Source organism: Hydrogenophaga sp. (assembly GCF_048549895.1).
Classification (GTDB): Bacteria; Pseudomonadota; Gammaproteobacteria; order Burkholderiales; family Burkholderiaceae_C; genus Hydrogenophaga.
Genome location: NZ_JBLYYB010000021.1, coordinates 1 through 41,182, shown reverse-complemented (window position 1 = coordinate 41,182; position 41,182 = coordinate 1). Strand labels below are relative to the sequence as shown.

Annotated in this window: 38 protein-coding genes and 1 other RNA gene; 7 read left to right on the top strand and 32 right to left on the bottom strand. The window is 66.0% G+C overall.

Annotated features, from left to right (window positions below; translation table 11 throughout):
* Window positions 1–34: 34 nt before the first annotated feature.
* From ACN4F8_RS01995 to dapF, 22 genes are all read right to left on the bottom strand, one after another.
* Window positions 35–829, bottom strand: coding sequence for a cell division protein FtsQ/DivIB (locus tag ACN4F8_RS01995; protein WP_419472046.1), 795 nt, complete (start codon window positions 827–829; stop codon window positions 35–37).
* 14 nt (window positions 830–843) lie between these two features.
* Window positions 844–1,809, bottom strand: coding sequence for a D-alanine--D-alanine ligase (locus tag ACN4F8_RS01990; RefSeq protein WP_419472045.1), 966 nt, complete (start codon window positions 1,807–1,809; stop codon window positions 844–846).
* Window positions 1,806–3,215 (bottom strand): UDP-N-acetylmuramate--L-alanine ligase, encoded by a 1,410-nt coding sequence (gene murC, locus ACN4F8_RS01985; RefSeq protein WP_419472044.1) that lies wholly within the window; start codon window positions 3,213–3,215, stop codon window positions 1,806–1,808. Before murC ends, ACN4F8_RS01990 begins: the two co-directional genes overlap by 4 nt.
* 112 nt (window positions 3,216–3,327) lie before the next feature.
* Window positions 3,328–4,404, bottom strand: a complete 1,077-nt coding sequence (murG, locus tag ACN4F8_RS01980; protein WP_419472043.1) for an undecaprenyldiphospho-muramoylpentapeptide beta-N-acetylglucosaminyltransferase — start codon at window positions 4,402–4,404, stop codon at window positions 3,328–3,330.
* Complete coding sequence (gene ftsW / locus ACN4F8_RS01975; protein ID WP_419472048.1) at window positions 4,401–5,678, bottom strand: putative lipid II flippase FtsW; 1,278 nt, start codon at window positions 5,676–5,678, stop codon at window positions 4,401–4,403. The genes murG and ftsW overlap by 4 nt, the downstream gene beginning before the upstream one ends.
* A gap of 38 nt (window positions 5,679–5,716) precedes the next feature.
* Entirely contained in the window at window positions 5,717–7,558 is a 1,842-nt protein-coding gene (locus ACN4F8_RS01970) for a Mur ligase family protein (protein ID WP_419472042.1), read from the bottom strand.
* Window positions 7,559–7,560: 2 nt separating this feature from the next.
* A complete protein-coding gene (mraY, locus tag ACN4F8_RS01965) occupies window positions 7,561–8,739 on the bottom strand; it encodes a phospho-N-acetylmuramoyl-pentapeptide-transferase (protein ID WP_419472041.1) in 1,179 nt (392 codons plus the stop codon).
* Window positions 8,729–10,147, bottom strand: a complete 1,419-nt coding sequence (locus ACN4F8_RS01960) for a UDP-N-acetylmuramoyl-tripeptide--D-alanyl-D-alanine ligase (RefSeq protein ID WP_419472040.1) — start codon at window positions 10,145–10,147, stop codon at window positions 8,729–8,731. Before ACN4F8_RS01960 ends, mraY begins: the two co-directional genes overlap by 11 nt.
* Window positions 10,144–11,655, bottom strand: a complete 1,512-nt coding sequence (locus ACN4F8_RS01955) for a UDP-N-acetylmuramoyl-L-alanyl-D-glutamate--2,6-diaminopimelate ligase (RefSeq protein ID WP_419472039.1) — start codon at window positions 11,653–11,655, stop codon at window positions 10,144–10,146. Before ACN4F8_RS01955 ends, ACN4F8_RS01960 begins: the two co-directional genes overlap by 4 nt.
* Window positions 11,655–13,388 (bottom strand): peptidoglycan D,D-transpeptidase FtsI family protein, encoded by a 1,734-nt coding sequence (locus tag ACN4F8_RS01950; RefSeq protein WP_419472038.1) that lies wholly within the window; start codon window positions 13,386–13,388, stop codon window positions 11,655–11,657. The genes ACN4F8_RS01955 and ACN4F8_RS01950 overlap by 1 nt, the downstream gene beginning before the upstream one ends.
* On the bottom strand, window positions 13,385–13,681 hold the full coding sequence (gene ftsL, locus ACN4F8_RS01945) for a cell division protein FtsL (protein ID WP_419472037.1): 297 nt from the start codon (window positions 13,679–13,681) through the stop codon (window positions 13,385–13,387). The genes ACN4F8_RS01950 and ftsL overlap by 4 nt, the downstream gene beginning before the upstream one ends.
* Window positions 13,678–14,604 carry a 16S rRNA (cytosine(1402)-N(4))-methyltransferase RsmH gene (rsmH, locus tag ACN4F8_RS01940; RefSeq protein WP_419472036.1) on the bottom strand — a complete coding sequence of 309 codons (927 nt, stop codon included), beginning with the start codon at window positions 14,602–14,604 and terminating at the stop codon, window positions 13,678–13,680. The genes ftsL and rsmH overlap by 4 nt, the downstream gene beginning before the upstream one ends.
* 5 nt (window positions 14,605–14,609) lie before the next feature.
* A complete protein-coding gene (mraZ, locus tag ACN4F8_RS01935) occupies window positions 14,610–15,035 on the bottom strand; it encodes a division/cell wall cluster transcriptional repressor MraZ (RefSeq protein ID WP_419472047.1) in 426 nt (141 codons plus the stop codon).
* A gap of 319 nt (window positions 15,036–15,354) precedes the next feature.
* Window positions 15,355–16,689 (bottom strand): ATP-dependent protease ATPase subunit HslU, encoded by a 1,335-nt coding sequence (gene hslU / locus ACN4F8_RS01930; protein WP_419472035.1) that lies wholly within the window; start codon window positions 16,687–16,689, stop codon window positions 15,355–15,357.
* Window positions 16,689–17,234, bottom strand: a complete 546-nt coding sequence (hslV, locus tag ACN4F8_RS01925) for an ATP-dependent protease subunit HslV (RefSeq protein ID WP_419472034.1) — start codon at window positions 17,232–17,234, stop codon at window positions 16,689–16,691. The genes hslU and hslV overlap by 1 nt, the downstream gene beginning before the upstream one ends.
* Window positions 17,235–17,333: 99 nt before the next feature.
* Window positions 17,334–19,166 (bottom strand): hypothetical protein, encoded by a 1,833-nt coding sequence (locus ACN4F8_RS01920; protein ID WP_419472033.1) that lies wholly within the window; start codon window positions 19,164–19,166, stop codon window positions 17,334–17,336.
* Window positions 19,167–19,216: 50 nt separating this feature from the next.
* Window positions 19,217–20,362, bottom strand: coding sequence for an RNA polymerase-binding protein DksA (gene dksA / locus ACN4F8_RS01915; protein ID WP_419472032.1), 1,146 nt, complete (start codon window positions 20,360–20,362; stop codon window positions 19,217–19,219).
* Between the two features lie 274 nt (window positions 20,363–20,636).
* Window positions 20,637–21,713, bottom strand: coding sequence for a CobW family GTP-binding protein (locus ACN4F8_RS01910; protein WP_419472031.1), 1,077 nt, complete (start codon window positions 21,711–21,713; stop codon window positions 20,637–20,639).
* A gap of 89 nt (window positions 21,714–21,802) precedes the next feature.
* On the bottom strand, window positions 21,803–22,987 hold the full coding sequence (locus ACN4F8_RS01905) for a class I SAM-dependent rRNA methyltransferase (protein WP_419472030.1): 1,185 nt from the start codon (window positions 22,985–22,987) through the stop codon (window positions 21,803–21,805).
* Between the two features lie 32 nt (window positions 22,988–23,019).
* Complete coding sequence (locus tag ACN4F8_RS01900; RefSeq protein WP_419472029.1) at window positions 23,020–23,994, bottom strand: tyrosine recombinase XerC; 975 nt, start codon at window positions 23,992–23,994, stop codon at window positions 23,020–23,022.
* Window positions 23,995–24,000: 6 nt separating this feature from the next.
* Window positions 24,001–24,684, bottom strand: a complete 684-nt coding sequence (locus tag ACN4F8_RS01895; protein WP_419472028.1) for a DUF484 family protein — start codon at window positions 24,682–24,684, stop codon at window positions 24,001–24,003.
* A gap of 24 nt (window positions 24,685–24,708) precedes the next feature.
* Window positions 24,709–25,584, bottom strand: coding sequence for a diaminopimelate epimerase (gene dapF, locus ACN4F8_RS01890; protein WP_419472027.1), 876 nt, complete (start codon window positions 25,582–25,584; stop codon window positions 24,709–24,711).
* Window positions 25,585–25,650: 66 nt separating this feature from the next.
* Between dapF and ACN4F8_RS01885 the strand changes: the two genes are divergently transcribed.
* Entirely contained in the window at window positions 25,651–27,372 is a 1,722-nt protein-coding gene (locus tag ACN4F8_RS01885; protein ID WP_419472026.1) for an MBL fold metallo-hydrolase, read from the top strand.
* Window positions 27,373–27,509: 137 nt separating this feature from the next.
* Here the strand turns inward: ACN4F8_RS01885 and rnpB are convergent.
* An RNA gene (rnpB, locus tag ACN4F8_RS01880) (RNase P RNA component class A) lies at window positions 27,510–27,914 on the bottom strand.
* Window positions 27,915–28,003: 89 nt separating this feature from the next.
* Between rnpB and ACN4F8_RS01875 the strand changes: the two genes are divergently transcribed.
* The 4 genes from ACN4F8_RS01875 to ACN4F8_RS01860 all read left to right on the top strand — a co-directional run bounded on the left by ACN4F8_RS01875 (window position 28,004) and on the right by ACN4F8_RS01860 (window position 31,424).
* A complete protein-coding gene (locus ACN4F8_RS01875) occupies window positions 28,004–28,243 on the top strand; it encodes a hypothetical protein (protein WP_069045347.1) in 240 nt (79 codons plus the stop codon).
* Window positions 28,243–28,719, top strand: coding sequence for a type II toxin-antitoxin system VapC family toxin (locus ACN4F8_RS01870; protein WP_419472025.1), 477 nt, complete (start codon window positions 28,243–28,245; stop codon window positions 28,717–28,719). Before ACN4F8_RS01875 ends, ACN4F8_RS01870 begins: the two co-directional genes overlap by 1 nt.
* 61 nt (window positions 28,720–28,780) lie before the next feature.
* A complete protein-coding gene (locus ACN4F8_RS01865) occupies window positions 28,781–30,619 on the top strand; it encodes an NAD(P)/FAD-dependent oxidoreductase (protein WP_419472024.1) in 1,839 nt (612 codons plus the stop codon).
* Between the two features lie 76 nt (window positions 30,620–30,695).
* Entirely contained in the window at window positions 30,696–31,424 is a 729-nt protein-coding gene (locus ACN4F8_RS01860; RefSeq protein WP_419472023.1) for a glycine zipper 2TM domain-containing protein, read from the top strand.
* 64 nt (window positions 31,425–31,488) lie between these two features.
* Here the strand turns inward: ACN4F8_RS01860 and htpX are convergent, their stop codons facing one another.
* The 9 genes from htpX to ACN4F8_RS01815 all read right to left on the bottom strand — a co-directional run bounded on the left by htpX (window position 31,489) and on the right by ACN4F8_RS01815 (window position 40,145).
* Window positions 31,489–32,361, bottom strand: coding sequence for a protease HtpX (htpX, locus tag ACN4F8_RS01855; RefSeq protein ID WP_419472022.1), 873 nt, complete (start codon window positions 32,359–32,361; stop codon window positions 31,489–31,491).
* Window positions 32,362–32,457: 96 nt separating this feature from the next.
* A complete protein-coding gene (locus tag ACN4F8_RS01850) occupies window positions 32,458–33,843 on the bottom strand; it encodes a glutamine synthetase family protein (protein ID WP_419472021.1) in 1,386 nt (461 codons plus the stop codon).
* Window positions 33,840–34,607: a DUF3025 domain-containing protein gene (locus tag ACN4F8_RS01845; protein WP_419472020.1), complete on the bottom strand. Its 768-nt coding sequence runs from the start codon at window positions 34,605–34,607 to the stop codon at window positions 33,840–33,842. The genes ACN4F8_RS01850 and ACN4F8_RS01845 overlap by 4 nt, the downstream gene beginning before the upstream one ends.
* Entirely contained in the window at window positions 34,607–35,653 is a 1,047-nt protein-coding gene (pyrC, locus tag ACN4F8_RS01840; RefSeq protein ID WP_419472019.1) for a dihydroorotase, read from the bottom strand. The genes ACN4F8_RS01845 and pyrC overlap by 1 nt, the downstream gene beginning before the upstream one ends.
* Before the next feature lie 100 nt (window positions 35,654–35,753).
* Window positions 35,754–36,491, bottom strand: coding sequence for an amino acid ABC transporter ATP-binding protein (locus tag ACN4F8_RS01835; protein WP_419472018.1), 738 nt, complete (start codon window positions 36,489–36,491; stop codon window positions 35,754–35,756).
* Window positions 36,492–36,515: 24 nt separating this feature from the next.
* Complete coding sequence (locus tag ACN4F8_RS01830) at window positions 36,516–37,187, bottom strand: amino acid ABC transporter permease (protein ID WP_419472017.1); 672 nt, start codon at window positions 37,185–37,187, stop codon at window positions 36,516–36,518.
* Window position 37,188: 1 nt separating this feature from the next.
* A complete protein-coding gene (locus ACN4F8_RS01825; RefSeq protein ID WP_419472016.1) occupies window positions 37,189–37,944 on the bottom strand; it encodes an amino acid ABC transporter permease in 756 nt (251 codons plus the stop codon).
* Window positions 37,945–38,051: 107 nt separating this feature from the next.
* A complete protein-coding gene (locus tag ACN4F8_RS01820) occupies window positions 38,052–38,951 on the bottom strand; it encodes a transporter substrate-binding domain-containing protein (RefSeq protein ID WP_419472015.1) in 900 nt (299 codons plus the stop codon).
* A 276-nt stretch (window positions 38,952–39,227) separates the two neighbouring features.
* Window positions 39,228–40,145, bottom strand: a complete 918-nt coding sequence (locus ACN4F8_RS01815) for a LysR substrate-binding domain-containing protein (protein WP_419472014.1) — start codon at window positions 40,143–40,145, stop codon at window positions 39,228–39,230.
* Window positions 40,146–40,442: 297 nt separating this feature from the next.
* Here ACN4F8_RS01815 and ACN4F8_RS01810 point away from each other — a divergent pair, with 297 nt between their 5' ends.
* Both ACN4F8_RS01810 and ACN4F8_RS01805 read left to right on the top strand, forming a co-directional pair.
* Entirely contained in the window at window positions 40,443–40,961 is a 519-nt protein-coding gene (locus tag ACN4F8_RS01810) for a hypothetical protein (RefSeq protein ID WP_419472013.1), read from the top strand.
* A gap of 3 nt (window positions 40,962–40,964) precedes the next feature.
* Window positions 40,965–41,182 (top strand): hypothetical protein (locus ACN4F8_RS01805; RefSeq protein WP_419472012.1); only part of this gene is annotated, 218 nt, incomplete at its 3' end.

Sequence of the window (41,182 nt, the reverse complement as noted above, 5' to 3'; positions counted from 1 at the left end):
ATCCTTGTATTCCTTGGCCATGATTGCTTCTTGATTACCGGTTGGGTTGGGTTGCGTTGGGAGCGATGTCGGTGACGGTGGTCACGCCGCGCAAGCGCAGGGCGTAACCGTTGGGGTAGCGCAGATCCACCGACTGCAGCGCGCCCGCATAGCGTTCGGTGAGCTGGGACAGGGTGGCGCTGAAGCGGCGGGTGCGCGCGAGCAGTTCGTCGGGTGTGCCACGGCCCAGTTCGACCTGCGCGCCGTTGTCCAGCCGGGCGCGCCAGCCGCCACGCTCGGTGAGCTCCAGGCGCTCCAGGCCGAGTTCAAGCGGCGCCAGTTCGGCCTGCAGCGTCTGGTACACCGACCACACCTGGGCCGATTGCTGGAGTGGTCCGGCGAGTTCGGGCAGGTTGTCGCTGTCGTCGGGGCTGGCTTCAAACACTTCACCGAGTTCGTTCACCAGCCGGCCCGAGCCGGACTCGCCCCACCAGGCCACGGCCTGGTGCTCCTGCAGCGTCACGCGCAGGCGGTTGGGAAACTCGCGCTGCACCACGGCCTGGCGCACCCAGGGCACGGCCTCGAACAATTCGCGCACCTGCTGCAGGTCGATCGTGAGGAAGCTGCTCGAGAGGCGCGTCTTCATCTGCGTGGCCAGCTGCGCGCGAAAGCTCACGGCGTTCTGGTGCACCACATCGCCCTGCACCGTGATGGCCTGGACCGTCCACACCGGGTGGCGCACCAGCCAGGTACCCAAGGCGCCCAGGCACAGCACGGCAAACAGCACGATCAGCGCTTGCGTGAGCGCGGTCATGAGCTTGACGTCCAGGGGCATGGGGGGGGTGGCCATGTGGTGTGCTGCGATCAGGCCGGGTTGTCCAGCGCGGCGGTGGCGAGCACCGACACGCACAGGTCTTCGTACGACAGGCCGGTGGCGCGGGCCGACATGGGCACCAGCGAATGACCAGTCATGCCGGGCGAGGTGTTGATCTCCAGCAGGTACGGCTTGCGCGTGGCGGCGTCGATCATCACGTCGGCGCGCGCCCAGCCGCGGCAGTCCAGCGTGCGAAAGGCCTGCAGCACCAGCGACTGGATCACCGCCTCTTCACCCTCAGGCAGACCACAGGGCACGAGGTATTTGGTGTCGTCGGTGAAGTACTTGTTCTGGTAGTCGTAGTTGCCGTCGGGCGCGACGATGCGGATCACCGGCAGGGCTTTCGCGGTGTCTCCCGTGCCGAGCACCGGGCAGGTCACTTCGTCGCCGGCAATGAACTGCTCGCACATCACCAGCGGGTCCTGTTTGACAGCGATTTCGTAGGCGGCGGCGCACTGTGCTTCGCTCGTGACTTTGGTGAGGCCGATGGTCGAGCCCTCGCGCACGGGCTTCACGATCATGGGTGAGCCCAAGGCGCGGTACGCGGCCACGGTTTGTTCTGCGCTGTGCACCTGGCGCCAGGCCGGCGTGGCCAAGCCTTCGGCGAGCCAGATGCGTTTGGTCATGAGCTTGTCCATGGCCACGCTGGATGCCATCACACCGGGGCCGGTGTAGGGGATGCCCAGCAATTCGAGGGCGCCCTGCACCGTGCCGTCTTCACCGAAGCGGCCGTGCAGCGCGATGAAACAACGGTCGAAGCCTTCGCGCTTCAACTCGTCCAGGCTGCGCTCGGTCGGGTCGAAGGCGTGGGCGTCCACGCCCTTCGATTTGAGCGCAGCCAGCACGCCAGTGCCCGACATCAACGAGACCTCGCGTTCGGCCGAACGACCGCCCATCAAAACGGCCACCTTGCCCAGTGCCTTCGGATCGATCACTGCGTTGTCCTTTGTCTTCACGATGTGCTTTCCTGCGCCAGTTCCATCACGCGGCCAGCCACGGCACCCACGGTGCCTGCGCCCATGCACAGGACCACGTCGCCGTCCTGCGCGTTGTCCAGCACGGCCTGGGGCATGGCGTTGATGTCATCCACAAACACCGGCTCCAGCTTGCCGGCCACGCGCAGCGCACGCGCCAGCGAACGGCCGTCGGCCGCCACGATGGGGCTCTCGCCGGCGGCGTAGACCTCGGCCAGCAGCACCGCGTCGGCGTGGTTGATCACCTTCACGAAATCCTCAAAACAATCGCGCGTGCGGGTGTAGCGGTGCGGCTGGAAAGCCAGCACCAGGCGGCGGCCCGGGTAAGCACCGCGCGCCGCGGCCAGCGTGGCCGCCATCTCCACCGGGTGGTGGCCGTAGTCGTCGACCACGGTGCAGTGGCCACCGTGGGGCAGCGCGGCTTCGCCGTAGCGCTGGAAGCGCCGGCCCACACCCTTGAAGTCGGCCAGCGCCTGCACCACCGCCGCGTCGTCCACACCCAGCTCCACCGCGATGCCGATGGCGGCCAGTGCGTTGAGCACGTTGTGGTCGCCCGGCAGGTTGAGCACCACGTCGAGGTCGGGCAGCTCCACGCCGTTGCGGCGCTGCACGGTGAAGTGCATCTGCGTGCCGACCGCGCGCACGTTGATGGCACGCACCTGCGCGTCTTCAGAAAAGCCGTAGCTGGTGATGGGCCGCGCGATCAGCGGCAGGATTTCGCGGATCGCCGCGTCGTCCACGCAGACCACGGCCGCGCCGTAGAACGGCATGCGGTGCAAAAACTCCACGAACGCGGCCTTGAGCTTGCCGAAGTCGTGGCCGTAGGTGTCCATGTGGTCGGCGTCGATGTTGGTCACCACCGACAGCACGGGCAGCAGGTTCAGGAACGAAGCGTCGGACTCGTCAGCCTCGACCACGATGTACTCGCCCGAGCCCAGCGCCGCATTGACACCAGCGCTGTTGAGGCGGCCCCCGATCACGTAGGTCGGGTCGAGCTCGGCGGCCGCCAGCACACTGGCGACCAGGCTGGTGGTGGTGGTCTTGCCGTGCGTGCCAGCAATCGCCACGCCCTTTTTCATGCGCATCAGCTCGGCCAGCATCACCGCGCGCGGCACCACCGGCACCAGCTTGGCGTGGGCGGCCACCACCTCGGGGTTGTCTTCCTTCACCGCGGTGGAGGTGACGATGGCGTCTGCGCCTTCGATGTGCGCGGCGTCGTGGCCGATGAAGACCTCGGCACCCAATGCGACCAGCCGGCGCGTGACCGTGCTCTCGCCCAGGTCGCTGCCGGAAATGCGGTAACCCTGGTTGAGCAGCACCTCGGCGATGCCGTTCATGCCGGCGCCGCCAATGCCAACGAAATGAATATGGCGAATGGCATGTTTCATGACATGAGCCCTTCGCCACATTTCATGGCATTGGCGGGAACCGCCCTGCACAGACCAGGCTTGGGCTGTGCTTCCGAATACTCGACAAAGTGGATGTGGCGAATGGCGTGTTTCATGGGGTCTGGACTTTCGCGAGTTGCTCGCAGGCGGACACCACGGCCGCCACGGCTTCTGTTTTTTGCATCTGTTTGGCCTTCCCGGCCATGGCCACCAGCTGGTCGCGCTGCAGGCTTTGCAAACGGTGCGCGAGCTGCTGGGGACTGAGTTCTTTTTGCGGCACCAGCCAGGCCGCGCCCGCGTCCACCAGGAAACGGGCGTTGGTGGTCTGGTGGTCGTCCACGGCGGATGGGAAGGGCACGAAGAGTGCGGCCGCACCCACGGCGGCGATCTCGGTCACGGTGCTGGCGCCGCTGCGGCAGACGATGAGGTCGGCATCGGCAAAGGCCTGGGCGGTGTCGTCGATGAAGGGCGTGAGTTCGGCGTGCACGCCGGCGGCGATGTAGTTGGCGCGAAGGGCGTCGATCTGTTTTTCACCGCTCTGGTGGACCACCGTCGGGCGTTGTGGCTCGGGGATCAGGGCGAGTGCCTGCGGCACCACGTCGTTGAGCGCCTTCGCACCCAGGCTGCCACCCACCACCAGCAGGCGCAGCGGGCCGCTGCGGCCGGCGAAACGCTCGGCCGGTGCGGGCTGGTGCAGGAACGGCGCACGAAGCGGGTTGCCCACCCACTGCGCCTTCTTGAACACGTTGGGGAACGCGGTGAACACCCGGTCGGCCACGCCGGCCAGCACCTTGTTGGCCATACCGGCCACCGAGTTCTGTTCGTGCAACACCAGCGGTTTGCCGGCGAGCACACCCATCATCCCGCCGGGGAAACTGATGTAGCCGCCCAGGCCCACGACCACGTCGGGCTTCACACGGCGCACCACCTGCAGGGCTTGCCAGAAGGCGCGCAGCAGGCGCAGCGGCAGCAGCGCCAGTGTGACCACGCCCTTGCCGCGCACGCCACCGAAGTCGATGGTTTCCAGCGCAAAGCCGCGCGGGGGCACGAGCCGGCTTTCCATGCTGGCGGGTGCGCCCAGCCAGTGCACACGCCAGCCGCGTTCGCGCAGAGCCTCAGCCACAGCCAGGCCGGGGAAGATGTGTCCGCCGGTACCGCCGGCCATGATCAACGCGCAGGGAGCCGTCATGAGCGACCTCCCTTCATCATCTGGCGGTTTTCGTAGTCCACGCGCAGAACAATCGCGATGGCCACCAGATTCAGCAAGATCGCAGAGCCGCCATAACTCATCAACGGCAAGGTGAGACCCTTGGTGGGCAGAGCGCCGAGGTTCACCCCGATGTTGATGAAGGCCTGAAAGCCCATCCACAGGCCCACGCCCTGCGCCACCAGACCGGCAAACACCTGGTCCAGCGCAATGGCCTGGCGGCCGATGTGCATGATGCGGCGCGTGAGCCAGAGGAACAGGCCGATGAGCACCAGCACGCCAAGCAGGCCGAACTCCTCGCCGATCACGGCGAGCAGAAAGTCGGTGTGGGCTTCGGGCAGCCAGTGCAGTTTTTCCACGCTGCCACCCAGGCCAACGCCGAAGATCTCGCCACGACCGAACGCGATCAGCGAGTGCGAAAGCTGGTAACCCTTGCCCAGCGCGTGCTCCACGCTCCAGGGATCGAGGTAGGCAAAGATGCGTTCGCGGCGCCAGTCGCTGGCCATGATCATCAGCGCGAAGGCCGACACCACCACCGCCGCGATCAGGAAGAACATGCGCGCGTTCACGCCGCCCAGGAACAGGATGCCCATGGCGATCACCACGATCACCATGAAGGCGCCCATGTCGGGCTCGGCCAGCAGCAGCATGCCCACCACCGCCACCGCCACCGCCATCGGCGTCACCGCCTGGAAGAAGCGCTGCTTCACGTCCATCTTGCGCACCATGTAGTCGGCCGCGTAGAGCAACACGGCCAGCTTGGCGAGCTCGGACGGCTGGAAATTCATGATGCCCAGCGAGATCCAGCGGCGCGCACCGTTCACACCCTTGCCGATGAAGGGGAACAGCACCAGCACGAGCAGCACCAGGGCCACGGCGAACATCCAGGGCGCCATCTTTTCCCAGCTGCGCACGGGGAACTGGAACGCCACCACGGCCGCGACCAGGCCGATGGAGATCGAGATGGCATGGCGCATCACGAAGTGGGTGTGGGCGTAGTTGGCAAAGCGCGGGTTGTCGGGCAGTGCGATCGACGCCGAATACACCATCACCAGGCCCCAGGCGAGCAAGGCCACCACCACCCACAGCAGCGGCTGGTCAAAACCGAGTTCGCGCACGGCCACGTTGCGCGTGCCGGCGTAGGTGCGGTTGGACAGTCGCACCGGCAGGCCGTCGCGCGACGAGCCGCCGGCCAGCGCACCAGCCAGGTCGCGGCCCAACAGGCGCGGGTTGAGCGCGGCCAGGCCTTCGCGCAGGCGCTGCGACCAGCTCAGGGTGGGCACGGCTTTTTTCTTCACAGGCCGCTCTCCAGGCTCATGCCGCGCTCGGTGGCGAGGTCGGACACGGCGCTCACGAACACACGGGCACGGTGCTCGTAGTTGTCAAACATGTCCAGGCTGGCGCAGGCGGGTGACATCAGCACCGCGTCGCCCGAGCGGGCCTGTTGCGCGGCCAGCGCCACCGCCTCGGGCAGCGTGGCGGCGTCTAGCTGGGGAATGTGTGCGTCGGCCAAGGCTTCGCCGACCGCTTCGCGGATGCGCCCGGCATCGCGACCGATGTAGACCACAGCGCGCGCAAAACGCGCCAGCGGTGCGGCCAGCGGTGCAAAGTCCTGCCCCTTGCCGTCGCCACCCAGAATCACCACCAGCCGGCGCTCGGCGCCCAGGCCGTTGACTGCTGCCAGCGTGGCACCCACGTTGGTGCCCTTGCTGTCATCGAAGTACTCGACCTCGTCGATGATGGCCACCGGCTCCACGCGGTGCGGCTCACCGCGGTACTCGCGCAGGCCGTGCAGCATGGGGCCCAGGGCGGCGCCGGTGGAGCTGGCCAGCGCCAGCGCGGCCAGCGCGTTGGCGGCGTTGTGGCGGCCGCGGATGCGCAGTGCGTCCACGGGCATGAGCCTTTGAAAGTAAATTTCTTCCTGAATCATGGGTGCCCCCACGCTTGTCGCTGCGCGTACTGCGCTGCCCCCCGAGGGGGCTGCCGCGCCTTGGGGCGGCCCGGCGGCGCGGCGGCCTGTCGAGCGTGTCTCGTCCAGCGCCAACGCACGCACCAGCCAGGCCATGCCGTTGAGCGTTTCGATGCCCCAGTCGCCCGCGCGTGTGGGCGTGTCCAGACCAAAGCTGGCCCAGGGCCGCGCGCTCTGCTGGCGGTTGCGGTTGCCCACCTTCACGGTCACCAGGCCGGGCTGCAGCGCCATCACCTGCGGGTCGTCGCGGTTGAGCAGCATCAGCGCCTGCGTGCCGAACACAGCAGCCTTGGCCTGCGTGTAGGCGGCCATGCTGCCGTGCCAGTCGAGGTGGTCTTCGGTGATGTTGAGCACGCTGGCCGCGGTGGGCACGCGGTCCCAGTCGCTGCCGGCGGCGCCGTCGAGCTGGAAGCTGGAGAGCTCCAGCACCCACACCCGGGGCAGGTGCAACGGCTGGGGCGGTTGGATGGGAGGCGGCACGAGCATGACCGTGCTGTCTTCATCGGCGTCGACAGCGGGCACGGGTGCTTCTTCGTCAGCGGGATCGATCTCGTCGATCGTCTCGGCTTCTTCGTTCACCGGCGGAGCCACCACCACCGGCACTTCGACCAGGGCCTCGGCAGCCGCGCGTTCGTCGTCGGCCCGCTGCGCCACGGCCTCGGCATCGAGCGCGGCGGACAACACGTCCAGCAGGGCCGGTCCGATGTTGCCGGCCATGGCCACGGGCACACCCGCACGCTGCAGCAGCAAGGTGGTGAGCGACGTGACGGTGGTCTTGCCGTTGGTGCCGGTGATGGCCAGCACCTGGGGGCGGTACGGCAGGCGCTCGCGCTCGGCCAGTGCCTTCAAGGCGCGGGCGAAGAGACCCAGCTCACCGAGCACGGCCACGTTGTGCGCCTGCGCCCAGCCAAGCACGGTCTGCAGCGAGGCGGGTGCCAGGCCCGGGCTGCGCGCGATCAGCGTCCAGGCGCCGCGCGCCATCAATGCCTCGTCGAAGGCACCGCTGACGAAAGTTGCTTGCGGGCACTCGGTGCGCAAGGCCGCGAGTTGTGGCGGCTGCTCGCGCGTGTCGGCCACGGTCACGTTCGCACCCTGGCGCGCGCACCAGCGCGCCATGGCCAGGCCAGAGGCGCCCAGGCCGAGGATGAGGACGTGCTGGTCGTGCATGTTCAACGCAACTTGAGGGTGGACAGGCCCACCAGGCACAACAGCATGGTGATGATCCAGAAGCGCACGACGACCTGCGTTTCCTTCCAGCCCTTTTTCTCGAAGTGGTGGTGCAGCGGCGCCATCTGGAACAGGCGGCGACCGGTGCCATAACGGCGCTTGGTGTACTTGAACCAGGTCACCTGCAACATGACCGACAGCGCTTCGACCACGAAGATGCCGCCCATGATGGCGAGCACGATCTCTTGCCGGACGATCACGGCGATGGTGCCCAGCGCACCGCCGAGCGCGAGCGCGCCGACGTCACCCATGAACACCTGCGCCGGGTGGGTGTTGAACCACAGAAAGGCCAGGCCCGCACCGGCCATGGCCGCGCAGAAGATCAACAACTCACCCGCACCCGGGATGTGCGGCAGGAGCAGGTATTTCGCAAACACCACGTTGCCGGTGACGTAGGCGAACACACCCAGGGCCGAGCCCACCATCACCACCGGCATGATGGCCAGACCGTCCAGACCGTCGGTGAGGTTGACGGCGTTGCTCGATCCGACGATGACGAGATACGTCATGACCACGAAGCCGAACACGCCCAGCGGGTAGCTGATCTCCTTGAAGAAAGGCACGAGCAGGCCGGCTTGCGGCGGCAAGTCCAACGTGAAGCCCGACGACACCCAGGCAAAGAACAGCTGCAGCACCCGCAGGTTGCTGGTCTCGGACACGCTGAACACCAGGTAGAACGCAGCGACCAGACCGATGAGCGATTGCCAGAGGTACTTCTCGCGCGAGCGCATGCCCTCGGGGTCCTTGTGCACGACCTTGCGCCAGTCGTCCACCCAGCCGATGGCGCCAAAGCCCAAGGTGACCAGCAGCACGATCCACACGAAGCGGTTGGACAGGTCGAACCAGAGGATGGTGGAGACCGCGATGGAAAACAGGATCAGCACACCGCCCATGGTGGGCGTGCCGCCCTTGCTGATGTGGGTCTGCATCGCGTATTCGCGGATCGGCTGGCCGATCTTCAGCGCGGCCAGGCGGCGGATGAAATACGGACCGGCGGCCAGGCCCATGAGCAGCGCGGTGAGCGCGGCCATGACGGCGCGAAACGTCAGGTACTGGAACACCCGCAGGAAACCGAAATCGGGCGACAGGCCTTGCAGCCAGAGGGCCAGGCTAGGCAGCATGGGCGTTGTCCTTCTTGTTGTTGTCTTGTGCGGGGTCCAGCGCCAGCAGGGCGTGCACCACACGTTCGGTGCGCATGAAGCGCGAGCCCTTGACCAGCACGCTCTGGAACACCGGGCGGTCGTCGCTCACGGCGGCGCACACCGCGCCGGCCATGGCGGGCACCTCGTTCCAGTGCGTCACGGCCGGCCACACCGGTGCGGCCTGGCGCATCCAGTCGCCGGCCACGTGCACGGCTTCAATGCCGCGATCGCGCGCGTGGCGCAGCACCTCTTCGTGGAACGCGAGACCTTGCTCGCCCACCTCGCCCATGTCGCCCAGCACCAGCAGGCGCGGCGCGGGCAGCTCGGCCAGCACGTCGATGGCGGCGCGCACCGAGTCGGGGTTGGCGTTGTAGGTGTCGTCGATCAGGGTGATGGTGCGTCCGTGCAGGCGCAAGGCCAGCGCGCGCGAGCGGCCACCGACTGGCTCGAACGCATCGAGTCCGCGCACCACGGCGTCGAGCTTCACACCCGCGGCGAGCGCGCAGGCCGTGGCCGCGAGCGCATTGCGCACGTTGTGCCGGCCGGCGATCTGCAGGTGCACCGTGCCTTTGCCGGCCGGTGAGGTGAAGCACAGCGTCCAGGCGCCACCCTGCCAGTCGGCCTTGACGGCCGCCACGTCGGCAGACGGGTCGGTGTCGCTGAAGGTCATGACGCGGCGGCCGGCGGCCAGCCCACGCCACAGCGGCGTGTACGCATCGTCGGACGGGAACACGGCCACACCGTCGTCTGCGAGCGCCTGGATGACCCGGCCGTTTTCCAGCGCCACGGCTTCCACCGTGGCCATGAACTCCTGGTGCTCGCGCTGCGCGTTGTTCACCAGTGCCACCGTGGGCCGGGTGAGCGCGGCGAGTTCGGCGATTTCACCGGGGTGGTTCATGCCGAGCTCGACCACCGAGAGCTTGTTCGAAGCGTTCAGCCGCAGCAGCGTGAGCGGCACGCCGATGTCGTTGTTGAAGTTGCCCTGCGTGGCGTGGGCCGCATCGCCTGCGGCAGCGCGCAGGATGGACGCGATCATCTGCGTCACGGTGGTCTTGCCGTTGCTGCCGGTCACGGCAATCAGCGGCATGAGGAACTGCTGGCGCCACAGCAGCGCGAGTTCACCGAGCGCGCGGCGCGTGTCGGGCACTTCCACGCCGGGCAGGCCGGCCTCGGCCAAGCCGCTGTGCGCGATGGCGGCCACCGCGCCTTGTGCGGCGGCCTGCGGCAGGAAGTCGTGCGCATCGAATCGCTCACCCTTCAAGGCCACAAACAGGTCGCCCGGCTGCAGGCTGCGGGTGTCGGTGTGCACGCGGGTGATCGCCACATCGGGTTGACCCACCACGCGGGCACCGCTGAGCTGCGAGAGCAACTGGCCGAGCGTCTTCATGCGGCGGCTCCCTGCGCTGCGCGGGCGGCCAGCGCCTGCCGTGCGTGGACCAGATCGGAGAACGGCGTCTTCACGCCTTGCACGTCCTGGTAGTCCTCGTGGCCCTTGCCGGCGATCAGCACCACGTCGGCGGCATGCGCACGCGCGACGGCGATGGCAATGGCGGCAGCGCGGTCGGGTTCGACCAGAGCCGCGCCGGGGTGCGACAGGCCCGGGACCATCTGGCCCAGGATGTGGATCGGGTCTTCGCTGCGCGGGTTGTCGCTGGTGAGCACAGCCTGCGTGGCTTCGCGCTCGGCCACTGCGGCCATGAGCGGGCGTTTGCCGGCATCGCGGTCACCGCCACAACCCACCACCACCCAGAGGGCACCGCCGCGCCGCGCCACCAGCGGCTGCAGGGCCTGCAGCGCTTTCTCCAACGCATCGGGCGTGTGGGCGTAGTCCACCAGCACCAGAGGTTGATTGGCTGCCGCGGCTTCGGCCTGCTCCATGCGGCCAGGCACCGGGGTGAGTGCACTGCAGGCCTTCACCGCCTGCTGCAGCGACACGCCCAGCGCACGCGCCGAGGCCAGCACACACAGCAGGTTGGACACGTTGTAGCGGCCGACCAAGGGCACCTGCAGGCTGTGGCGATCGAGCTCCGCGCCCTGCGCGTCCCGCTCGACAACTTCAAAGGCCATGCCGGCGTGGGTGAACTGGATGTCCACGGCGTTCAGGCGCGCGGGGGATTCGATGCCCACGGTCCACAGATCAAGCGCACGCGAGGCCAACCGGGTTGCCAGTTGAGCGCCGCGCGCATCGTCGGTGTTGACCACCGCAGCGGCCAGCCTCGGCCAGTCGAACAAGGCGGCCTTGGCGTCCCAGTAGGCGTCCATGCTGCCGTGGAAGTCGAGGTGGTCCTGGGTGAAGTTGGTGAACACGGCCACGCGCACCTGCGTGGCGTTCAGGCGGCCTTCGACCAGGCCGATGGATGAGGCTTCGATGGCGCAGGCCTTCAGGCCTTCGTCCACAAAGGAGCGCAGTTGCTGCTGCAGCATCACCGGGTCGGGCGTGGTGAGCCCCGTGGGCACCAGCGGCGTGCCGGGCTGGCCCATGCCCAGCGTGCCGACCACGGCGCAGGGGCGCGCGCAGACCGAGAGCAGTTGTGCGGTCCACCAGGCACAGGACGTTTTTCCGTTGGTGCCGGTGATGGCGAGCACGTCGAGCGCGGCGCTCGGGTGGTCGCTGAATTCGCTGGCGATGGCGCCGGCCTTTGTCTTCAGGTCGGGCACAGACAGCACGCGCGCATCGTCCAGTGCAAACGCCTCAACACCGTCCCGCTCGACCAGCGCAGCCACGGCGCCCGACGCCAACGCAGCGTTCACGTAGCGGCGACCATCGGTGGCCGCCCCGGGCCAGGCCACAAAACCATCACCCGCCTGCAGGCGGCGGCTGTCGCACTGCAGCGCACCGGTCACGTTCGCTCGCAACCAGGCGGCGATGTCTTGGGGTTGGTCCATCGTCCGCATCAGAACGACTCCTCGACCACGTCGGTGACGATCTGCGGCTTCACGCTCATGTCGGGCTGCACACCGAGGATGCGCAGGGTCTGCTGCACCGTCTCGCTGAACACCGGTGCGGCCACCAGGCCCCCGTAGTACTGGCCATTGCCCGGTTCGTCCACCATCACCGCCACCACGATGCGAGGCGATTCCACCGGTGCCAGGCCCACGAAGAAGCTGCGGTACTTCTTGTCGGCGTAGCCCTTGCCTTCCTGCTTGCGCGCCGTGCCCGACTTGCCGCCCACCGAGTAACCCATGGTCTGCGCGCGCGAGCCGGTGCCACCAGGCCCGGCGGCCAACTGCAGCATGGCGCGCACGGCCACCGCGTTCTTGTCGCTGAACACGCGCACGCCGCTCACCGGCTCGCTGGACTTCTGCAGCGTCACCGGGATCAGCTCGCCGTCCCGCGCAAAGACGGTGTAGGCCTGCGCGAGCTGGAACAGCGAGGCCGAGAGGCCGTAGCCGTAGCTCATGGTGGCCTGCTCGATCGGGCGCCAGGTTTTGTAAGGGCGCAAGCGGCCGGTCACGGCGCCGGGAAACGGCACCTGCGGCTTCTGCCCGAAACCGGCCTGGGCGTAGGTCTCCCACATCTCGCGCGGGCTCATCTGCATGGCCAGCTTCACCGTGCCCACGTTGCTCGATTTCTGGATCACCTGCGAGACGGTGAGCACATCGTTCGGGTGCGAGTCGGTGATGGTGGAGCCACCGATGGAAATGCGGCCCGGCGCGGTGTTGATCGGCGTGTTGGGCGTGACCATGCCCTTGTCCAGCGCCAGCGCGGTGATGAAGGGCTTCATCGTCGAGCCGGGCTCGAAGCTGTCGGTGAGCACGCGGTTGCGCAGCTGCTCACCGCTGAGGTTCACGCGCCGGTTGGGGTTGTAGCTCGGGTAGTTGGCCAGGGCCAGCACCTCGCCGGTCTGGGTGTCGAGCACCACCACGCTGCCCGCGCGCGCCTTGTGCGTCTGCACCGCCTCCTTGAGCTTCTGGTAGGCGAAGTACTGCACCTTGCTGTCGATGGAGAGCTGCAAATCGGGGCCGTCCACCGGCGGCACCACGTCGCGCACGTCTTCCACCACACGGCCCAGGCGGTCCTTGATCACGCGGCGCGAGCCGTTCTTGCCCGAGAGCTGCTGGTTGAACGCCAGCTCCACACCCTCTTGCCCGCGGTCTTCCACGCTGGTGAAACCGACCACGTGCGCGGCCGCTTCGCCTTCGGGGTATTGACGCTTGTATTCGCGGCGCTGGTGGAAGCCCTTGATGCCCAGCGCGGCGATTTCCTTGGCCACCGGCTCGTCCACCTGGCGCTTGATCCACACAAAGGTCTTGTCGTCCACGGCCAGGCGCTTGCGCAGGTCGGCCAGCGGCATCTCCAGCAGCTTGGCCAACTGGCGCAGCTTGGGATCGGCGCGGTCCACGTCTTCGGGAATCGCCCAGATGCTTTGCGCCACCACGCTGGAGGCCAGGATGAGACCGTTGCGGTCCAGCACGCGCCCGCGGTTGGCCGGCAGCTCCAGCGTGCGGGCAAAACGCACCTCGCCCTGGCGCTGGAAGAAGTCGTTGCCGAACACCTGCACGTACGCGGCGCGCCCGGCGAGACCCGCGAACGCCATGGCCAGCGCCGCCACGATGAACTTGCTGCGCCACACCGGCGTCTTGCTGGCCAGCAGCGGGCTGGCGCTGTAGTTGATGCTGCGGCTCATTTGGCGGCGGCCTCCGCTGGCACGGAAGGCTCGAACACCGTCACGTACTGCGTCACACCGGGCGTGACCGGGCGCATCTGCAACTGGCGCGTGGCCAGCTGCTGAACGCGGGCGGGCGTGGCCTGCGCGCGCTTTTGCACCTGCAGTTGCTCGTGTTCAGCATCGAGCTTGCGCGACTGCGCCTGCGTGCGGTCGAGCGCGGCGTACAGCCGACGCGACTCGTACTGCGTGTGCACCAGGTAGAAGGCGCTGGCGATCACGGCGAGCAGCAGCACGAGGTTGAGTCGGATCACGGTGCAGCCTCGGTTCTTTCGGCCACGCGCATCACCGCGCTGCGCGAACGTGGGTTGCCTTTGACTTCCTCGTCCGACGGCATCACGCGCTTCAAGCCCCGCAGCGCCATGGGCGCGGGTTCGGCGAACGGCACGCGGCGGTCCACCACGGCGCGCGAATGGCGCGCCATGAACTGCTTGACCATGCGGTCTTCGAGCGAGTGGAAGCTGATCACCACGAGGTGTCCTGTGGGGCGCAAGACGTGCAGGCTGGCTTCTAGCGCTTGTTGCAGCTCTTCAAGCTCGGCGTTGATGAAAATCCGAAAAGCCTGAAATGTGCGCGTTGCAGGGTCCTTGCCCGGCTCGCGGGTTTTGACCGCGCCAGCCACGACTTCGGCCAGCTCACGGGTGGTTCGAAAAGGGCCCCGTTCCTGTCGGCGACGATCAATCGCCTTTGCAATCGGTTGAGCAAACCGTTCTTCGCCATAGTCACGGATGACCTCCGACAGGGTTGAAACTTCGGCCGTTTCCAGCCACTGAGCCACGCTCTGGCCGCGCGTGGTGTCCATGCGCATGTCCAGGGGGCCATCGTTGCGAAAAGAAAAACCCCTCTCGGGGTCGTCGATCTGTGGCGAGCTCACGCCGAGGTCCATGAGCACCCCGTCCACGCTGGCAGCCCCCAGTTCGCCCAAGTGCGCAAAGCCCTCGTGGCGGATGGAAATCCGTGCATCGTTGGCGGCCAGCGCTTGAGCAGCCTCCACCGCCTGCGGATCTTTGTCGAAGACGGTCAGCCGCCCTTGACGGGACAACTGCTCGAGGATGAGACGCGAATGACCGCCGCGCCCGAAGGTGGCGTCCACATAGTGACCGTCCGGGTTGATCGCCAGTGCTTGCACGGCTTCGTTCAACAGGACGGTTTGGTGAATCCATGTGCCTTGCACCATCGCCCTTAGAAAGAGAAGTCCTTGAAGACATCGGGCATGTCGGCCTTCATGGCTTCGGCTTCCTGGGCGGCGTACAGCTGCGCGTCCCACAGTTCGAAATAGGCGCCCATGCCGAGCAGCACGACGTCTTTGGTGATGCCGGCACCCGCGCGCAGCTCGGGCGAGACGAGCACGCGGCCGGTGCCGTCCATCTCCACGTCCATGGCGTTGCCCAGAAAAATACGCTTCCACCACTGCGCCTGCATGGGCAGCGATGCAATGCGATCGCGAAACTGCTCCCACGCGCTGCGCGGGAAAATCATCAGACAGCCGTGGGGGTGTTTGGTGATGGTGAGCTGGCTCGCAGCCGCGCTCAGGGCGTCACGGTGCCGGGTGGGCACCGAGAGCCGACCCTTGGCGTCGAGACTGAGAGAAGAAGCACCCTGAAACACCGCGATCAATCCTTGGAAAACACTTTTCACCACTTAAATGCACTTTTTTCCACTTTATCAGGAAAACCCAGGCGTGCAACTCGGCGGCGACAAATTTTTTCCAATGAAATCAACCACTTAGGATACATTTTGAAGCGGTTTTTCGGATCAAAAATGCATTAAAAGCAAGCACTTACAACCACCTCTGCAAGTGATGCTTCAAAACCCTGCAGCGTCCGGGGTCGTCCAGATGGGTGCCCGCGGGGAGGGTGGCCGACCAACGGCTGGCGTTGGTGGCCTCGGGTTGTTGATCGGACCGGGCCGGGGTCCGATCGCGCGCTCAGAGGATGTAGCGCGAGAGGTCTTCGTTGCGGCTGAGCGCGGCCAGGCGCCCGTTCACGTAGTCCGCATCGATGGTGATGGTCTGGCCTTGCAGCTTGGTGGCATCGAAGCTCACCTCGTCAAGCAGATGCTCCATCACCGTGGCCAGGCGGCGCGCGCCGATGTTTTCGGTGCGTTCGTTCACGTCGCAAGCAATCTGCGCGAGCTGGCGAATGCCTTCGGGCGAGAACTCGAGAGTGACGCCTTCGGTGGCCAGCAGCGCCTGGTACTGGCGCACCAGCGAGGCGTGGGTCTGCGTGAGGATGGCCTCGAAATCGTCCACCGACAGCGACTGCAGCTCCACCCGGATCGGAAAGCGGCCCTGCAGCTCGGGAATCAGATCGCTCGGCTTGGCCAGGTGGAAGGCGCCGCTGGCGATGAACAGGATGTGGTCGGTCTTGATCACGCCGTGCTTGGTGGTCACGGTCGTGCCCTCCACCAGCGGCAGCAGGTCGCGCTGCACGCCCTGGCGCGACACCTCGGCGCTGCCGGAGTCGCTGCGCGAGGTCACCTTGTCGATCTCGTCGATGAAGACGATGCCGTTCTGCTCCGCGTTGTGCAGGGCGCGGGTCTTGATCTCGTCTTCGTTGATCAGCTTGCCCGCCTCCTCGTCGATCAACAGCTTCATGGCCTCGCTGATCTTGAGCTTGCGGGTCTGGCGTTTGCCGGCGCCGATCTGGCTGAACATGCCGCGCAGTTGTTCGGCCATGTCTTCCATGCCGGCCGGGCCCATGATTTCCATGGCAGGGCGCGCTTCCAGCAGGTCGATCTCGATTTCCCGGTCGTTCAAATCGCCTTCGCGCAGCTTCTTGCGAAAGTTCTGCCGGGCCGTGCTCTCGGGCAGCGGCACCACGTTGGTCGTCGGCTCGGCGCTGCGGGCCGGCGGGATCAGGATGTCGAGGATGCGGTCTTCGGCCGCGTCTTCCGCGCGCACGCGCTGCTTGCGCATTTCGACTTCGCGCGTCTGTTTGATCGCGATTTCGGCGAGGTCGCGGATGATGCTGTCCACGTCCTTGCCCACGTAGCCCACCTCGGTGAACTTGGTGGCTTCGACCTTGATGAAGGGCGCGTCGGCCAGCCGAGCCAGGCGGCGCGCGATCTCGGTCTTGCCCACGCCGGTGGGGCCGATCATGAGGATGTTCTTGGGCGTGATCTCGGGCCGCAACTTGTCGTCCACCTGCTGGCGCCGCCAGCGGTTGCGCAGCGCAATGGCCACGGCGCGTTTGGCGCCCTTCTGGCCGATGATGAAACGGTCGAGCTCGGAAACGATTTCCTGGGGTGTCATGGATGACATCAGAGCACCTCCACCGTGTGGTTCATGTTGGTGTAGATGCACAGTTCCCCGGCGATCCCCAGCGATTTGCGCACGATCTCTTCGGCGCTGAGCTCGGTGTGGTCGAGCAAGGCCTTGGCCGCGGCCTGCGCGTAGGCACCACCCGATCCGATGGCCACGATGCCGTGTTCGGGCTCCAGCACATCGCCGTTGCCGGTGATGATCAGCGAGGCGCTCTGGTCGGCCACAGCGAGCATGGCCTCCAGGCGGCGCAGCACGCGGTCGGTGCGCCAGTCCCGCGTGAGCTCGATGGCGGCGCGCACCAGGTGCCCCTGGTGTTTTTCCAGCTTGGCTTCGAAGCGCTCGAACAGCGTGAAGGCGTCGGCGGTGGCGCCGGCAAATCCGGCCAGCACCTTGTCGTGGTGCAACTTGCGCACCTTGCGGGCCGTGCCCTTGACGATGATGTGGCCCAGCGTGACCTGGCCGTCGCCACCGATGGCGACCTGAACGCCCTCGGGCGTCTGGCGGCGCACGCAGACGATCGTGGTTCCGTGAAATGATTCCATGGCTCTCAGTTGGGGTTGATCCGGGGACCTGCAACCGTCCCCGGCGTCGTTGTTTGAAACAACGTGTGGACCCGCCGCATCCGACCCGCGCAGTGCGGATCAGTCGTTGCGGACCACGACCTTGGCGTACTCGGTGATGCCGATGACGTGGAAGAAGGCCGACACCAGGCGGTGCGCGTCCACAAACTGCACCAGACGGCGTTCGGCGTGGTGCTGCGACACCCAGTTGAGCAGGGTGCCTGCGGCGGAGAAGTCCACCCGGATCAGGTTGCGGCAGGAAATGATCAGCACGTCGGCGCCCATGAGGCGGCGCTCCAGCATGTCCAGCGTGGCCTGCGGATCGCCACGGATCTCGCCCGAAAGTTCCACCAGGCCGAGCTGGTTGAATTCGGACGACTGACCTTCCAGGGTCGATTCGTTCGGGTACACCGAAGGCACCGACTCCAGCATGGCTTCGCCCAGCACCGACTGCCCGGCTTCGTCGGATCGCTCGGCGGCGACGGACGTGACGTGACAACGGGGCTTCTCCCAGCCTGGCGGGGACACTTCGTAGGTCACGCAGAAATCAAGCGCGGTCAGCTCGAACTCGTCCGGCCGGTTCATCACGCGCAGCACCGCCATGCGCAGCTCCCACCAGAGCTGCTCCACGTCGCGCCGGCCCGAAGGCGTGAAGCCCTTGAGCAGGTCGCGGAACACCGCAGAGCCCAGGAACCGGAGTTCCACGTCCTGATCGCCCCACAGCGTGAAGATGCCGAGCAAGGCTCGCGCCGCCTTGAGGTCCATGGACTCCATGGGCGTCCAGTCGAGCACCCAAGGCTGTTTGGCCCGCAGCAGAACGTTTTGCAGGGTACCCACCGCGTGGGCATCCAGCTCGGTGTCGCTGACCCAGACAGCCCGGTTGTTGCTGGCGGTGGGCGTGAACGTCTTGCCGGTCATCGACGAGACCGTCTCGGGCATGTCGTACCACTGGGGGGCCGACCGGTTGAAGCGGTTGACAAAGTCGACCGCACGGCTCTCGAACGGCGCCAGCTGACCGGTGGCGCGGTACAGATCGAACAGGGCCAGCCAGTCGTCGATTTCGTCGACTTTCGACCCTCCCTCGCCCAGCACTTCCATCAAGCCCTGCTCTGCGCCCGCGTCATCACCGTTGGCAAACCGGATGGCTGCCTCTTCAACGTCGGGGTCCTGAACGATCTCCTGCACGTCGAGCGAATAAAAATGGGATGCGGAAAAGCCCGCCCCGCGCGAATTCGAACTGGAGAGCTCGCTCGGCTGCGTTGGCGCCATCAAGCCGGTGCGCGACGGGCCGGCGGGTGGGGTCTTGCCTGGCGCTTCCTGTGCAAGCGATGCGGGATTGCGCAAGTCGGGCGAGGGGCTGGCGGCTGAAGCGATCGACGATCTTGCCACCACGGGCAGCGGAGCCGGTTCGGTTTCGTCGTACTGCGCCTTGCGCTGACGCGCCACGGCATCGGGAGCTGCCGCCGGCTTGTCTTCCTTGGTCTTGAGCGGCGTGCCTCCCGTGCTGTGGGCGCCCGTGTTGAGGCTGGAGCCGGTGCTGACCAAGGAATCGGGGCCCTTGGTTTTCCACCACTGCATCGACATCTGGGCTTCGATTTCGTCGATCTTCTTCAGTGTCTCGGCGCGGTCGTCGGGCTTGGAAGGCAAGCTGCTCTGGAAGAACGAAGGCCGCATGCCCGGCCCCTCCGGACTCGTGCCCTCGCGGCTGCGAATCTTGCGCAGCATGTCGAACTCGCGCTTGCGCACGAAGTCGTTGCGACGCTTGCGCTCGATCATCTCCTTGAGCGCTGCCTTGCTGTATTCGCTCTCGCGATCGGCCTGACGGGTGTCCAGATCGGCCCAGCTCGTGGTCGGATGGCGCACGAACTTCACCACCTTGGAGAGGAAGCCGCCGTTGGAGTCGTCCTTGGACATGGATCAGTGGTTGCCGAAAAAGGGTCGGGGTCGGGCTCGATGAAGGGGGCTCAATCTCCGAACATTTTCTGCTTGAGCTCGCGCCGCTGCTGGGCTTCGAGCGACAGGCTGGCGGTGGGACGGGCCATGAGACGGCCCACGCCGATGGGCTCACCGGTCTCTTCGCAGTAACCGTAGTCGCCGGAGTCGATGCGAACGATGGCTTGTTCGATCTTCTTGAGCAGCTTGCGCTCGCGGTCACGGGTGCGCAGCTCCAGGGCGTGCTCTTCCTCGATGGTGGCGCGATCGGCCGGATCGGGCACCACCACGGTGTCTTCACGCAGGTGCTCGGTGGTCTCGCCGGCATTGGCCAGCATGTCGGCCTTGAGTTGCGAGAGCTTGCGGCGGAAGTAGGCCAGCTGCAAGTCGCTCATGTATTCGCTGTCGGGCATGGCCTGCACGTCCTGGTCGGTCAACTGATCGGCGGGCAGGGTTTTCCAGTTGTTGGCCCGCTTGGGGTCCTTCTGGATGGATGAGGGGACGGGAGGGGTCATGACGGCACGTTCGTTCGTGTGGGAAAAAGTCGCCTTGGCGGCATCGGGTGCGTGGGTCGGCACCACCGCAGCCTGGGTCATCTGCTCCATCATGACTTTCTTGGCAGCCCGCTTGCCCAATGGGCGAGGCGTGGGTTCAACCACCACGGGGGCTGGCGTCGGAGCGCGCTTGGCGCTGGCAACTTTGGAGACGGGGGCGGCAGAGGCCGCCCGGGGAGCAGAAGTGGTCACGGTGGGAACAGCCGCCTTGGCGGCGGGCTGTGCCTTGGATGTGGCGGTACTCGCCGGAATGGGCTTGACCGCGGTTGCGCGGGAAGGTGTGGTCTTGCCTGCAACAGCGGGTTTGCCAGCGGGTTTGGGTGCGGCTTTCGCAGGAGGCGAAGCGGTTTTCTTGGACGGTGCAGGTGCTTTCGATGGGGAGGCCGCCTTCGCCAGGGGTTTGACAGGGGCTTTCACGGGGGACTTGGCTGCGGCTTTCGCAACAGGCTTGGAGGACGCCTTGGGTGCCGCTTTCAACGGTGCTTTGGCCACGGGCTTCGCTGCACTTTTGGCCGCTGGCTTGCTCGGCTTCGACACTGCGGCCTTGGCCGCCGGTTTGCGCCCCTTGGTGCCCGAAACGGCGGGCTTGGCTGATTTCGCTGACTTGGTAGCCGGGGCTTTCACAACGGGTCTCCTCTCAGTGCCTGACGGTGCTTGATCCGGGTCCGGTGTGCGGGATGGGGCCGCATCAACCTGTGTCGGCGTGGCCGACGGATGGGAGGTTATACCCCTACCGGAACCGGGACTCAGCCGCTGGCGAGCACCTGCACTGGAAGACCGCCGGGCCACCGGCATGGGGCGCGATTGTAACGACGTGGCGTCAACGCTCGCAGAATCCGGTCGGGAGGGAAAACCCAGACGTTGGAGAAGCGAGACAAAGAACACGGTGGCGCCCGCTTCAGACCAGGCTCTGGTCCAGGCCCTGCACCAGGATGTCGCGCGGCAGGTCGATGCCGATGAACACCATCTTGCTCACACGCGGCTCGCCTTCGGCCCACAGCGGGCCCAGATCGCTGCCCATGAGCTGGTGCACGCCCTGGAAAATCACCTTGCGGTCGGTGCCATCCATGTCGAGCACGCCCTTGTAGCGCAGCATGCGCGGACCGTACACCTGAACGATGGCGCCCAGGAAGTCTTCGAGCTTGGCCGGGTTGAACGCCCGGGTGGCACGGTAGACAAAGCTCTTGACGTCATCGTCGTGGTGATGGTGGTGGCCGTGCCCTTCATGGCCATGGTCGTGGTCATGCCCGTGCTCCTGTTTGTGCGACGGATGGTCGCAGTGCTCGCCGTGTTCGTGATCATGGTGTTCGTGCTCGTCGGCCTTGAGAAAGTCCGGGTCGATGTCGAGCTTGGCGTTCAGGTTGAAGCCGCGCAGGTCGAACACCTCCTTGAGCGACACCTCACCAAAATGCGTGGCGCGCATGGGAGCGCGCGGGTTCATGTGCTTGAGGCGGTGCGTGAGCGCATCCAGATCCTCGGCGCTCACCAACTCCGACTTGCTGATGAAGATCTGGTCGGCAAAGCCCACTTGGCGGCGCGCTTCCTGGCGGTCGTTGAGCTGCTGCGCGGCGTGTTTGGCGTCCACCAGCGTGAGGATGGAGTCCAGCAGGTACTGCTCGGCCACCTCATCGTCCATGAAGAAGGTCTGCGCCACCGGGCCGGGGTCGGCCAGGCCGGTGGTCTCGATCACCACGCGGTCAAAGTCGAGTTCACCCTTGCGTTTCTTCTCCGCCAGGTCGCGCAGCGTGGCGCGCAGGTCGTCGCGGATGCTGCAGCAGATGCAGCCGTTGCTCATCTGGATGATGTTCTCTGTCGTGTCGGCCACCAGGATTTCGTTGTCGATGTTCTCTTCACCGAACTCGTTTTCGATCACCGCGATCTTCTGGCCGTGCGCCTCGGTGAGCACACGTTTGAGCAGTGTGGTTTTGCCCGAACCGAGGAAGCCGGTGAGGATGGTGGCGGGGATGAGTGACATGGCGGTGCGACGGTGTCGAAAGAAGTCGGGCGGGAGGACGGTCAAAAGAAGCGCGCAAGTGTATGCGAGCACCCCAAGGCCAGCACACCCTACTGTTTTTTCATGACAACCAGGCCCTTGAGGTACTCGCCTTCGGGAAAATTCACCGTCATGGGGTGGTCGCTGGCGCCGCCCAGGCGCTGCAGGATCGCGCCGTCCACCCCGGCATCGAGCCCGGCCGAGGCCACGATCTTGTGGAACAGCTCCACTCCGATGCCGCCCGAGCACGAGAAGGTGAAAAGCACACCACCCGGTGTGAGCAGCTTGAAGGCCAGGCGGTTGATGTCCTTGTAGGCGCGGGCGGCGCGCTCGGCGTGGGCCACGGTGGGGGCGAGCTTGGGCGGGTCGAGCACGATGGCGTCAAACTGGCGGCCCTCGGCCACAAACTGGCGCAGCGAGGCGTTCACGTCGGCGTCCATGAAGGTGGCGCGCGACGCGTCGAAACCGTTGAGCGCCACATTGGCCGCGGCCTGCTGCAAGGCGGGCGCCGATGAATCGATGGAGGTGACGTGCTTCGCACCGCCGGCCAGCGCGGCCACGGTGAAGCCACCGGTGTAGCTGTAGCAGTTGAGCATGTGCTCAAACTTCAAGCGCTGGGCGTACTGGCTGCACACGAGCCGGCTGTCGCGCTGGTCCAGGTAGAAGCCGGTCTTGTGGCCTTGCGCGATGTCCAGGCCGAGCTGCCAGCTGTGTTCGCGCAGCACCAGCGCGGTGGGGCCGCTGCCGCGCAACCAGCCGGTGACCTCCGCAAGGCCTTCGAGTTTTCGGCTGCTGGTGTCGGAGCGCTCGTACAGGCGCGCACAACCGGTGAGCTCGATCAGCGCGTCGGCGATCACCGCCTTGTGCCGCTCCACGCCGCAGGCGGTGAACTGGGCCACGAGGGTGTCGCCGTAGCGGTCGACGATGAGGCCGGGCACGCCGTCGGACTCGCCGTGCACCAGCCGCACCCCGTCGCTCTCGATGCCCAGCCGCCTGCGCAGCGCGATGGCGCGCGCCAGGGCGGCGCGCAAAAAGTCGGCGTCGATGCGCTGGGCCTCGTCAAAGCTCCAGGCGCGCACGCGGATGCTCGATGCGGGCGAGAACGCGCCCCAGGCGAGGAACTGCCCCTCGGCGCTCTCCACCCGCACGGTTTCGCCCGCGTCGCCGCCGCCTTTGGCGATGGCGCCGTCAAACACCCAAGGGTGGCGGCGCAGGAGGGATCGGTCTTTGCCGGGCTTGAGGCGAATGGTTTTCATGCGGGTATTGTCGGCCCCGCGTTCAACCGCCTTCAGTCCTTGCCCGGTTTGTGTTTGGCGTGGGCTCGGGGATGCGCGGCGTCGTACACCTTGGCCAGGTGTTGAAAGTCCAGCCGGGTGTAGACCTGCGTGGTGCTGATGCTGGCATGGCCCAGCAGGTCCTGCACCGCGCGCAAATCCCCACTGGATTGCAGCACGTGGCTGGCGAACGAGTGGCGCAGCATGTGGGGGTGCACCGGCGTGGCCAGACCGGCCAGGCGCGAGCGGCGCTTGAGGCGCACCCGGATGTGTTGTGGCGACAGACGCTGGCCGCGCGAGCCGATGAACAAGGCCGCATCGTCCCCCGCCCAGATGGCGCGCTGCTCAATCCAGCGCGCCAGCGCCGCCAGCGCGGCCTGGCCCACCGGCACACTGCGCCGCTTGGAGCCCTTGCCCAGCACATGCGCTTCACCGCCTTGCGCGTCGATCCAGCCGCGCGCGGTGGCGCTGGCCGCCACGTCCAGCCCCACGAGTTCGCCAATGCGCAGGCCGCAGCCGTAGAGCAGCTCGGTGATGCAGGCGTCGCGCGCCTCCAGTGCCGGGTGGTCGGCCTCTTCCACGTGGGAGGCGAGCTGCACCGATTCGTCCACGCCCAGCGCCTTGGGCAGCGGTTTGCCGGCCTTGGGCGCGCGCACGTCCTGCACCGGGTTGTGGCCCATCAGGCCTTGCCGGCCGAGCCACACATACAGCCCGCGCCAGCCCGAGAGGATGAGCGCAATACCGCGCGCGCTGCGCCCTGCGCTGTGCATCTGCGCGATCCAGCGGCGGATGTGGGCGTTCTGCACGTCCTTGAGGCCGACCCGGGCCTCGGCCGCGTGGGCCGTGAGGCGTTGCAGATCCAGCGTGTACAGCACCACCGTGCGATCGGCCAGGCGCTTCTCCACCCTCACGTGGTTCAGATAGGCCTGCACCAGCGCGGCATCGTCACCCGTCGGGGTGGCGGAGGCGGCGTGCACCGGCGGGTTCATGGCACTTTATTCAGGACGCAAGCGAGATAGAGCAGCGCTGGTGATCTCGCCGATGCGTTCGAGAAAGTCGGTGCCCATGTCGCTGGCAAAACGCTGTGGATCGGCCGAGGCCAGCACCAGCAAGCCAAACGCCTGGGGTGCGATGCCGGCGCGCAGCGGAATCAGCGCGAGCGAGGCGGCGCTTGATGGGTCGTCGAGCCAGCCAGCGGCTTCCAGCCCGGGGTTGGCACCACAGTAGGGCCGGGTGAGTGAAGAGGCAAAGGCTTTCACATCCTCGCTGGCGCCTTGCGCAAACAGCTGGTCTTCAAACTCGGGGGCCACGCCCCAGACCTTGATGGCCACCTGAGGCACCATGAACTGGTTGGCGATTTCGCGCACCGCCACCACCGGCAGCTCGGTGGGCTCGCGCGTGAGCAGCAGTGCGCGGGTCCAGAGCTGCAGCTTGTCGGCGATGGTGGTGTTCTCGTGGCCGTTGCGGATCATCTCGGCCGCCTTGAGCTCCAGCCCCTTGATCTTTTCGCGCAGCATCTCGGCCTGGCGCTCCTGCAGGCTCACCGCGCGGTGGCCGTGCGGGCTGGTGAGCTGCACGGCGGCCAGCAAGCTCGCGTGGCGCTCGAAGAAGTCGGGCGTGTTGGCCAGGTAGTTGGCGATGTCGTCTTCGGTGATGGGCGGGATGTTGTTGGTGCTCATGGGTTTGTGGGGTCGGGGCTGGGCTCAGCCGATGTCGGGAATGGTGATCTCGCCGTCGAACACGGTGGTGGCCGGGCCGGTCATGAAGACAGCGTTGTCGTGGCGGCGGCTGTCCTGCCATTCGATGGTGAGCACGCCGCCGTGGGTGTGCACGTCCACGCGCGCATCCAGCAGGCCCAGGCGGATGCCGGCCACCACCGCGGCGCAGGCCCCGGTGCCGCAGGCCAGCGTCTCGCCCGAGCCGCGTTCGAACACCCGCAGCTTGACCTCCGTGCGGTTCACCACCTGCAGGAAACCGGCGTTCACACGCTGGGGAAAACGTTCGTGGCGCTCGATCATGGGGCCCCAGGCCTGCACCGGCGCGTTCTTCACGTCGTCGACCAGCAGCACGGCGTGGGGGTTGCCCATGGACAGCACGGCCACCGGCACGTCACCCGCGTACGGCAGGGCCAGCGGCCAGCGCTCGAAATTGCCCATGGGGTCGGCCCGCAGGCCCTGGGCGTTGAACGGCACGCGGTCCAGCGCGAACACGGGCGGGCCCATGTCCACCGTCACACGCCCGTCGGCGTGGGCGTGCAGTTCGAGCTCGCCGTTGGCGACCTTCACGCGCAGGGGGTTGCGCCGGCTCAGGCCTTTGTCGTGCACGAAACGCACAAAGCAGCGCGCACCGTTGCCGCAGTGCTCCACCTCGCCGCCGTCGGCGTTGTGGATCACGTATTCGAAGTCCAGCCCCGGTTCGTTGGTGGCCCGCACGCTGAGGATCTGGTCGGCGCCCACGCCGAAATGGCGGTCGGCCAGAAACCGGTATTGGGCTGCGGAGAGGCCGAGCCGGCCGCGCGTCTCGTCGAGCACCACGAAGTCGTTGCCCGCGCCCTGCATCTTGGTGAATCGAATGTGCATCGGTGAATTATCGGCGCTGACCCGCAGGTGATGCCATGAGACCCGGGCTTCCCGCAAAATGCCGCCATGGTCAGACCCACCCAACTCCTGCATCCCCAACGCCCACCCGCCCCGCTGCGACCCGCTGCCACCGTGCTGCTGCTGCGCGACAGCACCGATCCGGCCCTGCCCGGCATCGAGGTGTTGATGACACGCCGCTCCATGACGGCAAGCTTCGCGCCCGGCGCCTACGTGTTCCCCGGCGGGGGCGTCGACGCGACCGACGCTCAGTCGCACGGCATCAGCACACGCCGCGCCACGCAGGGCGACCTGCACCTCACGCAGGCCATTGCAGCCATCCGCGAGAGTTTTGAAGAACTCGGCGTGCTGCTGGCCCACCGGGCCGACGGTTCGCCGGTGGACGACAGCGACATCGCCACGCTGGACCGCAAAGCCCCGTTTGCCGCGCAATGCCAGGCCAAAGGTCTCCAGCTGGACGGCGCCGGTGTGTTCGTGCTGGCGCACTGGATCACCGACCGCGACCTGCCACGCCGCTTCGACGTGCCCTTTCTCGTGGCGCGCATGCCCGAAGGCCAGTCCCCGGTGGCCGACGAGGCCGAGCAGTTCGAGCCGGTTTGGGTGCGCCCGGCCGATGCGCTGGCGCGCCACGAAGCCGGCGGCTTCTTCATCATCTTCCCGACCATCCGCACGCTGGAGCGTCTGAAGAACCATGCAACGGTGCAGGCTGTGCTGGACGCCTGCGCCCGCAACGACGAACCCTTGTGGACCAGTTGCCCGCGCGCCGGCATGCTGGCCGGACACGAGTCGCGCCACATGGAACACGAGCCGCCCTTCGGTGAACTCGCCCTGGTCTGCCCCGACGGACAGATCGCGCACAGCCTGGACTGGCGGCACGAGCAACCCGTGCAACTGCTCAAAAACGTGCAGCGCCTCACCGCACCCAACCCCGGCTTCATGACCGGCCCGGGCACCAACAGCTACGTGGTGGGCGACCCGGCCAGCGGCCACATCGTGATCGACCCGGGCCCGGACGATGTGCCCCACATCGAGCGGCTGTGGCGCGCTGCCGGTGGTCGCATCCAGGCCATCGTCTGCACCCATTCGCACCCCGACCACTCGCCCGGCGCGCCACGGCTGCAGGCCCTGTGTGCGGCCGCAGGTCTGGACAAGCCGCCCATCCTGGGCCTGCCGAGCGCACCCACCTCGCGCGAAAACAGCCGCTTCACGCCCGAGCGCTCGCTGGCCGATGGTGAACAACTCGTGCTGATCGGGCAGGCGGGTGACAACACCATCTCACACACGCTGGAGGTGATCCACACCCCCGGCCATGCGGCCAACCACCTGTGCCTGCTGCTGGTCGAAGACGGTCTGTTGTTCACCGGCGACCACATCCTCAACGGCAGCACCACCGTGATCGATCCACCCGACGGCAGCATGGGCGCTTACCTCGATTCGCTCGACAAACTGGCCGAGCGTTGCCGCACACACGGCGTGGAGTTCATCCTGCCGGCGCATGGGTATGTGCTGGGCGACCTGCGGGCCAGCACCGACAACCCCAGCGCGCCGGCCGAAGGCGGAGCGCTGGCGGCCATTGCGCACCTGAAGGCGCACCGCCTGCAGCGCGAAGCCAAGGTGGCGCACGCCATGCAGGCATTGCCCAATGGAACGGCAGACGATTGGGTGAAGCTGGCCTACGACGATGTGCCCGAGCGGCTGTGGCCAGTGGCCAAGCGCTCTCTGATGGCGCACGTGGAGCACCTGCAAAGCCTGGGCGGCTTCAACCTGTAGGCAGCCGACCCGGGGTGCTCGCCAACTCTCGCCGCTGTGTCGTCCTCCGACCACCCACGGGAGCTCCGAAGGCAACTGATGCACAACGGCTTGGTGGCCCGCCTTGGGCAATGGCCTGCCGCGCGCATGAGTGATAAGTGTGAAGCGCGCCGTTACGCCGGATTCTGTGCATCCGGAACCCTCTTGCGAAGGCCCGGACGTGACCGCCATTCATCTGGGCCGGGGGTTGCCCTCCCGGCTCGGTGCTACCTACCCGCCAGCTCGCTTCGCGGAACCACGAAGATCTTCAACACGGCGAACCGTGTCGCCTCAGGCTGGCCTATTTGGTATTGCTGCGCGTAGAGATTGCCCGTTTCACCCGAACTGAATCGGCTCGTCTCTGTTGCTCTGATCCTCACCTTAGGGCCCAAAGAGCGAACTCTTCGGGCTGGTCGGTGGAGAGGTGTTACCTCCTACGCTGTCCTGTGCAGTCCGGACGTTCCTCCAGCACCCCCTTTCGGGTCCTCTTGCGAGGCAGTGCCAGCGACGGCCTGGCGCGCTTCACCCCCGCATTATCCCGCCTGCCCGGATACCCCCGGCCGTGGCGCCCCGTGCGCCTCGGTAGGATTCTTACTTTCAGGAGGTAAGAATCGTGAAAATCACCAGCAAAGGACAGGTCACCATCCCTCTGGCGGTGCGCGAGCAGGCGCGCCTGTACCCGCACGGTGAGGTGAGCTTCGAGGTGCTGCCCAACGGCGACGTGCTCATGCGCGCCACCGTTGCCACGGTCTCGCCGGCGCGCCGCGCTTTCGAGCGGGCCCGCGGCAGCGCCAACGCCAGTGCCTTCAAGCACATGGGCACCGACGAATTCATGAAATACCTGCGCGGCTGATGGCACACCACAAAAACACCGCGAGCGCGCTCGCCCGCGAGCCCGACGCGCGCTACCTGCAGCCAGCCCCGATCGCCGGCACCCTGGTCGACAGCAGCGTGCTGATCGATGTGCTGGCCGACGACTCCCTGTGGGCCGACTGGTCGATCGCGCAGCTGGAACGCTGCGCCCAACAAGGGCCGCTGTTCATCAACCCGCTCATCCTGGCCGAGGTCAGCCCGCGGTTCGAGACCGCCGCCGACCTGGAAGCCACCCTGGCCCACCTGCCGCTGCAACGCCAGGCCCTGCCCTGGGACGCGGCCTTTCTCGCCGGCCAGGCCTTCAAGCTTTACCGCCAGCACAGCGGCACCGACCCCTCGCCCATGCCGCACTTCTACATCGGCGCCCACGCCTGGGTGAACCAGCTGCAGCTGCTCACCCGCGACGCCGTGCGTTACCGACGCTACTTTCCCAAGCTCACGCTGGTGGTACCCTGAAGCTGTCGGACAATGGTGGCTTTGCCCTGGATTGCTTGATCGCCACAAGCCACCCGCCGCCATGATCCGACTCTCCGAACTCAAGCTGCCCCTGGCCGCCGTGCCGACCGAGCACCGCCGCGCCGCCGACGCCCCGACCGAAACCGAGCTCGACCGCGAGCCGCCACCGCACCCGGTGGAGGCCCTGATGCGGCTGGCCGCCGCCGCACTGGCCATTCCTGCTTCAAACATCGCGCACCTCCACGTCTTCAAGCGCAGCTTCGACGCGCGCAAGGCCGACCTGCTCGCGGTCTACATCGTCGACGTGACGCTGACCGATCCCGCGCAAGAAACCGCCTTGCTGGCGCAACACGCGGGCAAGCCCCACGTGCAACCAACGCCCGACATGGCCTGGCACCCGCCCGGCCAAGCGCCTGCGGGCTGGCCGGCCGACGAGCGCGAGCGCCCGGTGGTGGTGGGCCTGGGGCCCTGCGGCCTGTTCACCGCGCTGGCCCTGGCGCAAATGGGCTTCAGGCCCATCGTGCTGGAGCGCGGCAAGCCGGTGCGCGAGCGCACCAAGGACACCTGGGGCCTGTGGCGCAAACATGTGCTCAACCCCGAGAGCAACGTGCAGTACGGCGAAGGCGGGGCCGGCCTGTTTTCCGACGGCAAGCTCTACAGCCAGATCAAGGACCCGCGCTTCCTCGGCCGCAAGGTGATGCAGGAGTTTGTGGACGCGGGCGCACCGGCCGAAATCCTCTACACCGCGCACCCGCACATCGGCACCTTCAAGCTGGTGCGCGTGGTCGAGGCCATGCGCGAAAAAATCATCGCGCTGGGTGGCGAGATCCGTTTTCAGCACCACGTGTGTGGCCTCACCCTCGCCCAGGACGGCGGCGAGCAACGCATCGCGTCGCTGCAGGTGCGACGCCTGGCCACGGGCGACACCGTCGACATGCCGGTGCAGCGTGTGGTGTTCGCGCTGGGCCACAGCTCGCGCGACACCTTTGCGCACCTGTGGGACGCGGGGGTCTTCATGGAAGCCAAGCCGTTTTCAGTGGGCTTTCGCATCGAGCACCCGCAGGGAGTGATCGACCGCGCGCGCTGGGGCCGCCACGCCGGCCACCCGCTGCTGGGCGCGGCCGACTACAAGCTGGTGCACCACGCGAAGAACGGCCGCGCGGTCTACAGCTTCTGCATGTGCCCCGGCGGCATGGTGGTGGCCGCCACCTCGGAGCCCGGGCGCGTGGTCACCAACGGCATGAGCCAGTACTCGCGCAACGAGCGCAACGCCAACGCCGGCCTGGTGGTGGGCATCGAGCCAGTCGATTTTCCGCAGTCGTTTCCCCAGGACGCGCCGCTGTGGACCGCCGCTTTCGGCGACACCGACGGACCGCGCTACGCCGGGCAGGCCACCGCGCTCGCGGCCGAAGGCAAGACCCACCCGCTGGCCGGCATCGTGCTGCAGCGCGAACTCGAAGCCCGCGCCTACCAGCTCGGCGGCGGCACCTACGAGGCACCGGGCCAGCTGGTGGGCGACTTCGTGGCGCAGCGTCCGTCCAGTGCGTTGGGCGAGGTCGTGCCGTCGTACCAGCCGGGCGTGAAGCTGGGTGACCTTGCGCCCGCCCTGCCCGCCTACGCCATCGAAGCCATGCGCGAAGCGCTGCCGGTGTTCGGCCGCAAGATCCAGGGCTACGACATGGCCGATGCCGTGCTCACCGGCGTGGAAACGCGCACCTCGGCGCCGCTGCGCATCACGCGCGGCGACGACCTGCAGAGCCTGAACACGCGCGGGCTGTACCCGGCGGGCGAAGGCGCGGGTTATGCCGGCGGCATTCTCTCGGCCGGGGTGGATGGTCTCAAAGTGGCCGAAGCCCTGGTGCGCGACCTGCTGCAGGCCCCAAAAATCCCCGCCCGATGACGATTCTTTACACACCGTGCATCACGGATGGCTGGCGCCGTAGCAAACTTGGGCTTATCCGTATCAGGAGTTCCCCATGAAGACACCCGCATTCATTCCCGTCATGACAGGCCTGCTCGCCATCGCCGGGAGCGGCCTGGCGCACGCGCAGGAAGAACAAGGCCGCGTGATCAGCAGCACGCCGGTGGTACAGCAAGTGGCCGTGCCACGTGAGGTGTGCAGCGACGAAAGCGTGACCTACCAGGGCCAGCCATCGGGCGCGGGCGCCCTGCTCGGTGGCATTGCGGGCGGTGCGGCGGGCAACGCCATCGGCAACGGCAGTGGCCGCGCAGCCGCCACCGTGATCGGCCTCATCGGCGGCGCCATCATCGGCAACCGCGTCGAAGGCCCCGGCCAGCCCTACACCGAAACCTACCGCCAGTGCGGTACGCAAACCTTCTACGAGAACCGCACCGTGGCCTACAACGTGGTTTACGAGTACGCAGGGCGCCAGTACAACGTGCAGATGCCGCAGGACCCGGGCCGCACCATCCGCCTCAACGTGTCGCCGGTGGACGCCCTGCCCCCTCAGGGTTACGCCCCGCCGGTTTACAACAACGCCCCGATCTACCGCCCGCAGACAGAGTACTACCCGTCCAACACCCGCATCACCATTGGCACGCAGTACTACCCGCGCTACCAGGTGTCGCCGGGGGTGGTCTACATCAACGGTTACCGCTCGGGCCACCGCCACGACGATCGCCGCTTTCGCGATGGCCATCGCGATGGCCACCGGGACCACGACCGCTGGGACCGCAATCGCTGACCCGGACAGGCACAAAAGAAAAGCGACCCGAAGGTCGCTTTTTTGTTGCCGGTCGGAACCCCGATCAGCCTTGCTGTTGCAACGCCGCGATCCGCTCTTCAATCGGTGGGTGCGTCGAGAACAGCTTGCCCAGCCCGCCGGTGATGCCCAGCGCCTGCATGGTCTTGGGCAGCTCGCCGGGGGTGAGGCCACCGAGGCGGGCCAGCGCGTTGATCATGGGCTGCTTGCGGCCCATGAGGCCGGCGGCGCCCGCGTCGGCGCGGAACTCGCGCTGGCGGCTGAACCAGGCCACGATGATGGCGGCCAGAAAACCGAGCACGATGTCCATCACGATGGTGGTGACCATGTAGCCGATGCCGGGGCCTGACGAGTTGCTGTCGCCCTTGCGCAGGAAGCTGTCCACCGCGTAGCCGATCACGCGGCTCAGGAACACCACGAAGGTGTTCATCACGCCCTGGATCAGCGTCATGGTGACCATGTCGCCGTTGGCCACGTGCGCCACCTCGTGGCCGATCACGGCTTCGACTTCCTCTTTGGTCATGTTCTGCAGCAGGCCGGTTGACACGGCCACGAGCGCCGAGTTCTTGAACGCACCGGTGGCAAACGCATTGGGCGCGCCTTCAAAGATGGCCACCTCGGGCATGCCGATGCCGGCCTTGTCGGCAAAGCGGCGCACGGTCTCCACGATCCAGGCTTCGTCAGCGGTTTGCGGCTGGTTGATCACGCGCGCGCCGGTGCTGAACTTGGCCATGGGCTTGCTCATCAGCAAGGAGATGATGGCGCCGCCAAAGCCGATCACGAGCGAGAACCCGGCCAGCGCCGTCATGTTCAGGCCGTTGGCCGTGAGGAAGCGGTCCACGCCCAGGATGCGGGTGGTGACCAGCAAGACCGCCATCACGGCGAAGTTGGTCAGGACGAACAGCAAGATGCGTTTCATGGGGACTCCGATGAATGTCAAAGACAACGGGATGATAAGTGGGGCTGTCGGCGCCGTTTTTCAAGCCATGCCGCGCTGTCAGCGCCGCAGCGCTCTTCACACCTGCGGCAGCAGAAACCGGCGCTCCCAAGCGCTGATTTCACGCAGATAGCTCTCGTGCTCCAGCGCCTTGACCGCCAGGTAGCCGCGCACGAAACGCTCGCCCAGCAGTGTCGACGCGTGCCCGCTGTGCGCCATTTGGTCATGGGCCGTGGAAAAAGTTCGCGGCACGCCGCGCGGCTGGTCGTAGCCATTGCCTTGCACCGGGTCGCTGGGCAAAGAGCGGCCATGCAGCCCGGCCAGACCCGCAGCCAGCGTGGCGGCCATGGCCAGATATGGGTTGGCGTCGGCGCCGGCCAGCCGGTTTTCCACGCGGCGCGCGGCCGGTGGGCTCACCGGCACCCGCAGGCCGGCGGTGCGGTTGTCGTAACCCCAGGCCACGTTGGTGGGTGCCTGGCTGCCGCTCACATAGCGCCGGTACGAGTTGACCGTGGGCGCATAGACAAGCATGAGGTCGGGCGTGAAGGTCTGCAGGCCGCCGATGTAGTGCAGGAACGCGTCACTGGCAGACCCGTCGGCCTGGCTGAAGATGTTGCGACCCTCGGCGTCCACCACGCTCTGGTGCAGGTGCATGGAGCTGCCGGCCTCGCCTGCGATGGGCTTGGCCATGAACACCGCGTTCAGGCCGTGCTGCAGCGCAATCTCGCGCGCCGCCGTCTTGAACAGGAAGGCCTGGTCGGCCACCGCCACCGGGTCGCCGTGCAGCAGGTTGATCTCGTACTGGCACGGACCGACCTCGTGCAGCCAGGTGTCTGCCCGAATGCCCAGGGCGTCGATGGCGGCATGGAACGCGTCCCAGAACGGGGCCAGTTCGTTGAGCGCGTTCAGGCTGAAGGCCGACTGTCCCACCTCGGGGCGGCCACCGCGACCCAGCGGGGCGGTGAGTGGCTGGGCCGGGTCCGTCATGGCGGCGGTCAGGTAGAACTCGATCTCGGGCGCCACCACCGGCGTGAGGCCCTGGGCCCGGTAGCGCGCCACCACGTTTTTCAGCACCGAGCGCGGGGCGAACTCGCACAGGCTGCCGTCGAGCTCCACGCAATCGTGCACCGCCAGGTAGCGCGGCCTGCTCGCCCAGGGTGCGCGCTTGAGCGTGGCCAGGTCGGGCACCAGGCGCACATCGGGGTCGCTGTCGGGAAAGATCGGGTCGTAGGAGTATTCGCCCGTCACACACTGCATAGGGATGGCCTGGCAGATGCGCAGCTCGCTGCCCGCCGCGAAACTGGCCGCCGGCATGAGCTTGCCGCGCGGGTAGCCGGTGACGTCGGCAAACACACACTCCACATCGCGCACACCGCTGGCCTGGAAATGGGCGGTGAGCTCGGCGCGGTCGGCGTCTTGCGACAGGTCGAGGTGCGCCCACGAGGGCGCGATCGGCAAGGTCATGGGTGGTCCATTCGATGGCTGGTGCGCCGGGGGCGGAACACGCCAGCGTCGGCATAGTAGTCAGGATCGTCGTTTGCCGGCCACCAGCCCGGCACGCCCAGCACCGGCAAGGGCGTGAACGGTTTGGTGGCCAGCAACTCAGCGCTCAGCCCCCGGGCCAGCCAGGCGTCCCAAGCCGAGAGGTCGTCACCCAGATCCAAGGGCACCGGCTCACGCAACACGTGGGCCGTGATCGACTTGTAAGGCGTGACGAGTTTTTCGAGCAAGGCGTGGCCAAAGAGCACCAGCCGCGCCTGCGCCCAGAGCGGGCGCAAGGTGACAAACAGCCGGTGCCAGTCGCGCTCGGTCAGCGCTTGCCACAGCGGTTCGGGCGCCTGCAGGAGCGCCGCGTTTTCGTCGAACAGCGTGAGCGCATCGCGCACCGGGCCGCGCACCTCGCGCACGCCGGCCGCGGCGATCTCGGCCGCCTGCAGCTGGTTCAACCGCTGCTTGGTGATGGGGAAGCGCAACCAGCACAGGCCATTGAAGAAGTCGTGCAGGTTCTCGCGCGTGGGCACGCAGCCGGTGTCGAAGATGAACTGTTCGTAGGCAGTGCCAGCGGGCAGGTCGGTCTGAGGCACGAAGCGCACGGGACAAGCCTGCAGCGCGCTCATGGCTTGTGGCAGCGCATGGCCGGCGCTCACATGGCTATGAACCGCCCGACCGTTGTTGGCGACCGGAGCGAACCAGGGCGCTGACCAGTCTGGCGAGGCGCCAGGAAGCATCAGGCCTGCAGGCGCCAGGGCAGTACTTCCCCGCCGCGCAGCGGCTTGAGGTCGGCCTCGCCGAAGCGGAAGCTCTCGGGGGTGGTCCAGTTTTCGCGTTTGAGGGTGACGCTGCCGCTGTTGCGCGGCAGGCCGTAGAAAGCCGGGCCGTTGAAGCTGGCGAAGGCTTCGAGTTTGTCGAGTGCGCCGACCGAATCGAAGGCCTCGGCGTACATCTCGATCGCAGCGTGCGCGGTGTAGCAGCCGGCGCAGCCGGTGGCGTGTTCTTTCAGGTGCGCCGGATGCGGCGCGCTGTCGGTGCCGAGGAAAAAGCGGTCGCTGCCGCCGGTGGCGGCGGCCAGCAGCGCCTGGCGGTGTGTTTCGCGCTTGAGCACCGGCAGGCAGTAATAGTGCGGGCGGATGCCGCCGGTGAAGATGGCGTTGCGGTTGTAGAGCAGGTGGTGCGCGGTGAGCGTGGCGGCGGTGAAGGGCCCGGCCTCGGCCACGTACTGCGCGGCCTCTTTGGTGGTGATGTGTTCAAACACCACCTTGAGTTCGGGGAAGTCGCGGCGCAGCGGGATCATCTGCTGGTCGATGAACACGGCCTCGCGGTCGAACAGGTCGATGTCGGGCGAGGTCACTTCACCGTGCACCAGCAGCAGCAGGCCGGCGCGCTGCATGGCCTCCAGCGTCTTGTGCGTCTTGCGGATGTCGGTCACGCCGGCGTCGCTGTTGGTGGTGGCGCCTGCAGGGTAGAGCTTGGCAGCGACAACGCCGGCGTCTTTCGCGCGAGCAATCTCGTCGGCGGGCAGGTTGTCGGTGAGGTAGAGCGTCATCAGCGGCTCGAAGCTCATGCCGGCGGGCACAGCGGCGCGGATGCGGTCGCGGTAGGCCACGGCCTGCGCCGCGGTGGTCACCGGCGGCTTGAGGTTGGGCATGATGATCGCGCGGCCGAACTGGGCAGCGGTGTGCGGCACCACGGTGCGCAAGGCATCGCCATCGCGCACATGCAGGTGCCAGTCGTCGGGGCGGGTGATGGTGAGGGTGTCGGGGGCGCGGGTGTTCATGGGGCGCTATTGTCACCCCCCGCGCCGCCTGCGGCGTCACCCCCCAGGGTGCGCCCCCCCCTTCAGGGGGGTCGCGCGAAGCGCGGCGGGGGGTGCACTCTCAGTGCGCCAGGATCTTGTTGAGGAAGTCCTTGGTGCGCGGCTTGCGGTCTTCGGGTTTGCCGAAGAAGTCGTCCTTGGAGCAGTCTTCGAGTATCTTGCCGCCCACGTCCATGAAGATCACACGGTTGCTGACCTTGCGCGCGAAACCCATCTCGTGCGTCACGCACATCATGGTCATGCCTTCGTTGGCGAGACCAATCATCACGTCGAGCACCTCGCCGACCATCTCGGGGTCGAGCGCCGAGGTGGGTTCGTCGAACAGCATCACGATCGGGTCCATGGACAGCGCGCGCGCAATCGCCACGCGCTGCTGCTGGCCACCCGAGAGCTGGCCCGGGAACTTGTCCTTGTGCAACGACAGACCCACGCGATCGAGCATCTTGAGGCCGCGCGTCTTGGCTTCGTCGGGATTGCGGCCCAGCACCTTGATCTGCGCGATCGTGAGGTTCTCCGTCACCGACAAATGCGGGAACAGTTCGAAGTGCTGGAACACCATGCCCACGCGGCTGCGCAGCTTGGGCAGGTCGGTCTTGGGGTCGTGCACCGGCACGCCGTCGACCGTGATCTCGCCCTTCTGGAAGGGTTCGAGCGCGTTGATGGTCTTGATGAGGGTCGACTTGCCCGAGCCCGAGGGACCGCAGACCACGACCACTTCACCCTTCTGGATGTTGGTGGAGCAATCGGTCAGCACCTGCACGCTGCCGTACCACTTGGAGACGTTCTTGAGTTCAATCATGGCAATTCCTGAATAACGGATGCATCAACGGATGATGGCGATCTTTTTGTGCAGCTGTTTGACGGACCACGACAGTGCGTAACACATGACGAAATACACCACGGCGGCGGCGAGGTAGGCCTCGATCGGGCGACCAAAGTTCTTGCCCGCGACCTCGAAGCCCTTGAGCATGTCGTAGGCGCCGATGGCATACACCAGCGAGGTGTCCTGGAACAGGATGATGGTCTGCGTGAGCAGCACTGGCAGCATGTTGCGAAACGCCTGGGGCAGCACCACCAGCTTCATGTTCTGCCCATAGCTCATGCCCAACGCCTGGCCCGCGAACACCTGACCGCGCGGGATCGACTGGATGCCCGCGCGCATGATTTCACTGAAGTACGCGGCCTCAAAAGCGATGAAGGTGATCACCGCCGACATCTCGGCCCCGATGGGTTTGCCGATCAAGAGCGGCACCAGCAGGAAGAACCACAGGATCACCATCACCAGCGGAATGCTGCGCATGCCGTTGACGTAGATCGTGGCTGGCACCTCAAGCCACTTCTTGCCGGAGAGGCGCATGAGCGCCAGCACGGTGCCGAAAAGAATACCGCCGATGGTGGCCACGATGGTCAACATCACGCTGAAGTACAGGCCCTTCAGCACGAAGTTGCTGATCAGGTCCCAGTTGTAGAAGGAAAAGTCGAGGTTGAGGTTCATGTCAGTGCCCACCTGTTCCGCCGGCCACGACAAAGCCCGGTATGCGCGCGCGCTTCTCGATGACCGCCATGATGCGGTTGATGGCGAAGGCCGAGATGATGTACAGGCCGGTCACGGCGAGGTACACCTCGACGCCGCGCGAGGTCTCTTCCTGTGCCTGCATGGCGAACATGGTGAGTTCGGAGACCGACACAGCGAACGCCACCGAGGAGTTCTTGAAGATGTTCATCGTCTCGCTGGTCAGCGGCGGAATGATGATGCGAAACGCCATGGGCAGCAGCACATAACGGTAGTACTGGAAGGTGGTGAAACCCATCGCCATGCCTGCGTAGCGCTGGCCGCGTGGCAGGGCCTGGATGCCCGAGCGCACCTGCTCGGCGATGCGCGCCGAGGTGAAGAAGCCCAGGGCGAACACCACCAGCACGAAGCCCGGCACGCCCTGCAGCACATTGAACATGGAGGGCAGCACGTGGTACCAGAGGAAGATCTGCACCAGCAAGGGGATGTTGCGGAACAGCTCCACCCAGGCGTTGCCCAGACGCACCACCATGGGTCGATCAGGCAGCGTGCGCAGCGTGCCGATCACCACGCCGATCACCAGCGCAAGCAAGAGCGCCAGCAGCGCGACCGACACCGTCCAGCCCCAGGCCGACAGCATCCAGTCCAGGTAGGTGATGTCGCCTCCCTTGCCAAAGCAGCCCTGCACCGGCTGCCGCTCGATGGTGTCTTCGCAGAACACCTGCCAATCCCAGGCCATAAGAGCCCTTTCTTTTTACTGCCCACGGCACCGCGCGGATCGCGGGTGCCTACAAAAATGCCCCTTCAAATGGTCCACTTGAAGGGGCGTGCCAGAAGCTTGCGCGCTTACTTCTTGGCGTAGTCTTCCATCGGCTTGTCGTTCGGCGCAGCCCAGGCCGCCTTGGTGGCATCAGAGATCGGCAGGCCGATCTTCACGTTGGCTGGCGGGATCGGCTGCATGAACCACTTGTCGTACAGCTTGGCGAGCGAGCCGTCGGCGATCTGGCGCTTGATGCTGTCGTCCACGGCCTTCTTGAAAGCGGGGTCGTCCTTGCGCAGCATGCAGGCGATCGGCTCGACCGACAGCACTTCACCCACGATCTTGAAGTCGGCGGGGTTCTTGGCTTTGGAGATGTTGGCCGCCAGGATGGAGCCGTCCATCACGAAGGCGTCGGCGCGACCCGATTCGAGCAACAGGAAACTGTCGGCGTGGTCCTTGCCGTAAACCTCCTTGAAGTCGATGCCACCAGCGCGCTCGTTCTTGCGCAGGGTCTGCACCGAGGTGGTGCCGGTGGTGGTGGCCACGCTCTTGCCGGCCAGGTCCTTGATGCCGTTGATACCGGAGTTGGCCTTCACCGCAATGCGCACTTCTTCCACGTAGGTGGTCACGGCGAACGACACGTCTTTCTGGCGCGTGGCGTTGTTGGTGGTGGAGCCGCACTCGAGGTCCACCGTGCCGTTTTGCACCAGGGGGATGCGGTTCTGCGAGGTGACCGGCTGGTATTTCACTTCCATCGCCGTCATGCCCAGCTGCTTGCGGATGTCGGACAGGACGATTTCGCCCATTTCGGTGTGGAAGCCGACGTACTTGCCGTTGCCCAGGGTGTAGCCCAGGCCGGACGACTCACGCACGCCGAGGGACACACTGCCGGACGCCTTGATCTTGGCCAGCGTGTCGCCGGTTTGAGCCAGGGCGCTGCTGGCGGCCAGTGCGGTCACGGCCCATGCGAGCAGGTGTTTCTTCATATCTATCTCCTTGCTTGTGAAAAAAACGAAAGGTGAACGGTTTTCATCGGGATGCGACCCCCGCTCAACGACGGGGACCCGTGAATGATGCGTTGCATGCAACGTCCGTACCACCCGGGAAACCCCACTGGGTAAGGCTCAGACCACCAATGTAACCAGCGCCGCCTGCGAACGCCAATGCCCTTTGCAGCGCCGGTCATGCAAACCGTTCATGTCCGAATTTACCCCAATGGCAAAGCCCGTCCGTGCGCGCTAGACGGGTCAAAGACCCGGGAATCAGGAAACGCACAGCCGTTGGCGAAGATCGTTCCAGAATTTTTCAACTGGCCCCTTGGCCTTGCGCGCCACGGGCCGCTCGCGGTAGATGCGGATGTCCAGCGCCGTCTCCAGTTCGCCGCCGGCCGAGACCAGTTTTCGCGCAGCCACTTCGTTGCGCACCGCGCTGGCCGGCAGGAACGCGATGCCGTGCCCCTCCAGTGCCATGGCCTTGAGGCCTTCGGCCATGTCGGTCTCGTAGATGCGGTCCAGGTGCACCGGAACGCTGCTTTGCTTGAGCATCTGGTCCACCGCACGGCCCAGGTAAGCGCCAGGCGCATAGGCCAGGTAGGGCTGCGGCTGGTTGACCAGCCCGGGCAACGAATGGCTGGGCGCGCCCGTGGCGGTGGGTTTCACATACGGCGACAACAACTCGCGGCCCAGCGGCAGCATCTCGTAGTGGTTGGCATCGAGCTGGATCGGCTGCGACTCGTGGTGGTAGGCAATGAGCAGGTCGCAACTGCCTTCAACCAGGCGCAGCACCGCATCGTGCACGTTCAGCGCGATCAGGCGGCTCTTGATCGGACCACAGGTCTCGCGCAGGCCCGAGAGCCACGAGGGGAAAAACGTGAACGCCAGCGTATGCGGCACGGCGAACTCGATCACGTCTTGTGCCGCCGCCGTGTGGGCCCGCAGCATGGCGCGCGTGCTCTGCAGGGCCTGCAGCATCTCCAGCGCCTGGTCATAGAGCGTCTGGCCGGCGGGAGTGAGGCGGGTGGGGTACGACGACCGGTCCACCAGATCGGTGCCGGCCCAGGCCTCCAGCGACTGGATGCGCCGCGAAAAGGCCGGCTGCGTCACATGGCGCAATTGCGCAGAGCGGCTGAAGCTGCGGGTCTCAGCCAGGCTGACAAAGTCTTCGAGCCACTTGGTTTCCATGGGGCGCGATTATGGCGCGGCGCTAACTAGCTACACATCCCGGCTGTCCCTCCGAAAGGCATACCCCCCAACCGTACGCGGCGTTGAGCTTCTGTATGGTGGCGCGATCGGTCGCTAGGACCTAAACCAAAAGCTACAAAACGAATGGAAAGAGAGAGTTGCCATATCTGAAGTTCACCCAGAATTGCTTGATCACGTCTTCAAAGATTGATTTTTAGTTTATGGCTCTAGAAAGCAACGTCGCAGCCCTTTTTGGAATCTCAACGATACTTGTTGATCAATTCACCTCATCTCTCCATGCACTTTAATCAACGGAAAATACTCAAACTTGTCATCAATTCATTGGTGGCGGTGACCATTTTTTTGGTTATGACTAGTTTATTTTTTCTTACGCTTGTCGGTTGGAGCGAGTTCTCCCGCGCCCGCTATCTTGACCGCCTGATCAACGAAACTCAAGTACCTCGAGAGTTGCTCACCCTTGGCTCCCATCCAATTGCTTCAATTTTCGAGACATCAGAAGAAAAGATTTGCGTATTTCACTCCTATAAAGGAGGACTCCGCGACGAAAAAACGAGTTCTGCTCAGAGGCGGGTGGTGAAAAATTTAGAGCTCCCGAGTGAAGATGGCACTTGGTACCTAATTGCATTTCGAGGTGGAGAAACAACAAGAGTTTTACTTATAGATGAATCAATCGTAGTGAAACTTGCTACCCAATCAGACTGTTTTGAACCGAAAACCTCTGGCTTGTTTTTGGTACAAAAACATTTTTCAGAATCACCGTCAATTCCGACGGTGGAGTTTATCCTAAAGGAGTAAACAATGAGCACAATGTTCAGTCGCGTTTGGTGGGAAGAGCGAGCAGAGGCAGCCTGGATTTCTCTGGGCAAAACACAAGGAAACAAAGATCCTCAATTTGACTCTTTTCGCCACGCATACACAAGCGCTCTTTGGGCGAAGTACCTAGGTGAGAGCATTGCATCTGAAGCAGGTAATTTCATTGAACGAAGCAATCGTAGGAACTTCAATCAAGGAGAGCT

Coding starts and splice junctions, on each gene's coding strand:
- ACN4F8_RS01995 (WP_419472046.1), bottom strand. CDS start 829: ATGGCCACCCCCCCCATGCCCCTGGACGTCAAGCTCATGACCGCGCTC.
- murC (WP_419472044.1), bottom strand. CDS start 3,215: ATGAAACATGCCATTCGCCATATTCATTTCGTTGGCATTGGCGGCGCC.
- murG (WP_419472043.1), bottom strand. CDS start 4,404: ATGACGGCTCCCTGCGCGTTGATCATGGCCGGCGGTACCGGCGGACAC.
- ACN4F8_RS01970 (WP_419472042.1), bottom strand. CDS start 7,558: ATGCACGACCAGCACGTCCTCATCCTCGGCCTGGGCGCCTCTGGCCTG.
- mraY (WP_419472041.1), bottom strand. CDS start 8,739: ATGCTGCCTAGCCTGGCCCTCTGGCTGCAAGGCCTGTCGCCCGATTTC.
- ACN4F8_RS01960 (WP_419472040.1), bottom strand. CDS start 10,147: ATGAAGACGCTCGGCCAGTTGCTCTCGCAGCTCAGCGGTGCCCGCGTG.
- ACN4F8_RS01955 (WP_419472039.1), bottom strand. CDS start 11,655: ATGCGGACGATGGACCAACCCCAAGACATCGCCGCCTGGTTGCGAGCG.
- ACN4F8_RS01950 (WP_419472038.1), bottom strand. CDS start 13,388: ATGAGCCGCAGCATCAACTACAGCGCCAGCCCGCTGCTGGCCAGCAAG.
- rsmH (WP_419472036.1), bottom strand. CDS start 14,604: ATGGTGCAAGGCACATGGATTCACCAAACCGTCCTGTTGAACGAAGCC.
- hslU (WP_419472035.1), bottom strand. CDS start 16,689: ATGTCATCCATGACACCCCAGGAAATCGTTTCCGAGCTCGACCGTTTC.
- hslV (WP_419472034.1), bottom strand. CDS start 17,234: ATGGAATCATTTCACGGAACCACGATCGTCTGCGTGCGCCGCCAGACG.
- ACN4F8_RS01920 (WP_419472033.1), bottom strand. CDS start 19,166: ATGTCCAAGGACGACTCCAACGGCGGCTTCCTCTCCAAGGTGGTGAAG.
- ACN4F8_RS01910 (WP_419472031.1), bottom strand. CDS start 21,713: ATGTCACTCATCCCCGCCACCATCCTCACCGGCTTCCTCGGTTCGGGC.
- ACN4F8_RS01905 (WP_419472030.1), bottom strand. CDS start 22,987: ATGAAAACCATTCGCCTCAAGCCCGGCAAAGACCGATCCCTCCTGCGC.
- ACN4F8_RS01900 (WP_419472029.1), bottom strand. CDS start 23,994: ATGAACCCGCCGGTGCACGCCGCCTCCGCCACCCCGACGGGTGACGAT.
- ACN4F8_RS01895 (WP_419472028.1), bottom strand. CDS start 24,684: ATGAGCACCAACAACATCCCGCCCATCACCGAAGACGACATCGCCAAC.
- dapF (WP_419472027.1), bottom strand. CDS start 25,584: ATGCACATTCGATTCACCAAGATGCAGGGCGCGGGCAACGACTTCGTG.
- ACN4F8_RS01885 (WP_419472026.1), top strand. CDS start 25,651: ATGGTCAGACCCACCCAACTCCTGCATCCCCAACGCCCACCCGCCCCG.
- ACN4F8_RS01870 (WP_419472025.1), top strand. CDS start 28,243: ATGGCACACCACAAAAACACCGCGAGCGCGCTCGCCCGCGAGCCCGAC.
- ACN4F8_RS01865 (WP_419472024.1), top strand. CDS start 28,781: ATGATCCGACTCTCCGAACTCAAGCTGCCCCTGGCCGCCGTGCCGACC.
- ACN4F8_RS01860 (WP_419472023.1), top strand. CDS start 30,696: ATGAAGACACCCGCATTCATTCCCGTCATGACAGGCCTGCTCGCCATC.
- htpX (WP_419472022.1), bottom strand. CDS start 32,361: ATGAAACGCATCTTGCTGTTCGTCCTGACCAACTTCGCCGTGATGGCG.
- ACN4F8_RS01850 (WP_419472021.1), bottom strand. CDS start 33,843: ATGACCTTGCCGATCGCGCCCTCGTGGGCGCACCTCGACCTGTCGCAA.
- ACN4F8_RS01845 (WP_419472020.1), bottom strand. CDS start 34,607: ATGCTTCCTGGCGCCTCGCCAGACTGGTCAGCGCCCTGGTTCGCTCCG.
- pyrC (WP_419472019.1), bottom strand. CDS start 35,653: ATGAACACCCGCGCCCCCGACACCCTCACCATCACCCGCCCCGACGAC.
- ACN4F8_RS01835 (WP_419472018.1), bottom strand. CDS start 36,491: ATGATTGAACTCAAGAACGTCTCCAAGTGGTACGGCAGCGTGCAGGTG.
- ACN4F8_RS01830 (WP_419472017.1), bottom strand. CDS start 37,187: ATGAACCTCAACCTCGACTTTTCCTTCTACAACTGGGACCTGATCAGC.
- ACN4F8_RS01825 (WP_419472016.1), bottom strand. CDS start 37,944: ATGGCCTGGGATTGGCAGGTGTTCTGCGAAGACACCATCGAGCGGCAG.
- ACN4F8_RS01820 (WP_419472015.1), bottom strand. CDS start 38,951: ATGAAGAAACACCTGCTCGCATGGGCCGTGACCGCACTGGCCGCCAGC.
- ACN4F8_RS01815 (WP_419472014.1), bottom strand. CDS start 40,145: ATGGAAACCAAGTGGCTCGAAGACTTTGTCAGCCTGGCTGAGACCCGC.
- ACN4F8_RS01810 (WP_419472013.1), top strand. CDS start 40,443: ATGCACTTTAATCAACGGAAAATACTCAAACTTGTCATCAATTCATTG.